Annotated in this window: 49 protein-coding genes and 2 pseudogenes (1 of these 51 cut by a window edge); 22 read left to right on the top strand and 29 right to left on the bottom strand. The window is 69.7% G+C overall.

Annotated elements, in window-relative coordinates:
• The first annotated feature begins 54 nt into the window (after positions 1–54).
• The 3 genes from ACFWZ5_RS07150 (at position 55) to ACFWZ5_RS07140 (ending at position 3,152) form a co-directional block, all read left to right on the top strand.
• Positions 55–1,122 (top strand): type III polyketide synthase, encoded by a 1,068-nt coding sequence (locus ACFWZ5_RS07150; protein ID WP_384784930.1) that lies wholly within the window; start codon positions 55–57, stop codon positions 1,120–1,122.
• A gap of 186 nt (positions 1,123–1,308) precedes the next feature.
• Positions 1,309–1,908, top strand: coding sequence for a cupin domain-containing protein (locus tag ACFWZ5_RS07145; RefSeq protein WP_384784933.1), 600 nt, complete (start codon positions 1,309–1,311; stop codon positions 1,906–1,908).
• A 5-nt stretch (positions 1,909–1,913) separates the two neighbouring features.
• Positions 1,914–3,152 carry a DegT/DnrJ/EryC1/StrS family aminotransferase gene (locus ACFWZ5_RS07140; protein WP_384784935.1) on the top strand — a complete coding sequence of 413 codons (1,239 nt, stop codon included), beginning with the start codon at positions 1,914–1,916 and terminating at the stop codon, positions 3,150–3,152.
• Here ACFWZ5_RS07140 and ACFWZ5_RS07135 read toward each other — a convergent pair.
• Entirely contained in the window at positions 3,082–3,387 is a 306-nt protein-coding gene (locus ACFWZ5_RS07135) for a hypothetical protein (RefSeq protein ID WP_384784938.1), read from the bottom strand. The genes ACFWZ5_RS07140 and ACFWZ5_RS07135 overlap by 71 nt on opposite strands.
• Here ACFWZ5_RS07135 and ACFWZ5_RS07130 point away from each other — a divergent pair.
• On the top strand, positions 3,386–4,348 hold the full coding sequence (locus ACFWZ5_RS07130; protein ID WP_384784941.1) for a methyltransferase: 963 nt from the start codon (positions 3,386–3,388) through the stop codon (positions 4,346–4,348). The two genes, ACFWZ5_RS07135 and ACFWZ5_RS07130, sit on opposite strands and share 2 nt — an antisense overlap.
• Before the next feature lie 1,046 nt (positions 4,349–5,394).
• Complete coding sequence (locus tag ACFWZ5_RS07125; protein WP_384784944.1) at positions 5,395–7,005, top strand: AMP-binding protein; 1,611 nt, start codon at positions 5,395–5,397, stop codon at positions 7,003–7,005.
• Here ACFWZ5_RS07125 and ACFWZ5_RS07120 read toward each other — a convergent pair.
• The 9 genes and pseudogenes from ACFWZ5_RS07120 to ACFWZ5_RS07080 form a co-directional block, all read right to left on the bottom strand.
• Positions 6,962–7,468 (bottom strand): annotated as a pseudogene (locus tag ACFWZ5_RS07120) (M1 family aminopeptidase); the annotation flags it as partial. The gene ACFWZ5_RS07125 and the pseudogene ACFWZ5_RS07120 overlap by 44 nt on opposite strands.
• Before the next feature lie 143 nt (positions 7,469–7,611).
• Positions 7,612–8,013, bottom strand: coding sequence for an ATP-binding cassette domain-containing protein (locus ACFWZ5_RS07115; RefSeq protein WP_384784947.1), 402 nt, complete (start codon positions 8,011–8,013; stop codon positions 7,612–7,614).
• 16 nt (positions 8,014–8,029) lie between these two features.
• The gene (locus tag ACFWZ5_RS07110; protein ID WP_384784950.1) at positions 8,030–8,368 is read right to left on the bottom strand and encodes a hypothetical protein; all 339 of its coding nucleotides are present in this window, start codon (positions 8,366–8,368) and stop codon (positions 8,030–8,032) included.
• 186 nt (positions 8,369–8,554) lie between these two features.
• The gene (locus tag ACFWZ5_RS07105; RefSeq protein WP_384784953.1) at positions 8,555–8,767 is read right to left on the bottom strand and encodes a hypothetical protein; all 213 of its coding nucleotides are present in this window, start codon (positions 8,765–8,767) and stop codon (positions 8,555–8,557) included.
• A 435-nt stretch (positions 8,768–9,202) separates the two neighbouring features.
• A complete protein-coding gene (locus ACFWZ5_RS07100; protein WP_384784956.1) occupies positions 9,203–10,402 on the bottom strand; it encodes a ScyD/ScyE family protein in 1,200 nt (399 codons plus the stop codon).
• Between the two features lie 297 nt (positions 10,403–10,699).
• Entirely contained in the window at positions 10,700–11,629 is a 930-nt protein-coding gene (locus tag ACFWZ5_RS07095; protein WP_384784959.1) for a DUF4184 family protein, read from the bottom strand.
• Between the two features lie 271 nt (positions 11,630–11,900).
• Positions 11,901–12,776 carry a hypothetical protein gene (locus ACFWZ5_RS07090; protein WP_384784962.1) on the bottom strand — a complete coding sequence of 292 codons (876 nt, stop codon included), beginning with the start codon at positions 12,774–12,776 and terminating at the stop codon, positions 11,901–11,903.
• Positions 12,773–13,111 carry a PadR family transcriptional regulator gene (locus tag ACFWZ5_RS07085; RefSeq protein WP_384784965.1) on the bottom strand — a complete coding sequence of 113 codons (339 nt, stop codon included), beginning with the start codon at positions 13,109–13,111 and terminating at the stop codon, positions 12,773–12,775. Before ACFWZ5_RS07085 ends, ACFWZ5_RS07090 begins: the two co-directional genes overlap by 4 nt.
• Before the next feature lie 288 nt (positions 13,112–13,399).
• On the bottom strand, positions 13,400–14,323 hold the full coding sequence (locus tag ACFWZ5_RS07080; RefSeq protein WP_384784968.1) for an endo-beta-N-acetylglucosaminidase H: 924 nt from the start codon (positions 14,321–14,323) through the stop codon (positions 13,400–13,402).
• 350 nt (positions 14,324–14,673) lie between these two features.
• On the opposite strand from ACFWZ5_RS07080, the gene ACFWZ5_RS07075 reads away from it, so the two are divergent.
• Entirely contained in the window at positions 14,674–14,796 is a 123-nt protein-coding gene (locus tag ACFWZ5_RS07075; protein ID WP_384784971.1) for a hypothetical protein, read from the top strand.
• 137 nt (positions 14,797–14,933) lie between these two features.
• On the opposite strand, the gene ACFWZ5_RS07070 is transcribed toward ACFWZ5_RS07075, so the two are convergent.
• Positions 14,934–16,388: an MFS transporter gene (locus tag ACFWZ5_RS07070; RefSeq protein WP_384784974.1), complete on the bottom strand. Its 1,455-nt coding sequence runs from the start codon at positions 16,386–16,388 to the stop codon at positions 14,934–14,936.
• On the bottom strand, positions 16,388–16,582 hold the full coding sequence (locus tag ACFWZ5_RS07065) for a hypothetical protein (protein WP_384784977.1): 195 nt from the start codon (positions 16,580–16,582) through the stop codon (positions 16,388–16,390). The genes ACFWZ5_RS07070 and ACFWZ5_RS07065 overlap by 1 nt, the downstream gene beginning before the upstream one ends.
• Positions 16,583–16,663: 81 nt before the next feature.
• Here ACFWZ5_RS07065 and ACFWZ5_RS07060 point away from each other — a divergent pair, with 81 nt between their 5' ends.
• Positions 16,664–17,107: a MarR family winged helix-turn-helix transcriptional regulator gene (locus ACFWZ5_RS07060; RefSeq protein WP_384784980.1), complete on the top strand. Its 444-nt coding sequence runs from the start codon at positions 16,664–16,666 to the stop codon at positions 17,105–17,107.
• Between the two features lie 75 nt (positions 17,108–17,182).
• Here the strand turns inward: ACFWZ5_RS07060 and ACFWZ5_RS07055 are convergent, their stop codons facing one another.
• The 4 genes from ACFWZ5_RS07055 to ACFWZ5_RS07040 all read right to left on the bottom strand — a co-directional run bounded on the left by ACFWZ5_RS07055 (position 17,183) and on the right by ACFWZ5_RS07040 (position 20,675).
• Positions 17,183–18,457: an MFS transporter gene (locus tag ACFWZ5_RS07055; protein WP_384784983.1), complete on the bottom strand. Its 1,275-nt coding sequence runs from the start codon at positions 18,455–18,457 to the stop codon at positions 17,183–17,185.
• A gap of 233 nt (positions 18,458–18,690) precedes the next feature.
• Complete coding sequence (locus ACFWZ5_RS07050; protein WP_384784986.1) at positions 18,691–19,032, bottom strand: DUF1707 domain-containing protein; 342 nt, start codon at positions 19,030–19,032, stop codon at positions 18,691–18,693.
• Positions 19,029–19,568, bottom strand: coding sequence for an ArsR/SmtB family transcription factor (locus ACFWZ5_RS07045; protein WP_384784989.1), 540 nt, complete (start codon positions 19,566–19,568; stop codon positions 19,029–19,031). The genes ACFWZ5_RS07050 and ACFWZ5_RS07045 overlap by 4 nt, the downstream gene beginning before the upstream one ends.
• Positions 19,569–20,003: 435 nt before the next feature.
• Positions 20,004–20,675: a class I SAM-dependent DNA methyltransferase gene (locus ACFWZ5_RS07040; RefSeq protein WP_384785428.1), complete on the bottom strand. Its 672-nt coding sequence runs from the start codon at positions 20,673–20,675 to the stop codon at positions 20,004–20,006.
• A gap of 204 nt (positions 20,676–20,879) precedes the next feature.
• Between ACFWZ5_RS07040 and ACFWZ5_RS07035 the strand changes: the two genes are divergently transcribed.
• The gene (locus ACFWZ5_RS07035) at positions 20,880–21,281 is read left to right on the top strand and encodes a DUF4259 domain-containing protein (protein ID WP_384784993.1); all 402 of its coding nucleotides are present in this window, start codon (positions 20,880–20,882) and stop codon (positions 21,279–21,281) included.
• Between the two features lie 146 nt (positions 21,282–21,427).
• A complete protein-coding gene (locus ACFWZ5_RS07030) occupies positions 21,428–22,072 on the top strand; it encodes a dihydrofolate reductase family protein (RefSeq protein WP_384784996.1) in 645 nt (214 codons plus the stop codon).
• Positions 22,073–22,431: 359 nt separating this feature from the next.
• Here the strand turns inward: ACFWZ5_RS07030 and ACFWZ5_RS07025 are convergent, their stop codons facing one another.
• The 4 genes from ACFWZ5_RS07025 to ACFWZ5_RS07010 all read right to left on the bottom strand — a co-directional run bounded on the left by ACFWZ5_RS07025 (position 22,432) and on the right by ACFWZ5_RS07010 (position 24,629).
• The gene (locus tag ACFWZ5_RS07025) at positions 22,432–22,722 is read right to left on the bottom strand and encodes a hypothetical protein (RefSeq protein WP_384784999.1); all 291 of its coding nucleotides are present in this window, start codon (positions 22,720–22,722) and stop codon (positions 22,432–22,434) included.
• A gap of 360 nt (positions 22,723–23,082) precedes the next feature.
• Complete coding sequence (locus ACFWZ5_RS07020) at positions 23,083–23,646, bottom strand: DinB family protein (RefSeq protein ID WP_384785002.1); 564 nt, start codon at positions 23,644–23,646, stop codon at positions 23,083–23,085.
• Between the two features lie 86 nt (positions 23,647–23,732).
• Positions 23,733–23,978, bottom strand: a complete 246-nt coding sequence (locus ACFWZ5_RS07015; RefSeq protein ID WP_384785005.1) for a hypothetical protein — start codon at positions 23,976–23,978, stop codon at positions 23,733–23,735.
• 321 nt (positions 23,979–24,299) lie between these two features.
• Positions 24,300–24,629 (bottom strand): hypothetical protein, encoded by a 330-nt coding sequence (locus ACFWZ5_RS07010; RefSeq protein WP_384785008.1) that lies wholly within the window; start codon positions 24,627–24,629, stop codon positions 24,300–24,302.
• A gap of 2 nt (positions 24,630–24,631) precedes the next feature.
• Between ACFWZ5_RS07010 and ACFWZ5_RS07005 the strand changes: the two genes are divergently transcribed.
• The 5 genes from ACFWZ5_RS07005 to ACFWZ5_RS06985 all read left to right on the top strand — a co-directional run bounded on the left by ACFWZ5_RS07005 (position 24,632) and on the right by ACFWZ5_RS06985 (position 28,127).
• Positions 24,632–25,504: a helix-turn-helix domain-containing protein gene (locus ACFWZ5_RS07005; protein ID WP_384890501.1), complete on the top strand. Its 873-nt coding sequence runs from the start codon at positions 24,632–24,634 to the stop codon at positions 25,502–25,504.
• Between the two features lie 140 nt (positions 25,505–25,644).
• Positions 25,645–26,223 (top strand): dienelactone hydrolase family protein, encoded by a 579-nt coding sequence (locus tag ACFWZ5_RS07000; protein ID WP_384785011.1) that lies wholly within the window; start codon positions 25,645–25,647, stop codon positions 26,221–26,223.
• Between the two features lie 134 nt (positions 26,224–26,357).
• Positions 26,358–26,621 carry a hypothetical protein gene (locus ACFWZ5_RS06995; RefSeq protein ID WP_384785014.1) on the top strand — a complete coding sequence of 88 codons (264 nt, stop codon included), beginning with the start codon at positions 26,358–26,360 and terminating at the stop codon, positions 26,619–26,621.
• Complete coding sequence (locus ACFWZ5_RS06990) at positions 26,618–27,451, top strand: alpha/beta fold hydrolase (RefSeq protein WP_384890499.1); 834 nt, start codon at positions 26,618–26,620, stop codon at positions 27,449–27,451. Before ACFWZ5_RS06995 ends, ACFWZ5_RS06990 begins: the two co-directional genes overlap by 4 nt.
• Positions 27,452–27,527: 76 nt before the next feature.
• Positions 27,528–28,127, top strand: coding sequence for a YdcF family protein (locus tag ACFWZ5_RS06985; protein WP_384785020.1), 600 nt, complete (start codon positions 27,528–27,530; stop codon positions 28,125–28,127).
• A 30-nt stretch (positions 28,128–28,157) separates the two neighbouring features.
• Here the strand turns inward: ACFWZ5_RS06985 and ACFWZ5_RS06980 are convergent, their stop codons facing one another.
• Positions 28,158–28,496, bottom strand: a complete 339-nt coding sequence (locus ACFWZ5_RS06980) for a hypothetical protein (protein ID WP_384785023.1) — start codon at positions 28,494–28,496, stop codon at positions 28,158–28,160.
• A 245-nt stretch (positions 28,497–28,741) separates the two neighbouring features.
• On the opposite strand from ACFWZ5_RS06980, the gene ACFWZ5_RS06975 reads away from it, so the two are divergent.
• On the top strand, positions 28,742–30,217 hold the full coding sequence (locus ACFWZ5_RS06975; protein ID WP_384890497.1) for an FG-GAP repeat protein: 1,476 nt from the start codon (positions 28,742–28,744) through the stop codon (positions 30,215–30,217).
• Between the two features lie 76 nt (positions 30,218–30,293).
• On the opposite strand, the gene ACFWZ5_RS06970 is transcribed toward ACFWZ5_RS06975, so the two are convergent.
• Positions 30,294–31,517, bottom strand: coding sequence for an FAD-dependent monooxygenase (locus ACFWZ5_RS06970; RefSeq protein ID WP_384785029.1), 1,224 nt, complete (start codon positions 31,515–31,517; stop codon positions 30,294–30,296).
• Positions 31,514–32,893 (bottom strand): MFS transporter, encoded by a 1,380-nt coding sequence (locus ACFWZ5_RS06965; RefSeq protein ID WP_384785434.1) that lies wholly within the window; start codon positions 32,891–32,893, stop codon positions 31,514–31,516. The genes ACFWZ5_RS06970 and ACFWZ5_RS06965 overlap by 4 nt, the downstream gene beginning before the upstream one ends.
• A 239-nt stretch (positions 32,894–33,132) precedes the next feature.
• On the opposite strand from ACFWZ5_RS06965, the pseudogene ACFWZ5_RS06960 reads away from it, so the two are divergent.
• A pseudogene (locus ACFWZ5_RS06960) lies at positions 33,133–33,276 on the top strand (hypothetical protein); the annotation flags it as partial.
• 137 nt (positions 33,277–33,413) lie between these two features.
• Here the strand turns inward: ACFWZ5_RS06960 and ACFWZ5_RS06955 are convergent.
• Positions 33,414–33,863: a peptidase inhibitor family I36 protein gene (locus ACFWZ5_RS06955; RefSeq protein WP_384785032.1), complete on the bottom strand. Its 450-nt coding sequence runs from the start codon at positions 33,861–33,863 to the stop codon at positions 33,414–33,416.
• A 244-nt stretch (positions 33,864–34,107) separates the two neighbouring features.
• Positions 34,108–35,127 (bottom strand): alpha/beta fold hydrolase, encoded by a 1,020-nt coding sequence (locus ACFWZ5_RS06950; protein WP_384785035.1) that lies wholly within the window; start codon positions 35,125–35,127, stop codon positions 34,108–34,110.
• A 289-nt stretch (positions 35,128–35,416) separates the two neighbouring features.
• Here ACFWZ5_RS06950 and ACFWZ5_RS06945 point away from each other — a divergent pair, with 289 nt between their 5' ends.
• Entirely contained in the window at positions 35,417–35,776 is a 360-nt protein-coding gene (locus ACFWZ5_RS06945) for a hypothetical protein (protein ID WP_384785038.1), read from the top strand.
• Positions 35,777–35,835: 59 nt separating this feature from the next.
• Here the strand turns inward: ACFWZ5_RS06945 and ACFWZ5_RS06940 are convergent, their stop codons facing one another.
• Entirely contained in the window at positions 35,836–37,278 is a 1,443-nt protein-coding gene (locus ACFWZ5_RS06940; protein ID WP_384785041.1) for an aldehyde dehydrogenase, read from the bottom strand.
• A gap of 281 nt (positions 37,279–37,559) precedes the next feature.
• Between ACFWZ5_RS06940 and ACFWZ5_RS06935 the strand changes: the two genes are divergently transcribed.
• Both ACFWZ5_RS06935 and ACFWZ5_RS06930 read left to right on the top strand, forming a co-directional pair.
• Entirely contained in the window at positions 37,560–38,048 is a 489-nt protein-coding gene (locus tag ACFWZ5_RS06935) for a TetR/AcrR family transcriptional regulator (RefSeq protein WP_384785437.1), read from the top strand.
• Positions 38,049–38,193: 145 nt separating this feature from the next.
• Positions 38,194–40,962 carry an AAA family ATPase gene (locus tag ACFWZ5_RS06930; protein WP_384785044.1) on the top strand — a complete coding sequence of 923 codons (2,769 nt, stop codon included), beginning with the start codon at positions 38,194–38,196 and terminating at the stop codon, positions 40,960–40,962.
• 17 nt (positions 40,963–40,979) lie between these two features.
• Here ACFWZ5_RS06930 and ACFWZ5_RS06925 read toward each other — a convergent pair whose 3' ends face one another.
• Positions 40,980–41,786 carry an alpha/beta hydrolase gene (locus tag ACFWZ5_RS06925; protein ID WP_384785047.1) on the bottom strand — a complete coding sequence of 269 codons (807 nt, stop codon included), beginning with the start codon at positions 41,784–41,786 and terminating at the stop codon, positions 40,980–40,982.
• 234 nt (positions 41,787–42,020) lie between these two features.
• Here ACFWZ5_RS06925 and ACFWZ5_RS06920 point away from each other — a divergent pair, with 234 nt between their 5' ends.
• The gene (locus ACFWZ5_RS06920) at positions 42,021–42,458 is read left to right on the top strand and encodes an SsgA family sporulation/cell division regulator (RefSeq protein ID WP_384785050.1); all 438 of its coding nucleotides are present in this window, start codon (positions 42,021–42,023) and stop codon (positions 42,456–42,458) included.
• Here the strand turns inward: ACFWZ5_RS06920 and ACFWZ5_RS06915 are convergent.
• Both ACFWZ5_RS06915 and ACFWZ5_RS06910 read right to left on the bottom strand, forming a co-directional pair.
• Positions 42,455–42,916: a cupin domain-containing protein gene (locus ACFWZ5_RS06915; RefSeq protein WP_384785053.1), complete on the bottom strand. Its 462-nt coding sequence runs from the start codon at positions 42,914–42,916 to the stop codon at positions 42,455–42,457. The genes ACFWZ5_RS06920 and ACFWZ5_RS06915 overlap by 4 nt on opposite strands.
• A gap of 96 nt (positions 42,917–43,012) precedes the next feature.
• The gene (locus ACFWZ5_RS06910; protein ID WP_384785056.1) at positions 43,013–47,128 is read right to left on the bottom strand and encodes a GDSL-type esterase/lipase family protein; all 4,116 of its coding nucleotides are present in this window, start codon (positions 47,126–47,128) and stop codon (positions 43,013–43,015) included.
• A 423-nt stretch (positions 47,129–47,551) separates the two neighbouring features.
• On the opposite strand from ACFWZ5_RS06910, the gene abc-f reads away from it, so the two are divergent.
• Positions 47,552–49,186 carry a ribosomal protection-like ABC-F family protein gene (gene abc-f, locus ACFWZ5_RS06905; protein WP_384785059.1) on the top strand — a complete coding sequence of 545 codons (1,635 nt, stop codon included), beginning with the start codon at positions 47,552–47,554 and terminating at the stop codon, positions 49,184–49,186.
• A 79-nt stretch (positions 49,187–49,265) separates the two neighbouring features.
• On the top strand, positions 49,266–49,347 hold the 5' portion of the coding sequence (locus tag ACFWZ5_RS06900; protein WP_384785062.1) for an ABC-F family ATP-binding cassette domain-containing protein. The gene runs 1,661 nt beyond the window's last position; the window shows 82 of its 1,743 coding nt (coding positions 1–82); the start codon lies at positions 49,266–49,268; its stop codon lies off the right edge, out of view.

Raw genomic sequence — 49,347 nt, 5'->3', positions numbered from 1 at the left:
CCGGGCGGGCGGGCTGCGGGGCTGTCGAGACTCCCCAAGAAGTGGACTCCAGCCATGCCCATTCTGTGCAAGCCGGCGATGCACGCGCCGGAACACATCATCACGGCGGAAGAGACCCTGGAATTCGCGCGGCAGGCCCACGCGGGCAAGCCCCAGCTCCCGCTGGCCCTGCGCCTGATCCGCAACACCGGCGTCCAGAAAAGGCACCTCGTCCAGCCCATCGAGCAGACCCTCAGCCACCCCGGCTTCGAGGAACGCAACCGCATCTACGAACAGGAATCGAAAAAGCGCACCCCCCAGGTCATCGAGGAAGCCCTGGCCAACGCCGGCCTCACCGCCCGCTCCGTGGACGCCATCGTCTACGTGTCATGCACCGGCTTTCTGATGCCGTCCCTGACCGCCTGGCTGATCAACACCATGGGCTTCCGCTCCGACACCCGCCAGATCCCCATCGCCCAGCTGGGCTGCGCAGCCGGCGGCGCCGCCATCAACCGCGCCCACGACTTCTGCACCGCCCACCCCGGCAGCAACGTCCTGATCGTCGCCTGCGAACTGTGCTCCCTGTGCTACCAGCCCGCCGCCGACGACATCGGCTCCCTGCTCTCCGACGGCCTGTTCGGCGACGCGGTCGCCGCCGCCGTCGTCCGCGGCGCCGGCGGCGAGGGCATCAGCCTGGAACGCAACGCCTCCTACCTCATCCCCCACACCGAGGACTGGATCTCCTACGCCGTCAAGGAAACCGGCTTCCACTTCCAGCTGGACCGGCGCGTGCCCGGCACCATGGAACCCCTCGCCCCCATCCTGCGCGAACTGGCCAAGGACCACAGCTGGGACGCCGGCAAACTCGACTTCTACCTCATCCACGCCGGCGGCCCGCGCATCCTCGACGACCTCGCCAAATTCCTCGAGGTCGACCGCACCGTGTTCCGCCACAGCTGGTCCACCCTCAACGAATACGGCAACATCGCCAGCGCCGTCGTCCTGGAAGCCGCCCGCCGCCTGTTCGAACACGACACCCCCGCCATCGGCGCCACCGGCCTCATCGCCGGATTCGGCCCCGGCATCACCGCGGAAATGGCCCTGGGCACCTGGGGCGCCGACCTCCCCCACCCCGTCGCCTGACACACCCCCCAACAGCCCCAAACCGCACGCACCGCCTCAGCCGCACACCACGCGACGACACCCCGCAGGCATCCCAAGGCATCTCAAGGCATCCCAAGGCGCTGACGGCATCCGGCCACCCGCGCACACACAACGGCCCGCCCCCCACCAGAGGCCGCACACAAAAACGTGAAGGAAACACCGCGTATGACTGACCTCATCCTCCCGCCCGGCGCCGGCCGCAAGCTGATCACCCCGGCCCAGGAGGTGACGTTCAAGGCCACCAAGGCGATGGGCTCCTCCGTCTCGATCTTCGAAGTGGTCGTGCCGCCCGGCTTCGACGTCGGCGCCCACGTCCACGAAAAGGGCCAGGAATTCTTCTACGTCCTTCACGGCGAACTGGACCTGCTGTGCTTCGAGCCGACCCAGCGCACCAGCGACACCTGGCACCACTGGAGATCGGCCACCGGCCAGCGCGTCATCCGCGCCGGACAGGGCAGCTGCATGTTCGTCCCCCCCGGCACCCCGCACGCCTTCCGCAACGCCACCGACAAACCCGCCACCATGCTCTTCCAGTCCCTGCCCTCACCCGAACACGAGGACTACTTCGAAGAGATCGCGGAAATCTGGTCCCGCGGCACCGCAGTGGACCCGGCAGCCGTGGCAGACATGCGCACACGCTACGACGTCAGCCAGCTCACCCCCCTGCGCTACACCCCGCCCACCCCCCACACCCCCGACCCAACCCCCACCCCCACCCCCGCACCCGCACCCGCACCCGCACCCGCCCAGCAGAACGGGAGGTGACCCGCATGCACCCCGCACACCCCACCCAGCCCCCCGGCCCGGCCGAGCAGACCGAGCAGACCGAGCAGGCCGACCGGGCCGAGCAGGCGGAGCCGGTATCGCTGGTCCATGCCAGTCTCGGCGAGCAGGAACTGGCCGCCGTCGCCGAGGTGTTCGCCTCCGGCTGGCCCGCCGGACAGGGCCCGCGCGGCAAAGCCCTGGAGGCCCAGCTGCGGCAGATGTACGGCGCCGGGGACGCCGTGGCCCTCAGCAACTGCGGCGCCGCCCTGCACCTGGCCCTGCTCGCCCTCGGCGTCACCACCGGCGACGAAGTGATCGTCGCCGACTACGGCTTCCCCGCCCCCGCCCAGGCCGCCCTCTACGTCGGGGCCACCCCCGTCTTCGCCGACGTACGCCCCGACACCTACACCATCGACCCACAAGCAGTCGCCGACCTCATCACCCCGCGCACCGCCGGGATCATCGCCATCGACACCGTCGGCCTGCCGGCCGACTACACCGCCCTGCAACAAATCGCCGACCGCCACAGCCTGTTCCTCATCGAGGACGCCGCCTGCGCCGTCGGCGCCACCTACCAGAACCGGCCCGCCGGCACCCTCGCCGACATCGCCTGCCTGTCCTTCCACGGCCGCAAAGGCGCCACCAGCGGCGAAGGCGGCGCCCTGCTCACCCGCAACCCCGACATCGGCCACGACGCACGGCTGCGCTCCTCCTTCGGCATCGGCTCCATCTTCGACATGGGCAACGTCATCGGCCTGCCCATCCCGCAATTCACCGAGATCGGCTACAACTACAAACTCTCCGACATCGCCGCAGCCATCCTCCAGATACAGCTGGGCCGCATCGACGAACTCCTCAAACGCCGCAGCACCGCCGCCGCCCACTACCACGACCTGCTGGCCGGCGAAGACCTGCTGACCCTGCCCACCGTCCCCCACGACCGCACCCACGCCTGGCAGAGCTACCTCGTCACACTCCACCCAGCCGTCAACCGCGCCCACGTCGCCGCCGACCTACGCGCCCAGCACATCGGCTGCGCCCACGGCACCTTCGCCGCCCACCAACAACCCGTCTTCCCCACCCACCAGACCTGCCCCGTCTCCGCCGACCTGTTCACCCGCCAACTCGCCCTGCCCATGCACGCCGAACTCACCCCCACCCAGATCGAACACGTCACCACCGCCCTACGCCACGCCCTGCACACCCACGCCTCATCCGCACACGGGAAAGGAGGAACAACATGACCACCACAAACAACACGAACACCAGCACCACGAACAGCACGAGCGGCACGAGCGGAGTGAACGACACCAGCACCACGAACAGCACGAACAGCACGAGCAGCTCGAGCGGCACGAACGGAGTGAGCAGCACGAGCGCCATGAGCAGCACGAACGGAGTGAGCAGCGCGAACGACACGAGCGGTTTGGACGGTATGGGCGGGGTGAGTGGCGGCCGGCCCTCGCCGGTGGCCATCATGCGGCTGATCAACGGCTACTGGGCCACCGGCGTGCTGGCCGCGGCCGCCACCCACGGCCTGTTCACCCACCTCCACCACGGCGCGGGCACCGCCGGCGAACTCGCCGCGTGCTCGAAGATGTCCCCGCGCGGCGCCCAGAGCCTGCTGGACGCCCTGGTGGGCATCGGCCTGGTCGAACTGCACCAGGGCCGCTACCGCAACACCCCCGAAGCAGCCACCTACCTCATCGAGGACACCCCCCTGTCCCTGGCACCCTTCGCCCGCCTCAAACTCACCCACACAGGCTCCCTGACCGGCCTCGCCGACGTCATCGAGGCCGGCGGCCCCCTGCACGAACCCGTCGCCGAAGTCGCCGACAACCCGCACTGGGAAAACATCGTCACCGCCATCGCCGCGCAGTCAGTCCCCGCCGCCCACCTGGCCGCCCGCCTGCTGAACCTCCCCGACGCCGGACCCCTCAACATCCTGGACGTGGGCGGCGGCTCAGGCATCTACTCCCGCCTGTGGCTTCAAGCCAACCCCGCCGCCCGCGCCACCCAGCTCGACTGGGCCCCCATCAACACCATCGCCCGCCGCCTCATCGACGAACACGGCCTCGGCGAACGCTTCACCACCCTCAACGGCGACTTCCACACCACCGACTTCGGCACCCACCACTACGACATCGCCGTCTACTCCCACATCGCCCACCAGGAAAGCCCCGCCAGCAACACCGAAATCCTCACCCGCCTCAAACAAGCCCTCAAACCCGGCGGCACCCTGATCATCAACGACTACATCGTCAACAACGACCGCACCGGACCCCCCTTCGCACTCATCTTCGCCGCGGAAATGCTCCTCAAAACCCGCCACGGCAGCACCTGGCAACGCAACGACTACCACCACTGGCTCCACCAAGCCGGCTTCACCCACATCACCTTCCACACCACCGAACCCACCACCCTCATCCTCGCCCGCTAACCAACCCCCACCCACACCCACCACCCCCAAACCACCACCACACAACAGACAACAGACACAGACCGGCACGACCAGCACCACCAAGCACACCCCGAACACCAGCCCGGCACACCCCGAAGGCCAGCCGGGCGCGCCCGAACACCGGCACGGCCGAGTGCACCCGAACACCGGACGGGCGCGCCGGAAGACCGGCACCGCCCGGGCAGCAGGCCCCTTTCTCCGCCAGGCCGGACCCACCCAAGGCACCCGGCCCCTGGCCCGCACCACGCCATCCGGCCCGCCACACCGCACAGTCCGCCACCCCAGCCCGGCAGGAACCCGCCCCAAACCACACACAGGGGCCCGGTACCAGGGCTCCGTACAGCAGGCTCGGTGCAGGGGCTTGGTGCAGCCGGTTCGGTACAGGCATTCGGTGCAGCGAGCCCGGTACAGGCATTCAGCACCAGGGCCCGGTACGGGCATTCCGCGCAACAGGCCCGATGCAGGCATTAGGTGCAGGGGACCGGTGCAGGGGATCGGTGCAGGCATTCGGTGCAGCCGGTTCGGTACAGGCAGCCAGTACCGGGGCCCGGTACGGGCGTTCGCTGCAGCGGTTCCGGTGCAGGGTCCACCGGCACGGCCCCTGGGAGGCGTTCACCACGACCGGCACCCCCCACGGCAACCGGCAGCCCGCAGCCGCCAGCCCGGCACCCGTAACGCCGGGCAGCACCTGCGCCACCCACCCCACCAGCCCAGCCCAGAACACCCCCCGGGGGCGCCCGCCACCGGCCCCGCCGTACCGCAACAGCGCCAGCAACACACAGCCCGCCACACCACCTGACCACCCGCACACACCCACAACCTCCCCCACCCCCGCCCCCCGCCCCCGCCCCTCCTGCCCCCCGCCCGCCCCTGCCTCTGAGAGGCCGGCCCGGCAGCATGCCGCGAGCCGACGACCGGCCCGACCGGCCCGACCGACTCCCGCCACCCGTGCCCCGGCCCGCCTCCCGTACCCCGTACCCCGGGCCCCGTCTCCCGTCCACCAGCTACCGCAAAGGAGCAGCCCGATGAAGGGCTCCACCGCCTACGCATCGATCCAAAAACGCGGCCTGCACCTGGGTCTCCTGCCTCAGATGGCCGCGGCCGTGAACCCCACGACACCCATCCACCTCGACCACGACCTCGACGCCCTGCCCGAGGCAGGCCGCCACCTGACCATCGCCCAGTACGCCGCCCACGTCGCCGACCTCGCCGCCCGCCTCAAAGCAGCCGGCGTCCAGGCAGGCGAACACGTCGTCATCCACAAAAAAGCCAACGCCGACCACTGGATGCTGGCCGCCGCCGTCTCCCGCATCGGCGCGATCGTCGTCAACCTCTCCCCCGCCCTGGACCCCCAAACCGTCGCCGTCCTGCTGGAACGGATCGGCCGGCCCACCCTGCTGACCGACGGAGCCACCCACGACCGCCTCAGCACCGAACTCGACCTGCCCAGCCTCACCCAACGCGTCATCACCTCCGCCCAACCCCGGCCCGCCACCGTCTTCCTGGGCGACCTCGCAGACGCACAGCCGGCCACACCCGTGCTGCGCCCCATCGACGAGCCCGCCGTCATCACCCACACCTCCGGCACCACCGGCATCCCCAAACTCGTCGTCCACACCCCCCGCACCCAGGGCATCCGCCTGGTACCGCAGTGGCGGCTGCTGTCCCTGCTGCGCGGCAGACAGACCGTCGCCATCCACATCCCCTTCGTCCACTCCCGCATGGTCGCCGCCATGACCCTGGCCCTGCTCAAGCAGTACCCCCTCCTGCTCATGCGGGAGAAAGACCCGGCACAAGTGGCCGACCAGCTCCTCACCCACCGCCCCGCCCTCATCGAAGCCCTCCCCAACTCCCTCATGGAATGGGAACAACTCACCAACGACCCCCGCGCCCCCTTCGCCTCCGTCAAAGTCTTCAGCTCCACCTTCGACGCCATCCACCCCGCCACCATGAGCCGCCTGCTCAACGCCTCCCACCGCCGCGGCGCCCTCTTCTTCCAGATCTACGGCCAAAGCGAAGTCGGCCCCGCCGTCGGCCGCGCCTACTTCCGCCGCACCGCCCACAAAGCCAACGGCCGCTGCGTGGGCTGGCCCATGCCCCACGGCGCCGCCAAAATCCGCGTCGTCCCCCGCAACAACCAACCACCCACCCCCCAAAACCCCGGCCGCATCGAAGTCGCCTGGCCCGGCCTCGCCCCCACCTACCACGGCGAACAACACCGCTACAACGCCAACCGCAACGGCCCCTGGTGGCAGACCGGCGACATCGGCTACCGCACCCGCTACGGCTGCCTCCACCTCCTCGACCGCGAAACCGACATGATCCCCGGCATCCACAGCACCCTCCACATCGAAGACACCCTCCTGGCCGCCCTCCCCGAACTCACCGAACTCGTCATCATCCAAGGCCCCCACAACCAACCCGTCCCCGTCATCACCACCCACAACGACACCCCCCTCAACCCAGACCGCTGGCACACCGCCACCACCCCCTTCCCCCAACTCACCACCCCCCTCCACATCCCCCACAACCAACTCCCCCGCACCGCCACCCTCAAAGTCCAACGCCACACCCTCACCCAACACCCAGCCCTCAAACACCACCCCACCCACAAACACCACCCCAACCACCCATAACCACACCCCACACCCAGGCGGCGGCGACCTGGAGTTGGAGCAGATCCCGCATACCCGTGTTCGGTTCCCTATCGATCACCGAGAGAGCGAGCCGCACATACGCGTGGGCTGCGAACTCGGCGTTGTAGACCATGTTCCAGCAGGTTCCCCAGCACAGGGCTCGGGCCAGTGGGTCAGTGACCGGTGGTCGAACCGGCCCTGGGCGTAGGAAGTACCGCCGGATGCCCACGTGGAACTGTTCGGGCCCGATGAAGGCGGCCAGTTGCCGCAGCACGGCGGCACCCTTGGCGTAGGAAAGGCCGTCGAAAGTGGTCGCGGCCCGTGCGGTGTCGGGGACGGCGGCGGAAATCGGTCGCGCTATGGGGAGTTCGTCCCGTTGGTACGCCGCGGCCTTCTTGCCGTTGACGAAGGTGGCCCAGACGGGGCGACGTCCGGTCATCCCGGCCTGGGCAGTGATGGCCCAGTAGGTGGCGAGCGTAGGACCTTCCCGATGATGAGCGCGCTGCGGCTGACCGGCGCGACGAGCATCTCCCGCAGGAACAGACCGCGGGCGATCTCAAGGCGCCGTTTCATGCCACCGGGGAACGTCGCCACCTTGTCGGCGCGCTACTCCCACAGGTCGACCATCTCCAGCATCTGGAGGATCCGTTGGGCCACGCCGTCCTTGGGCATGCCGTACAGCTCGGCGTGGAAGCGCAGATGCTGCTCGGCCGTCAGATAGCCGTCGAGGGTGAGGTCCTCAAAGACGAGCCCGATGTTGGCCCGGACCAGGTCGCACTGCGTCAGCACGTCCAGTCCTGCCACGCGTGCCAGTACCCCGGTCGGCCTGAGCAGGGTGCTCAGCATGCCGATCGTGGTCCACTTGCCCGCGCCGTTGGGCCCGAGCAGGCCGAAGGTCTCGCCGACCGCGACGTCGAAGGTGATGCCGCGCACCGCCTCGCGGTCGCCGTAGCGTCTGCTGAGGTCCTGGACGCTGATGGCCTCGGCGGCCTGGTGTGGGTGGTCCATCGTGGTCTCGGCTTTCTTACGCGATGGGGTGGTGGTTCGCCGGGTGGCTCGCGTGGTCCCCCTCGGTCTGCGGGGCGAAGTCGCCGGGCAGCAGCCAGGGGTTGGGGACGCCGCAGCGCACGTACAGCAGACCGGCCAGGACTCCGGGCGTGCAGGCCGCGAAGTCGAGGCGGGTGCCCAAGTGCGGGGCGCCATCGGCCCCGTCGGCGTGTGCCTCCATCAGGTCGGCGCACAGCTTCGCCCACCGTCGCGCGGATGCGTCGGTGGCTCCGGCCTCGCAGAGGAAGTGCGCGTCGTCGGCAAGGCCGGAGAACGCGTACAGGGGTGCGTGGCGCGCGCTGTGCCGCACGGCCACGGCGGCGGCCCGTGCGGTGTCGAGGTGATGGGGCCGGCCGGTGTGCCGGGCCAGGGAGAGCAGGAAGGTGCCGATTCCCGCCGGCCCCGGCCACCAGCCGTGCCCCCGCGGGCCGCCATGTGGGCCCTCGGGCCACCAGGAGGCGGTGGCGTCGGCCCGGTGCGCGTCGTCGTCGAGGTGGACTGGTCAGGAGTACGCGGCGGTGCTGAGGCTGTCACCGGCGAGGCGGGCCATCAGGGCGAAGGCGAGGTCCGCCTTCGTTGCGGTCTGCAGCAGGAACCAGCCGATGCCCGTGGTACCGACGGCGAAGCCGTGGAAGGCGCTGGGTCCTGCGGCGTCCACGACGGCGTCGACGTCAGGCGGCTCCCGTCCGACAGAGTCGCCGTCCGATGCTCCCATCGGCGCCGATGGGAATGCCGATGTCGCAGACCGCGGTGCGGGCCGGCATTCGGCGCCGGACGCCGCGGCTCGGCCAACCAGGCCGCCGACGAGATGCCGTCCCTGCACCCATGCTTCGTCGGGGTGGAACAGGACCGGATCCTGCCGGGCACGGTGAGGCCGGGTTCGAGTTGACGGCGTACCTCGGCTCCCGTACGCCCCTCGACCCGGTAGTCCCGGTCGGCCAGCTCGCGGTACGCCGCCATGCCCGCGACGTTCAGGTCTTTGAGATCGAACCGACCGCCGCACAGCCTGATGCCCCGGACCGCTCATGCGGTCCGGGGCATCCCCTCACTTCCACACCGGTCGCCACCACTTGATTCACCGGCACACGATCTCTACAGGCAGCGCCTCCGCCGAGGAGATGGAGGGGTGCGGCCTGGGGCTGGGGGTGGGTCAGCCGATCTTGACGACCTGGCCGTGGCCGGTGGCGGGGATGGTGGTGGAGCTGGTGCAGGCGGGTGCGTCGGTGCAGGCGGGCCACATCATCGTCTTGTCGGCGACGTAGATGGAGCCGTCGGGGCCGGCGGCGAAGCCGGTGGGGGCGAAGAGCTTCTTGTCGGCGAGGACGGTGCGCTTGCCGGTCTTGCGGTCGATCTGGATGACGTTGCCGACGGGGTCACCGGTGGGCAGGAAGCCGGTGGTGTCGAACTGGGTGACGTAGAAGTCGCCGTTGGCGCCGAAGCCGCAGCCGCTGATGGCGCTGAAGCCGCTCTGCCAGACGGTGAGCTTCTTGGTCTTGGGCGAGTAGCGGTAGACCTTGGCCGCGGTGGCGGAGTTGCCGTGCCCGGTGATCTGGCCGACGTAGACGCCGCCGTCGGGGCCCACGTCCACGCAGGTGGGCACGGCATCAGAGCCGGCCGGGGACCTGGGGACCCACGCCAGAACCTTCACCCGACCACGGCGATCGACGGAGTTGAGGGTGTTGGAGCCCGCGTCGACCAGGTAGAAGCCGCCGCCGGGCTTGGTGGTCAGCGCATAGGGGTTGGAGGCGGGGTAGGTCTTGGACAGGTCGGGGTGGTCCTCGGTCCACTTCCAGTTCACGGTGCCGGGGTTGGCCAGGACCTTGCGCTTGCCGGCGGTGATGTCCATCACCGACCCGTACTGCTTGCTCAGCACCCCGGCGAGGTCCCTGGGCAGGCTGGCGGGGACCTGTTCGGGCGACCCGGCCTGGAGGGTGTAGATGTGCCCGTTGCGGCCCACGGTCAGACCGTTGGGGCCGATGGTCTCTTCCTGGTTGAAGGCCGTGGGCAGGTTGCGGTCGATCCGGACCGGCTTGCCCGAGGAGACATCCGCGATCGACCCGGTCAGGCCGTAACAGCGGGTGGCGAAGCCTTCGCCGCGGCACTCGGTGGGAGTGGCGCCCATCTCGGCGACCAGGAGACGGCCACCAGGGGTGAAGGCCAGACTCCTGGGCGAGTCGAGGCCGCTGGCCACCACGGTGACCGGTGCGTCGCTGGTGAGATGTCTGCTGGCGCGGGGTGATGGGGTGTCGGCCTCGGCCGCCCCCGATGAACCGGCTCCCAGGCCGGCTAGTACTGCCGTCACCGCCACACCGGCGGCCAGCGCCCGGCCCGATTTGAGACGCCGCATCATGGCCCTCTTCCCTCCGGTTGAGTGAAAACCCACAACGTGCTCACTGACATGCAAGACAGGACGCGCCACCCCGCGGGCACACCCGGTTGCGGCAGGGCCCGTTCCGGTGCGGTAAGGCCCGTTGCCCTACACACTGTTCTGACGCCCGAGTATCGACGTCACGGCTTGGCCGACACTGCCCATCCAGTTGGCGCCCGCTTGGCGACCCGACCCGAAAAGGGGCCCAGCCAGTCGGCCGCCGGCACACCAACCATCGACGGAGCCCCGTCAGACGCTGCTCCAGAAGCCGGGCGGGAATCAGGGGTTCGTGCGGACAAGCCGCCGGGTGTGCCAGACGGCGCAGAACAGCAGCAGGGCGGCGGCGGACGCGGCGCCTGCCCGCTTCGCGGCTCCGGTCAGCACGCCTTCGGTAACCGTGCCCCACGGGGCTTTCACCGTCCTGCTGGGATAGGAGGTCTCGGTGTAGCCGTCGCCGAGATCGCGCTCGATCGGGCGGCTGTAGTCCACCACCGTCTCGAAACGGTAAGCGTGGTAGTCGTCGCGGGCCTGCACGGATCCACCCAGCACGGCGGCCCCGACCAGCACGGCAACCGCGCACCAGCGCGCGGCGGGGCGCAGCCGGGCAACGGTGTCGCGCTCGGTGCGCAGTCGATCGCGACGGCGCCACAGGCAGATGCCGATGGCCGCGAGGCCCGCGACGGTGCTCACGTACTGAAGCACCCGGTCCACCGTCAGGCCTCCCGGGCCCGAAGCGCGCAGCAGCGCCACGTGGGTGACCAGGTACCCGTCGTGGTGGGTGAAGGAGTCCCATGCCAGGTGGGAGACGATGCCGATGAAGGCCGACAGCAGCAGCCACAGGGCGTACCGGGTTCCGGCTCGCCCTGCGGACGTCGGCCTGGGGTCCGGCAGGCCGAGGCCGGCGGGGAGCAGTGCTGTGACCGGCTTGCGCAGCAGCCGGTAGGCGGCTGTCAGGCCGAGGGCGAAGAGCAGGTTGACGCCCAGGCCCCAGCCGGACGAGTGGGTGTTCGTGGCGTTGAGGAAGGGCTCGTACCAGTCCTGCGCGCTGTCGGAGTAGATGCCCGCGGCACGCAGGAAGTACGGGGCATCAGGGGCCATGGCGCCCGCGGCCAGGGCCGAGGGAACGAATGGGCGCCGCAGCAGAGGCAGTGCGGCAGCGGGGTGGGCCAGCGTGAACGGCAACTTGGTGATCTCTCTGCTCGGCGGCACCTGCGCGGTCCGGCCCGCATGGCGTCGCGTACGGCCTTCGCGGTGCCCGGGGTCGCGCCCATGGCCGTCGAGGAGAGGCGAGGCGACACGCAGGACGATACGCCGAGGAGAGCATTCCGTTGAACGGACTATTGCAAAGCGTTGCCCCTTGTACGGCTTGTCGGCTGACCTCTGCCCGGGCAGGCCAACGGGTCCGCCCGGGCAGAACAAAGCCGCCCTCCCCTGACGGGAGGGCGGCTGAATCGAGCGAGGGATGAGGAGCGGGGCCGGGTCAGCGTCGGCGGCGCGCCGCCTGCACCCCCACGGTGAGGGCGGGGGTGAGCAGCAGCACGAGGAGGACGCCGACGAAGGGCCAGGGATCGACCGATGCCCAGGTGGCGGCGCCGGCGACCAGCGGCAGCGCAGCCACCGTCACCGCACCGACCTCACGCAGACCGAAGGACCGTCGGCGCCAGGCGAGCACGACCGCCGCGGCGGCGAGGACCAGCACCGGCCAGGCACCGTAGTCCGTGGTCACGCCGAGCGCCCCGGCCTCCACGACGACGACGGGGAACCATCCGATGCCCGCCACCGCTCCGGCGACGGCGGACAGCTCCTTGCCGGGACGCCGGTCCACAGGGCAGGCCAGGACCACGGCGACGGCCAGCAACGCCGTCACCGGGGTGACGAACCCTGCGTCGGTCACCTGCGGGGCCACCACCCACTGGACGGCTTCCCCCATGAGCCCGCACGCGACGGCGACCACCCCCGGCACCCACCGGCCGCACAGGGCGACGATCGCGCCGACGCACACCGTCAGAGCGAGCAGATAGTGCAGTCCCCAGGTGGCATCGGTGTGGGCGAGCTGTCCCCACGCCGGGGCCGGAGAGGTGACAAGGCCCTTGTACCAGCGCGTGAGCACCAGTCCGTTGCCCACCGCGGCGACAGCCAGCGCGAGCGGGGCGGCCAGCGCGAAGAAGCGCCCGCCGCGCGACGCCGAATCCAGGGCAAGGCGGACCCGCAGGGCGTGTGCGGCCAGATCGGCATCCGCGCGCAGCCGAGCGGAGCGCGGCAGGTCCGCGGTCAGCTCCCGGTGGACGTCGGCGATCTCCTCCCCGTACGCGGACCGGTAGTCGGCCGGATAGAGGCGCAGCAGCCGGTCGATCACCCTGACACCGCCGCGCCGCCCGCCTCGAGCCGCCGCATGGCCTCCCGGGCGGTGGCAGCCAAGCGCTCCGCCTCGGCCGCCAGCCTCTCGCGGCCGGAGACGGTCAGCGCGAAGGTACGGCGCGCCCGACCGCCCACCACCTCCTCGCGCTCCACCTCGATCAGCCCTTCCTCCAGCAGCCGGTCCAGCGCCCCGTAGAGCGCCCCGGTACGCGGCACCACCCGGCCGTCGGTGATGGCCTTGACCTCCTGGGCAATGGCATAGCCGTGCCGAGGCGCATTCGCCAACGCGGTCAGCAGCAGCAACGCCAGTTCCTGCATCCCTCTCTCACTCATGGCAACAGAGTATTCCGCTCGGCGGACCACGTCAGGCGCCGTCGCAAGCCGCTCGACAGCGGCGGGCGACTCGGTTCGACCGTGCCCGTGTCCCAGCTCGGCGCCGGCACGGGTCCCAGCTCGGCGCCGCACGGGGCGGCCATGGCCACCGGCCTCGGCGGTGCACCGATGCACAGCGGCGCCGACCGCGCCTTCGACATCGTTGTCGAAGGCGCGGCCTGCATGGTCGCGGCCTACGGGATGCGGCATGCCCCGAGGGGCCACCGCACGCCGGGGCGTTCGGTCGTCCTACGGCGCGTAGACGGCGTCACTGCCGTAGAGTTCCCTGGTGAACGCGGAGACATCGGCGCTGCGGTCGGCGCCGTTGAGGTTGTACGTCAGATAGACGCCGTATCCCTCACTGACGGTGCGGCGGGCGAGGGCGGCGGACGTGCTCTGCGAGGTCCGGCCGATCTCGACGGCCGCCGGCGAAAGCTTCGACTTGGGCAGGGCGATGCCGGGGACCTGCCAGGTGCCGTAGTACGGGTTCCAGGCGTAGTCGAACTTGGACGTGACGTCGACGCCGCCGTAGGAGAGGCGCGAGGCGGCCGGGCCGATGTTGTAGAGACTGATGATCTTGTTCGGCATGTTCGCGCGCAGCGCCGTCACCAGGTGCACGAACGAGCTCGCGTTGGGCTGGCCGGTTCCGTTGTTGCCGTACTCGGCGTACTCGTCGTCGAAGTCGATGCCGTCGAGGCCGTACTTGGTGACGGTGTCCGACAGCTGCTTGGCGAACGCCGAAGCCGCCCGCTGGTTCGGGAAGTTGGCGAAGCCCGCGCCCTGGTGGTTGCCGAGCACCGAGAGGACGACCTTGATGCCCTTCTGCTGCAACGGCCGTATCTGCGTGGCGGCGTTGTCGAGGACGCGCTGCACGTTCTCGTTGAAGTGCAGATACGCCGCCTTCTTGGTCGTGTCGTAGTTGATGTTCGCCGCGAAGATCACGGCGACGTCGAAGACGTTGCCGCCGCCCTTGGCGAGGGTGTACTTGCCGACGTTCAGCATGCTGTTGTCGTTCACCTCGACGTACGCCACCGAGGTCGGCCCCTGTTTCGCGGGGGCCGGAGCGGGGGCCGCTGCCGCACCGGTCGAGGTGGTCGCGCCGAAGGCGAGGGCCGCGACTGCCGAGAGCGCGAGCGCGGCCGTCCGCACTCTGCTCCGTACCAGAGTGAACATCGTTGATCGGTCTCCCATCGCAGGGGTCGGCGCCCGACCTGTTCGAAAGCGCCGAGTGAGCGCTCCGAGTTTTCCGCCCCTGTGAGCGAATCCCAAGATTCGCACGCAATTTCTTCACGACTCCCACGCACCTCGTGCCCCAGACCGGCACGCGCGGAGAAGGGAGTCCCGAACGATCACCCAGGCCTCATCCACAGCACACCCGCCCGTGCGGCAGCCGGGAAAGCCCCCCTGCAAGTGCGTGAGCGTGAGCGCAAGTGCACCACCGTCTGGCGAACGGTCCGCCAGGCCCTGGACCCAGCCCGTCCGGAGCCGCGGTACCGCGCATCACCAGGGCTTGGCAGACAGCCATGAAGATCTACGCAGATGACGTCGCCGCATCCGAACTGGGCGGACCCGACGGGGAGTACGGGCCGTGGTGGCATGCCGAGTGGATCCCCTTCGTGTCCAACTGCCAGCCGACCACCCCGTAGCCCGTCACACGATCTTGCCGAGGCGTCCTGGTCAGCGCGACCGGCAGGTCGATTCGGCCGTTCGCGAAGTGCGAGCACTCGGCCGTGGACCGTGGACGACGGCCTGGCGCGGGCCATCCCGCCTGGAGGCTGGCCGCCTACGACGAGAGGTCGTCGACGTCGGTCTTGTCCACCAGCCGGACCTCGTCGGCGGGCGGGCGCTCCGCGGGTGCGAGCCGGGTGGAACGGGCGGGCAGGAACCAGGCAAGGGCGGCGGCGAGGACACACAAACCGGCGGAGAACCTCAGCACCATGGTGTAACCGCCCACCACGGGCTGACCGTTGCCGCTGACATGAGCGGCCAGGACGGTGGCGGTGAGCGCGCTGCCCAGAGAGAAGCCGGTGAAGCGGACCACCTGGTAGAAGCCCATGGCACTACCTGTCTCCCGGGCGGGGGTCGACTGCACGATCAGGCCGGGAATCGCAGCGAAGGTGATACCCAGTCCCACGCCCAGGACACCCGTCATCACGAAGGCCTGCCACAGCCCGCTGTGGAAGACCGCGAAGAATCCGCAGCCCAGCCCGGCCACGAGGCAGCCCAGCGTCAGCACCGCGCGGATCCCTATGCGTGCCACCAAGGCCGGCAGCGTGCGGGAGCTGACCAGCATGAAGAAGGACAGAGGGATGAGGACGAGGCCGGCCACGACGGCCGACGCGGAGAACCCGAATCCACCTGAGCGTGGGGACTGCACAAACTCTGTCACCCCTGAAAGCCCCATGTACATCGCGACGCCGAGCACCATGGCGCAGGCATCGGCGGACAGCACGGATGGATGGCGCAGCAGGCGCAGCTGAACGAGCGGGTTCCCGGTGCGCAGTTGCTGCACGGCCCACACCGCGAAGAGCACCGCGCCGACGGCCAACAGGCCGATGATCGCCGGCGAACCCCAACCCCACTGCGTGCCCTCCGCCACTGCCACCAGTGCGGCGACCAGCGCCGGCGCGAGCAGCACGGCACCGACCCAGTCGAACTGGTCAGGGGCGCCCCGCCCCGCACTCGACGGTACGACCGCGGCGACACAGATCAACGCGAGGCCGGACACGATCGCGCCGAACCAGTACGCCCCCGCCAGTCCCCACGCCTCGGCGAGCAACCCGCTGATCGGGTAGCCGGCGCCGAGGCCCGCCCCCGCCGATACCGACAGCAGCGCAATCATCGGCGCGACCTTGGCCTGCGGCAGCTCTTCCCGGGCGGTTGCCATCGCCAGCGGCACCAGGCCGAGCCCGACGCCCTGCAGTCCGCGGCCGACGAGCAACATCCCCAAGCCTCCCGCCAGCGCAGCCACGACACCGCCCGCCGTGACCACGGCCAGGCCGCCGAGCAACGTCACTCGCCGTCGCGGGCCGTCGCCGAGCCGGCCCAGGACCGGGGAACTCGCCGCGCCGACCAGCAGCGCCACCGTCAGCGACCACTGCGCCGTACTCAGCGACTCATGAAATTCGTGCGCAACCGTGGGGATCAGCGGAGCACCGAACGAACTGATGATGCTGGCGACCAGCGTGGCCAGCACCAGTACCGGCCCGATCAGCGCGCTGCGACGCCTCTCGGTCATCACCGTGCCCCCTCGGTCCGCCGCGTGCCGATCAGCCGCTCGGCAATCTCACCCGCGCCGACCGGTGCCGCAAGCTGGGCGCCTGCAAGGCCGAGCAACGCGCCTTGGAGAACCCGCGTGATGTGCGCGACGCGCACCGCGACGTCGTCCGGCTGACCGCTGACCCGCCGGGTCAGCGCGTGACCCATGACCATGAGACCTCCCAGAGAAAGTGCGTGTGACTTGCACGCAACAACCTACGCCCATTCCGTGCGACTCGCACATATCATGGGCGGATGGCGAATGCGGGACTGGCACGTGACCTGGAGCAAGCGCTGGGACAGCTGCTGCTGCGGCGTAACCGGAGCGCGCTCTACGACGCGGTCCTCGACTCGGCACCGCCGGGAGTCGACCGTCAGACCTACCCGGTGCTCAGCGGGCTGGCTCGGCTCGGACCGCAGTCGGCGGCGCGGCTTGCCGACGAGGTCGGTATCGACCGATCCGGCGCAAGCCGCTATGCCGACCGGCTCGAAAGCGCGGGCCTGCTCCAGCGCAGCCCCGACCCCAGCGACGGCCGGGCCACCCTGCTCACATTGACGCCCAAGGGTCGCGCCACGGTCACCGGGCTCCGTAAGGCGCTGACCCAGCACCTCGCGGGCCTGATCGCGGACTGGCCCGACGGGCAGGCGCAGGCACTGATCGACGGTATTCGCCTACTCATCGACACGCCCTCGGACTGACCCCTTCGGCCGCCGGTGCCGGACGGAACCTCCGCTTGAGGTCGTAACCCTCGTCGCCGAGAACCCAGCGCGCGGCTATGCGTGCGCCTCGTCCGGTTCTCCGTTGCACCCCGCAGCCGCAGATTCCCGCCGCGATCGGGTCCGCGTGCCCCAGCGTTCAATCGGTGGTCCTGCGGCGCCCACCGCGGCGAAGAACGCGCCCAGGAGCAGCCAGCCGGCCGTGCCAAGACCGAGCACGACGGTGGTGAGGATGGCCGGGGCGAGCGCCTGGCCCGCGCTGAAGCCGAGCCCGAGAAGCCCTTGGTACTGGCCTTGGGCATGGTCCGGCGTCAGGCCGAAGCCAAGGGCGAAGCCGGCCGAGGACTCCCAGATCTCCCCGAGGCTATGGACGAAGATCGCTGCGACCACGAGGCCGACGGCTGCCCACACGGGAGCGTGCGCGGTCAGGGCCATCATCGGGCAGCTGAGGAGGAAGAGCAGTCCTGCCGTGCGGAACGCTCTGCCGCCATCGCGAGGGGTTTCGATGCGGGATCCGATTCTGGTCTGCAGGAGGACACAGAATCCGGAATTGAGCGCGAATACCGCGGCCACGCTCCAGCGCGGTGCGTCCGTGTGTTCTGAGATCCATATCGGCAGCAGCAGAGACACTGCCGGATACTGCAGCCCCATCGCCCCATAGAGGGCTGCGAAGGTCACGAACGGGCGGTCGGTGAGGGCGATCCAGCGGCGCTGCTGCGACGGTGGCGCCAAGGCTCTGTAGTTGGGGAGCAGGAACAGGAGGAGGGCGCACAGTGCAAAGCTGGCCGCGTTGCCGAGAATCAGCACGGTGTAGGCCGTACGAGTATGCGCTGTCACCGCGAATCCGGCGCCCACGGTTCCCAGGATGACGCCCAGATTGACGTACGTACGGAGTTTCGCCCTGAACAGCGCCGGGCGGTCGGTGCCGACCCGGACCACAAGGGCTCCCCAGGCTGCGCCGCCAGCGGCCGCGGCCAGTTGGCCAACGGTAGCGACGACCGTGAGGGCGCCCCAGCTCCCGACGAACACGAGAGCGGACATCGCCGCTGTCTGAACCGCCAGAGCAAGCATCATGATCGTGCGCGGCCCACGTCGATCGGCCAGGTGACCTCCCGGTACCCCCGCAAGCAGGCCGATCAAGCCGGCCACCGTGAGAGCGGCACCGACCTGCGCTGCCGACAGACCCACGACCAGCGTGAAGTAGAGCGCCGACGCCGCGTTGAAGAGCCCGTTGCCGACTCGATTGACGAAGCTCGCCACGATCAGGACACGCTCTGCCCTGTTGCCCAACGCCATGTAAGCTGTGCGGCCGGACGATCCCCCCTCGATCATGGGCGCAGGCTAACAACGGTCGCACGCACCGGCAGCGGCACGAAGTCGCCAGAGTGCACAGACCTCGGAGCGATCTCCCACAAGTTCGGGAGTCGCCTTGGGCTCGACTGCATGATCAATGCCGATGAGACCGATGCCACTTGGCCTCGGGACACGGCAGGACAGCGGGATTCAGCACGATCGATCTCGTGCACCCACTGCGGATCTCCGTATCCAGGAACGTCTTCCAGGACTCACGGCCGTGGGTTGCTCCGGCGTGCCGTGCGCTGGCAGATGAGCCAGTAGATGAGCGCCGCAGGTGGCGACGTACACAGCAGGATGATCAGCAGACGCGTGTCGATCACGGGAGCGGGTGAGGCGGCGGGCTCTTCCACCTCTCCCGGCAGATCCCGCACGAGGGCATCGAGTTGATCGCGGGTGCGTGCTTCGAAGGCCATGGCTACGCGTTCTTCCAGCTCGGGCAGTGTCAGCCGACCCAGTGCGCAGTGATGTCGCAGCTGCGCCTCGACCCGGTCGCGCTCGGCGTCGGAGGCGCGTAAGACGGGGCTTGCCGTGGACTCTTCGCTGTCCTTCATGATGACCTCTCAGGCTCCGGGGTCGCGGCGTCCGGGGTCGGGCGGTCTTGCAGGTCGACGACCGCGATGACGACTCGCGTCCAGACCCCTGGAGCGTCGTGGTTCCCGAACTGGGTGGCGAGCCGCTCGATGTGGCCGCGCAGTTCGGCGAGTGCTTCGTCGGTGAGCCGCAGCGCGCCGCGGTGGAGGTCGACCTCCCGTCGGCCACCGGCCTGTTTGGACCGGTAGGCGGCGTTGATGTCGGCCCGGGTGGCGTCCAGCATCGAGCCGAGGAAGTCCGCCATCTCTTCCGGGTCCGCGGCATCGCTGGGGGGTTCGCTGACTGCGGGGGCGTAGATCCGCTCGACTTTGCCGCGGGCCAGCGGCCTGTACTCGGAGATCTCGATCAGCCCGGCCCGCTCGAGTTGACCCAGGTGGTAGTAGAGCCGGTCAGCAGGAAGCTCAAGACGGTCGGCAAGCTCACGTGCGGACTGCGGCGCCTCCCACAGACCTTCCAGCATCCGGATACGCAGAGGGTCGGCGAGCGCCTTGTGCACACCCTTCCATCGCCTTGGCGCTGCGCCTGGGTGCTGCGTACTCATCGACCCATCCCTCGTCATTGGATCAGTCTTTGTTGGTTGGAAAAGTTTACAACTAACATGAGGGCGCGGCTAGTTGAGGCAGCGATGGGGTGCTCGGGCAGCTCTTTCAGCTCATAGCGCTCTCCTGCCGACCCAACGGCCGGGCCGATCGGCGACAGATCCGGTCCCCGACGGGACTCTCGCCGCCTCGGCATCTTGCGCGGCTCGGGCCACCGCCCTTCCAGGCGCGCTCCAAACGGTCTGCCAGGTCGGCCAGTTCGGATTCGAGCCCCTCGACCTGGTCACGGTCGGCAGTCTCCCTCCCGACGGAGCCAGAAACTAACGTCTCGCTCCGTTAGTGCCCTGACGGAGTCCCATATCTGAGGCGGCGCAAGTCACTTGCAGCCCTGCTCAGCGTTCAACTCGCTCTTCCGTACCAGCACCCTGGCGACGCGCGAGAATCATCCCTCCGAGCTTGCTCTCGGCCGAGGAGAGTGTTCTCTGCGACTCGACGGCGAAGCCGGCGTTGTGGAGCCATGCGGTCAGTTGGCTGGGCTGCCGCCGGTGGACGTACACGTTCATCGGGTGCCCGCCATAGCCCTCGGTCTTCAGCTGCGACTCATCACCGACGTGGAAGCTGAGCAGCAGCGGTCCACCAGGCCGAAGCACGCGCTGGAAGTGTGCGAAGACCGAGCCGATCTCCTCGTCGGGGACATGGATCAGCGAATACCAGGCGACCAACCCAGTCATCGAGGCGTCGGCGAGGGCGAGGTCCGTCATGGAGCCGAGATCGAACCGGAGCCCAGGGTGATCGCGCCTGGCCACCTCGATCATCCCGGGCGACAGGTCGATCCCGAACGCGTCCAAGCCCAGCTGATGCAAGTGAGCCGTGATCCTTCCCGTCCCGCATCCCACGTCAGCGACTGGTCCCCCGCCCTGGGCACGCACAAGGTCGGCAAACAGCGCCAGGATTGCACGCTCTTCGGGCGTTTCGTCCAGGAGGTGACGCGTCAGGTCCGCGTAGCTAGCGGCCACAGTGTCGTAGGAAGTCCGCGTGTCTTCCAGCCAGTCGTCAGTGTTCAGTTCCGTTCCCACGACCGCAGGCTATCCACCAGACCAACGGGCCGGGCCTCTTAGCTCGGGGAGGGTGGTCTCGACGCGTACGTAGTTCTGGTCGGCGTGGGACAGCCGCGAGCAGGTCGGGGCCTTGCTCTGCGGGCGATGATGATTGTCAGTGACGGCTGGAATGCTGGGACCGCCGCAGACAGCCGACACCAGGAGCCAAGCATGGGGACGTGGGGAACCGGGCCGTTCGACAGCGATCTCGCCGGCGACTTCGTTGACGGACTCGAAAGACTCGCACCCGACCAAATCGTCCATGTGCTACAGGGAGCTCTGCAGCGGGTCGTTGCTTCCGGGGCCCGGGTGGATGGCGGGGACGGCGCGGAAGCATGCGCTGCGGCTGCTCTGATCGCCGCCCAGGTTCCGGGCAGCGCAGTTGTGATCGATCCGGAGGACGCACCGAAAGTGGCGATGCCAGACCTGCCGGTCGCGCTTCGTGCGCTGGCCGAGCAAGCCCTTCACCATGTCCTGGGCGAGGGATCCGAACTGGCTCGGGGCTGGGTGGACGACAGCGATGCAGCCGATTGGCGCCACGAGGTTCGCTTGATCCTCGCCGCACTGGAATAGCGAGCATCAGAGGACTGCCCGAACCTCACAAACCTCGCCGGTCAGGTACCCGGTAGCCCAGTGTCCGACCGGTTCACGGGCGCAGCGATGAGTTTTTCCGGCCCGGAGAGTCTTACCACCGTTGTCCGACAGCACAGGAGGAACATGTGTCTCAGTTGTTGAGAGTTCAGAACTTCAATGTCTCAAGTGATGGCATCGGTGCCGGTGAGGACCAGAGTTTGGAGAGTCCGTTCGGCCACGTCCGTCCCGAGAGACTGTTCGCCTGGGCGGGCGCCACGGCAAGCTGGCCCATGCGTACCGATCCCGGGGGGAGCCGGGGCCTGGATGACTACTTCACGCGGGACTACGACCGCAACATCGGTGCCGAGATCATGGGCCGCAACAAGTTCGGGCCCCAGCGCGGGCCCTGGCAGAACCATGAGTGGCGCGGCTGGTGGGGTGAGGAGCCCCCGTTCCGCACTCCGGTGTTCGTCATGACCCACCACAAGCGTCCTTCGTTCACGCTGTCCGACACCACGTTCCACTTCGTCGACGGTGACCCGGCCACGGTCCTGGAGCAGGCGCGGGAGGCGGCGCAGGGCAAGGACGTCCGGCTCGGCGGCGGGGTGAGGACCATCAGGCAGTTCCTCGACGCCGACCTTGTCGACACCATGCATGTGGCCGTCTCGCCGATGAAGCTCGGGACCGGACTACGGCTGTGGGAGTCCCCCGATGAACTGCTCGACCGGTTCCACCTGGAGGTCGTGCCCAGCCCGAGCGGTGTGACGCACCACCTGTTCTGGCGAAAGTGACCGCACCTCAGGGCCGACCCCGGGCGGCTGTTCCGCCTCCCGGGGTCGGCCCTGAGGGCACCGTCACCGCCATCCCTGGCTGGCAGTTGGGCACGCTCAGCCCCCGATCTCACGTCGCGAAGGCAGCGGCGTACGGCGACGGAGGCTTCAAGCGCCATCTGCGGCACAGTCACAGTGTCCGCCGCCCTCTCGGCGATCACTCCGGCAACCGTCTCCCGGGCCGCCGGTCGAACTGCCCCGGCGTGCCCTCGACCTCGCCTCGGGCGTGGCCCACCGAGCGTCTGCGAGCGACGGCTTCCGGCCGGTGCCCACGGATCGGGCCCCCCTGGCGCCGATCCCGTCCCCGCCCGCCCTGAGCCTCAGGGCGTCTCGTCCTTCAGTACCTTCCCCCTGTCCGGGTCTCCGTTCTCGTCCGGCCGGTCCTCGCGCTCGACCATGTGGGACATGAGCAGGTCCGCGTAGTCGTCGTCCGTCACGTCGCGGCAGGCGCTCGGCTTGGTCTTGTCGCCCGTCGGTCGGTCTTTCAGTGCGGCGACGCAGTCGTTGACGTGGTCGTCGTAGGTGGGCCGGGTGAGCCAGAGGATGCCGCCGGCAAGGCCTCCGGCGATGGCGAGTGTGGTGGCGGGGATGAAGATGGTGGAGCGGCGCATGGGTCCCCCCGAGGACGGTGTGAGGGCCCGGAGCGTAGCGGCGCTGGGCCCGTGATCGGGCGGGAACGGTGAAGGCCCACCCCGACGGGGGCGTGGTGGGCCTTCGTGCCGGGCGCGACCCGGCGTGTGCTGTCCAGTGCGGCAGCCGCTCAGCCGTTCGGGGTGGTGTCGACGCTCCGGGGACGAGTTCGGGCTCGATGGGTCACTATCCGCAGGGCGGTGCCGCGGCCTGGTGGTGGACGTCGACCACCAGGGTGGCGGGTGTGGCCGGGCCCGACCATGCAGGTCAGCGCTGGGCACCTCGGGATGACGCTGGGCACCTCGGGATGACCTAGGCTCCGACGCTCGGTCGCCGGGAAGTCATATCCGGTGCGGTACGGCTCCGTCCTGCCAGCGGTAGAGGTCGCGCAGCAGGGAGATCTCAGCGCCGTGATGGATCAGCTCCCTGTTGACGTGCAGGATCCTGTTCTCCATGGGAAACCGCTCGGGACCCACCGCGGGCGGATTGTCCAGGTCGGCGTCCGAGAGCGTGCGGACCCCCGCGTTCCACCTCTCGTACACCTCATCGAGCTGTTTCAGCGCCTCGTCCGCGGTCCCCGCGTAGGCGAATGTCTCGGAGTCGACGTCCTGGCCGCCGAAGTACCACCCGACCCGATAGCCCAGGCACTGGACGATGATGTGCGCCAGCCGCCAGGCAATCGTGGTCACCGGTGCCGGCACCGGGCCAGGGGACGCGAAGTCCATCGTCAACTCCCCCGAACCCAGCGGCATCGGTGCGACCGACGTGCCACGTGGGCGGATGCTCCAGCAGCCGCGCACCGGCTCCCAGAAGTACTCCTCATCGGTAAGACCGTCCAGCCGCGGCCGCAGGTTCGTGCTCCAGTACCAGTCCAACTGCTCCGCGAGCCGCTCACTTCTTGTCATTTCCGCACACTACATACAACGCGGACCGGGCTGCGACCCTCGCGGACGCCCCCGTCTCCGAGGGCCGGGCGCACCGTGGTGGTGCGTCAGCTGCACCTGTTGAGGTGGGAGTGGGTGAGGTTGGTGTTCCAGCTGCCTACGTAGCCGGTCTTGCCGAGGCCGTCGTGCCGGGTCCAGTACATCCAACCCTGGAAGTAGCCGCTCCAGCGCTTGCAGGTGGCCAGTCCTGTGCTGCCGCGGGAGCCGGTCACGCCGAGCAGCGTGTTCCCGTCGACGTCGCCCCACAGGGGCGTGAGGGCGACGCGGAGGGCCTTCGGGGCGCGGGTCGCCAACAGTTCACCGGTGAGTCACCGGAGGTCGTTCTTCCTTTACCTGGCGCCGGGGTATGGCGTCCCCGAGCCTTCGAGTTGCGGCTGCGGGCGAGGACGGCGACGCGCCTGTACAGCCGTCGTAACGGTGCTTGTTCGAGCACCGTTACGACGGCCGAGGTGGTGCCGGGCCGGCCAGCGGGCCAGGTCACGCTCCGGGTGTCAGGCCCGGCGAACTGCGTGCCGTGTCCGCCAGGTTCAGCAGCGCTCCTGGCTCCCCCCGTCAGGCAGGAGCGTGTCCTTCACCCACCCCATCTGGGAGCCGCCCTGCTTGCGCAGGTGGGTTCAGGTGCCCTCGCTGTTGGTCGTGGTGTAGCAGTGGTAGTACACGTGGTCAGGGCGATTGAGCTGGAACAGCACGGTGCACGGTCCCCCGTCGCTCGTGGCGTGCGGGCCGGAGCGGACGCTGACGGCGGTGCGATCGATGTCCGCCTCGGCGTTGTCCTTGTCGGACCAGGAGTGGGAACAGCCCAGGATCCGCAGTTCCGGCGGCAGCGTCTGCGAGGACCGCGCGGCGTCGTCAGCCGCCTGGGCGGCGGGGACGAGACTGACCGCCGTACCGAGAACGGACGCACACGCCAAGCCGACGAACCACATGGGCTTGGGCATTCTCATCAGTGACCTCCTCTACGCAATGCCGCACGTCCCCGTCGACGTCGACGTGGTCGTTCGTGGCCGGTGTCGGCGGCAGGCTCGGATGGACTTGCTGGTATCGAGTTTTCGCTGGTCGTCGTTGTTCAGCAGCCTGGTTTCGCGGTGCTGAACAATGTGGCGGAGTCCGGTGCGGGTCCGGAGTGGCTGATGGGTGGCTTCCGGCGTGTTGCGGCGGCGTGGTGGGGTGGGCCGCGGGTGTCAGCCGGGGGCGCGCCGCGGTGCGTCGGCGGGGAAACGGGGAGGGCCGGATTGTGGGGCGTCGCGAGAAACCGTTGGATCCCGATGGCGGTCCGGTGGCGCGGTTCGCCCAGGAGCTACGGGAGCTACGCCAGCGGGCGGGAGGTCCGCCCTACCGTGTGATGGCCCAGCAGTCGGACTACTCGATCACTGCGCTGTCCCAGGCCGCTGCCGGGGAACAACTGCCTTCCTTGGATGTCACCTTGGCCTACGTCAAGGCCTGCGGCGCGGACGTGGGGCAGTGGGAACAGCGCTGGCGCGACGCCCGGAGCGAAGCCGACCACGTCCTCGTGGAGCCCGAAGATGCATCTGATGCGCCCTATCACGGGCTGGCCCGCTTCGAGCCGGGTGACAGCGGCCGCTTCTTCGGCCGTACTCGCCTGACGGAGGATCTCGTCGAGCTGGCCCGCACGCATCGCATCACCGTGGTCCTGGGGCCCTCGGGCAGCGGGAAGTCCTCCTTGCTCCGCGCCGGTCTAGTCCCCCGATTGCAGAGCACTTCCGCCTTCGTACCGCGTCCGGCGGCGATCCGGATCCTGACCCCCGGCCCATGCCCGGCCCGCCAGGCTAGCCACAGCGGTGCGCCGACGCGATCGTGAATCTTCGAACTCCTCGGCGGCATCCACACCTCTGCCCAGCCTATGACCAGGATGAATTCGCCCCTACCGCGGGTGTCAGTGCTGCGGGGCATACTCGTGCCGCCGCGCCATCCGGGCGCTGCCGGGAGGAAGGGAGCGACATGGCTGAGGTGCTGGTCTTCCATCATGGGCACGGGCTGACCGCGGGCGTTGGCGAGTTCGCCGAGCGACTTCGACGGGCCGGACACACCGTCCATGTCCCGGACCTGTTCGAGGGGCGGGTATTCGACAGCCTCGAGGAAGGCATGGGCTACGCCGAGAGGACCGGGATCGGCACGATCATTGCGCGCGGCACCGCCGCCGCCGAGGCGCTGCCGACGGAGCTCGTCTACCTCGGGTTCTCGCTCGGCGTCCTGCCCGCACAGAAGCTCTCTCAGACCCGCCCCGGCGCCAAGGGCGCGCTGCTGTTGGAGGCATGCGTGCCGGTTTCGGAGTTCGGCGGTGTCTGGCCCCAGGACGTTCCGGTCCAGGTCCACGGCATGGACGCGGATCCGTTCTTTGCCGGGGAGGGTGACGTGGACGCGGCCCACATGCTCGTCGAGACGGCGGCGGGTGCCGAGCTCTTCCTCTACCCCGGCGATACACACCTGTTCACCGACCGCAGCCTGCCCACGTACGACGAGCACGCCGCCGCCCAGGTCACCGACCGGGTGCTCGCGTTCCTCGACCGCGTCACATAGCCCGACCCACACATCTGCCGAAAGCTGCCGGACGCGCAGGGCAACACCGCACCGCCACTGGACACAGCTACGCGGGCCATAACGGTCGAGGAACCATCAGCGACGCCGCGGCGTTCGCGAAGGAGTTGACAGCCGTGGGCATCAACCTTCTCGATGTCTCCTCCGGCCCCGTGGTGCGGGACACGGCGGCCCGCGCGCCGGTGCGGGAGGGGGTCCATGCCGCGTTCGCGGACACCCTGAAGAGGACCTCGGCGCTCGCGGTCACCCCGGTCGGGCAGATCGGGGGTCTGTCACCGGCGGACGACCTCGTGGCGAGCGGCCGGGCGGACGCGGTGATGATCGGGCACGCGCTGTGCATCGCAGCCGCCGCCCGCAAAGATGACCGTGCCGAGAGATGACCGTGACAGAAGTGAAGGGACAGTCCGAGATGACCGCTGGGTTCAGGGCCGCCGCACCCCGTGAGGTTCAGCGTGGGGGCGATACGACGATTCGGTACACGGCGAGCGGCCCGGCCGACGGGCCGGCGCTGGTTCTCATCCATGGCTGGGCGTGCCACCGGGGCGACTTCGACGCGGTGACCCGCCATCTGCCCGAGGACTGCCGGGTGTTGGCGGTGGATCTCGCCGAGCACGGCGAGTCGCGGTCCACGCGGGCGGTGTGGACGATGGAGGAGTTCGCGCGCGATGTGATGGCCGTCCTTGAGGCCGAGTCGGTCGGCTCGGCCGTGGTGGCCGGGCACTCGATGGGCGGGGCGGTCGCCGTCGAGGTCGGGCGCATGCTGCCGGAGAAGGTCTCGCGTGTGGTCGCGCTCGACGCGCTGCACTACCTGGCTCTGTTCCCCGCGCAGGAAGAGGCCCGGGCCGAGAAGGTACTGCGGGTGTTCCGTGAGGACTTCCCCAGGGCGGTACGGAGCCTGGTCGAGGGAGGGACACCGCAGGGCACCGACCCGGCGCTGACCGAGGTCTACACGGCGAAGATGTCGCGTGTGCGGCAGCCGGCGGGGCTGCGTTCCCTCGAGGGCCTGGTGCGCTGGGACATGGACGCGGCGCTGCGCGAGACCACGCAGCCGATCACCGTGTTCGCGATTCGCGACCTGACCAGCCAGGAGGCCATCGACCGCTACCGGGGCCGCTTCGACGTCGTCCTCGTCGACCTCGGAACCCACCACTTTCCCGTCGAGTCACCCGAAGCCACCGCCAAGCTCCTCGCCGAGGCGGCGACCCGGTAGCGAGCGGCACATGCCGGTGTTGCCGGCACCAGCTTCAGGCCGAAGACAGCCGAGGGGTGTGCCCTAGAGTCGCCGCATGCGACGACGGACAGGACTGGCGATTGCCGGCGCTGCGACCCTGGCCTGGGGCGAGTGGTTGAACTGGCGCTGGTCTCGCGCTCTCACGGGAAACAGCGGAGGCTGTTCCGAGGCCGTGGTCGTGCTGGGCTTCCACAACCCCCAAGCCACGGCGAACTTCATCAACCGCTGGCGGGTCCGTGCCGGAATCCGCTCCATCGCCGCAGACGACGCGCGTGACACACGCCTGATCTTCAGCGGGGGTACGACCAGCGGTGGCACGACCGACGGGGGCGCCACGGAGGCCCAACTGATGGCCGACTACGCACAGTCGGCGCTCGCCTTCGACGGCACCGTACTCCTCGAAGGCAAAAGCACGACCACATGGGAGAACATCACGAACGTGATCCCTCTGCTCGAGGACGCCGACCGCATCAAAATCGTCTCCCAGCCGGCTCACGCGCTCAAAGCCCGCGCGTACTTGCGGCGGCAGCGCCCCGATCTCGCCGAGAGGCTCGTGCGGGCGGACGACTACCGCCCCGGCGAGTGGCTGGTCGTCAAACCACTGCTGGCTCTGTACGGACTGTGGACGCTCCGTGGCCTCAGGGGCGGCAAGTGAGTTGTGGCAAGTGAGTGGATGCCCGGGGACCTACTTCCACACGACGGCCACGACGGCTGCCGCCGCCGTGAACACCCCCACGGCATAGAAGGCCCACGGCTGCTTGTTGCGCATACCCACCAGCGCCGTCACCGCCACCAGGACGTCCAAGGCCAGCTTCACCCCCATCTTCGCCTCAACCACCGGCAGATCCAGGGACATTCGGGTCCCGATGAGCCCCGCACCGGTGACCAGCTGGACGACCGCGCTGCTCAGCATGTAGCTGCCCGTCACCGGGTCCTTCTCCCGCAGCTGGAAGAAGAGGCCGCCCAGGAGCGCGGCGAACCCGAAGAGGTGGAAGACGAGGAAGACGTTCCGAAGGATCTCCATGGCGGTGATCGTTCCACAGAGATAGAACAAATTGGCGATCTTTACAGGGGGACTCGACCACGCCTGCATCGCCCTCGCCGCAGACGGGAAACCGTCCCTGCGAACCCGTCGGCCTCGGCGAACGCCGTTGCCGACCTCGTTGCCAACCTCCGGTGAACTCCGTACAACCAGCTCCGCCCTTCGACGGTCACACCTGGCAAACCCGTACCCCGTCGCCCGTCCCCGTCGACCGAGTGGAGGCCTCCGTGCCGTACAGCCGCCGCATCCTGACGTACGCCATCTCAGCCGCGGCCGCGGCCACCGCCGGATTCGTCCTCCCGTCCGGTGCCGCCGCTGCCGCACCCCGTGCCGCCACGAGCGACTTCAACGGCGACGGCTACGCGGACCTCGCCGTCGGCGTCCCGGACGGGACCGTCGGCGGCCAGGCCAAAGCCGGGTACGTGAACGTCGTCTGGGGCGGCCCGAGAGGCGTCGGCGCCCACGGAAGCATCCGTGTCACCCAAGCCACTCCCGAGGTTCCCGGCTCCCCGGAGGCGGGCGACCGCTTCGGCGCGTCCGTGGCCCTCACGGACCTCAACGGCGACGGCATCGCGGAGCTGCTCGCCGGTGTCCCCGGCGAGGACGTCACCGACCGCGGCAAGGACGCGGGCATGGTCATCGCCGTGGGCGGTTCGAGGAACGGCCCGGGACCGGGGTCGACGGTCCTGACCGGGCCGTCGCCGTCGGCCGCGTACGGCTCATCGGTCGTGGCGGCCGACCTGACCGGCGGCAGCGACCACAACAAAGAGATCGTGGTCGGCGGGAAGGACAAGGTCGTCGCCCGTGTCATCCAGGGCGAGGACAGCATGGTCACCACCGTTGTCACCGCCCCCATGGGCGGCCGCGCCCCCGTCCTGGCCACCGGCGACTTCGACAGCGACGGCACGGCGGACCTGGCCGTGGCGTACTGGACCGCGGGCGACCCCAGCACGCAGTCCCACGTACGCCTGTGGAGGTGGGATGCCGACCGCTCCGAGATGGCCAACTTCTGGAACACGGACAACGCCGGCGTGACCGCCCTGGCCGCCGGCGACTTCGACGGCGACGGCCACGACGACCTGGCGCTCGGTGAATGCCGTGAGATCGCCGACGAGAACATCGACGACCCGTGCGGCCCCGAACACCTCGCCAAGGGCGGCGGCATCCACGTCCATTACGGAAGCTCCGCGGGCGGCTCGTTCGGGAGCCGCGCCCAGACCCTCAACCAGGACACGGCGGGTGTCCCGGGCGTGGCCGAGGACGGCGACCGCTTCGGCGCCGCCCTCGCTGTCGCCGATGTCAACCGCGACGGCCGCGACGACCTGGTCGCGGGCGCTCCCGGTGAGGCCATCGGAAGCAAAGCGGGGGCGGGCGCGGCCTGGCTGCTCCGCGGCGGCGCCAAGGGCCTGCTCGACGCGGGCGGCGCCGCCAAGTCCGTCACCTGGAACCAGGACACGCCCGGCGTCCCGGGCGTCGCCGAGGCGGGCGACACCTTCGGCGCGGCGGTCGCCGCGGGCGACCACAACGCCGACGGCGTACCGGATGTCACCGTCGGATCCCCTGGCGAGAACGCCTCCCTGGGCGCCGCATGGCTTCTCCCCGAGGGCTCGGCCAACGGCTCTGCGGCCTTCTCGCCCCGAACGCTCGGCCTCCCCTACCTGTCCACGCCCCAGAAGTACGGCAAGCCGCTGAACAGCCACTGAGTGCGTCCCACCGACGGTGCGCCCGCCCTCAGCGACGGCTCGGTGCCTTCAGGCTGCGGCTGCGGCTGCCGTACGGTCATGGCATCGACGCGAACTCGGGCAGCGTCAGGGCTGAGTGGGCCGGTCGTGCTGTCGTTGAGGGCAGGGTGACCAGGTCACGCAGCATGGTGTTGCGCTGCTCCAGGGCCCGTGCCGTGGTGGGGAAGAGCGTGGCCGCGCCGTTGTCGACCAGTGCCTGATTCATGGTGACGAACTCGCGTACGCCGCGTTCGTAGGCAGCGAAGGCCGCCGTGTGGTCCCGGTTCGTGGCCAGGGCGTTGGCGAGCATGTAAGCGCCGACCAGCGCGAGGCTCGACCCTTGTCCGGTGAGGAATGAGGGTGCGTACGCGGAGTCGCCGACGAGTGTGACGCGGCCGCTGGACCAGTGGGGCATGCGGATCTGACCGGCCGTGTCGAAGAACAGGTCGTCCGCGTCGTGCAGGGCGTTGACCATGGCAGGGACCTCCCATCCCGCGCCTGCGAAGGTCGCTGCGACCAGGTCCCGCTGGGCCTCGGGGTTCCGGAGGGCGTGGAACGGCGGTTGTGGTTGGTGAAAGTTCAGGAAGGCGTGCAGCTCGTCGCTGTCCTCGACGGCGTAGAGGGCCGCGGTTTTCCCCGGGGTGTTCCACAGCACGACCTCGTGCGCGAGGCCGAAGGTGTTCGGCATGGTGAAGACGGCGAAGCAGTAGCCGAGGTAGCGGTGGAACTGCTCTTCGGGGCCGAACAGGGACTCTCTGGTGCGGGAGTGCATGCCGTCGGCGCCGACCACCAGGTCGAACGTGCGCTGTTGCCCACTGCGGAAGGTGACGTCGACTCCTTCTTCGGACTGGTCGAGGGTCTCGATGGAGTCGCCGAACAGGAACTCCACGTCGTCGCGGACCAGCGCGTGGAGGAGCGCGGCCAGATCCCCGCGACGTACCTCGAGATCCTGTCCCTCGACGCTGCCGGCAACGGCGTGCGGACTGAGCGAGGCCACTTTGCTGCCGTCGGCGTCGAGGAAGGTGCAGCGACGCGAGTCGATGTGCGCGTCCTGCAGCTGCGGCAGTATCCCCATCCGCCGGACCACCTCGGTCGCGGTACCGCGGACGTCGATCGGGTAACCACCCGCGCGCAGCGCGCCTGCTTTCTCCACCACGGTGACCGCGCATCCGGACCGGGTCAGCCAGTACGCCAGGGCAGGTCCGGCGATACTGGCCCCGGAGATCAGAACCGTGCGCTGCGCGGGAGTACTCACGTCCATCGACAGACCGCTAGACATCATGCCTGGGCTCCTTTTTGGTGAGCTTTGGTGAGCGTGAAACGGACAACGAGCAGTGTCAGTACGGCGACGAGGCCGGCGGTGGCAAAACCCGTGACGAAGGCCGATTCGGTCGGCCGGCCCGTCATCGGGTCGGCCCCGGCGTCGAGGATGGCGCCGCCGACCTGGACGCCCAGGGCGACGCCGATCACGCGCGTCACCACGAGCAGGCTGGTGGCGATGCCGGTGTCCCTGGTGTCCACGGCGGTGGCCGCGCGGGTGAGCAACGCTGTGGTGCCGATACCCGCGGCGATCGCGGTCAGCACCTTGGCGAGAACGAGTTGCCATGCCGCGGCGTGCAGCGACGTGAGGGCGATCATCGTGGCGGCCGTGGCGACGGCGCCCACGACGAGCACGGCACGCAGTTTGAAACGCCGCGCCGCGATCCCGCCGACCGAATCGCTGACCGCCCCGGCGATGGCACCGGGCAGCAGCAACAGTCCGATGTCGGTGGTGCCGAGTCCGAAGCCGTATCCGTCGCCCGATATCGCGAACAGCTGCGGGAGCAGAAAGGTCACCATCCCGAAGCTGGTGGTGATGACCAGGGTGAGCACGCACGCATGCCACATGGCAGGCTTCGCCAGCATACGGAGGTCGACCATCGGCGAGGTTGCCCGGCGTTCGACGACGACCCATCCGGTCGCCAGGGCGGCCACGGCCACCACGACGGCACCGGCCGAGAGCGGCGACAACCCGGCGCCCGTCACCCTCACGAGCCCGAGCATGAACACGAGCAACGTGCCGCTCAGCAGCACCACGCCGGGCCAGTCGATCCTGCTGCCCGAATCGATCGGCGGATCATGCGGCATGAGCCGGGCCACGACCACTGTCGTCGCGGTGACCGCGATCGTCGGCAGCGCGAACATCCAAGGCCAGGACAGCCCTTCCGCGAGTGGCCCGGCAATCACCGTTCCCACCATGGCGCCGCCCGTGAACAGCGCCATGACCAGACCGATCGCCAGCTGTGCCGCGCGGGCAGGGAGGTGTTTGCGCACCAGGATGAAGGAGAGGGGCAGCGCACCCACCATGACGCCCTGCAACACCTGACCGAGCAGCAACACCGGAAGGTTCGGCGCCAGAGCGGCCAGCAGACCGCCGGCCGAGACCACGGCCATCAGCCGGACAAGGACCCGCTTTCCGCCGTAGCGGTCGCCGAGCTTGCCCGCGACGGGCGCGGCGACCGCACCGGTGATGAGCAATGTGTTGCCGATCAAGGCCCCTTCGGCAGGGCTGACCCCCAACTCACGTTGCAGCTGCGGGAGCGCGGGCTCCACCGCAGACTGCAGGGTGCCGAGGGCGAGGGCCAGGACGCCGAGGGCACCGATCGACAGCCTCCCCATGCGGACCGGGGCACCACAGCTTCGGACGTGGACGTCCTTTTCATCGTTTTCATCGTTGATTGCGGGCACGACTTCGGGCACGTGCGTGGAGTCGCTCGCCACCTGTTGATCACTCCAGACACCGCTGGGCCAAGGGGAATGCGCGGGATTCACGCGCCTCCCACACTCCCCTGCGGCGCCTCACCGGGCATCGTCCCCGGCCGCCGTCCTCCCCTGGTCCGCCCGGACCAGCCGCTCGTGTGTCCTGGTGCCTGCGCACCAGCGCGGACCTTGTCCCGGGGGATCCGCTGGGGCGTGGTGGAGCCGACCGTCGATCTGGAGGACGACCCCGACCTCACCGACAGAAGTTCCCGGGCAACCCCACGCGTTCCTATCGCACCCGCGAGCCCGTGCGCGTGCTTTCGGAGCTTCAGGGATGGGTCGGGCACTCCCCCGAGCAGATCCAGGCCATGCTGGACGGTCTTGCCGAGCTGCGCCGCCAGGGCATCGCCACGATCCTGGACTGACCGGGGGTGTTCCGTTACGGGCAGTAGAACCGGAACGAGGACAGCCTGTCGTTGTTGTACGCCTGGGGGGTCCCGAAGGCGTAGTCACCGGTCTGACCCCAGTGCCACCACTGCGCGAAGTCCAGGTCGGAAGGGTGGAGCTCCCCATTGGGGTCGTCCCAGAACTCCACCTGGCACTGCGAGTTGTTCAGCCAGGACGAGACTTGGTTGTCGGCCGGGTCCCCGTTCAGGAAGTGCGTGTTCGTCAGTCTCACTATCTTTGAGTTCCCGCCTGCCGCAGGCGGGGTGACGATGACCTTCGACCCCGTTCCGCCGCCGTTCTGGTAGAGGCACAGCGCCCATCCCGGGCAGCCGCTGTACGGAGGGTTGTCCGCGGCGGCCGGTCCCGCCGAGAAGAGCAGCGTCGCCGCGGCGGCCGCACTGGTGACAGCGGCAGCCGCCAGCTTGAAGGACTTCAGCATCATGGGTTTCCACTTTCTGGGTCGTGTCGAGGTCGTGCCGGGATCGCATCGAGGTCGATTGCGACTGAGCCCGTCGCGCTTGGGCTGGACCGAAGGTGATACGTGTGAGCACGAGGCGCAGAGCGCACGTTAGCAGAAGATACGTGTGCCGGTGCCGTGACATGTCAGCGACCGGCCACGGCAAGGGCGCGCGTCAGGACACACTCTCCCCGCATCACCTGCCCAGGAAGTGATGGATCGACAGGCGTCACCCCATGCCGTCGACTTCGAGGATCGCGTCGGTGAAAGCCCCGGGCTGCTCCTGAGGAAGGTTGTGTCCCGCGCCTGGGACGACGTGATGCACCCAGGGGCCCGAGAAGTGAGCGGCGTACCCGCTTCCGTCGGTCGGCGGGATGACGCCGTCGGCCTGACCGTCCAGCGTGACCGTGGGGACGGTGATCTCCGGCTGGCCCAGCAGCCTCCGCTCCAGTCGGGCATACCGGCGGTCACCAGGGGCGGCGCCCAGGCGGTGCCGATAGTTGTGGATCACTACGTCGACGTAGTCGGGGTTGGCCCAGAGCTCCGCCGCCTCCGCGAACTCGGCCTCGGTGAACTGCCATTCGGGCGAGTTACGGCGCCAGACGACGCGCGCCAGGCCCTTCCTGTCGCGCTGGAGTCCCTGCCGCCCGCGCTCGGTGAGGAAGTAGAAGAAGTACCAGAAGCCCTCCTCCAGCGCGGGGGCCAGGGGCTGTTGGGCGACGGCGAGGTTCTGGATGAGGTAGCCGTTCACGGAGACGAGGCCGGTGCAGCGCTCGGGCCACAGTGCGGCGGCGACGTCACCGGCCCGCCCGCCCCAGTCGTATCCCGCGAACAGGGCCCGCGGAACGCGCAAGGCGTCCATGAAGGCGACCAGGTCCGCGCCGAGCGCCGCCTGCTGACCGGACCGGAAGGTGTCCCCGCGCAGGAAGCGGGTCTGTCCGTGGCCGCGCAGATAGGGGAGGTAGCAGCGGTACCCGCGCCGTGCGAGTGCGGGCGCCACCTCGGCGTAGGAGCCGACGGGGCTGAAGGGCCAACCGTGCAGGAGGATCACCGGCTTGCCGTCGGCCGGGCCGACGTCGTGATAGGCGATGTCCAGTACGTCGGTACGGGTCTGGCGTACCGGTCCCAGACCGCGCGCGGCCTGCCCGGCCGGGGCGCTGACCGCGGCCGCATCCGTACCCGGAGCCACAGCCGTACCCGCCGCCGCTGTCGCCGCCACGGCCTGAGTCAGTTTCCGCCTGCTGATCATCTTGCGTCCTCGCCTTCGATCCGGGGTGTACGAGACTGCGCACGCATGCATCGATCATCACCGGCCTAACTGGTGACGAAAGCATGCTACGGGCATCCCGGCGTCAGGCAACCCCGCCTGGAGCCGACGATGCGAAAAGGTATGCGACTTCCTCCACTCACACGTGTGACTGGATTCGATCTCACCGACACATGACTGGACATGTAAGAGTTCACCACCGGCCGCGCTCGCCCGGACAGGGCGTGCCCATGTCTGCGCCGGTCCACTCACACACGAAAGGGTGTGTTTCATGTTCACCCCCAGGTCGAAACTTCGTAGCGCCGCCGCTGCCGCCACCGTGGCCGCGGCTCTCATCGGCATCGGGGCCGGGACGGCGAACGCCGCCGACTGGCCTCCGTTGCGGGAAGGTGCGTACCTCTACTCGGGCACCCACGGAACGGGGACGGTGTCGAAGGTCGACCTCGGCGACTTCGGCACGTGTCACACGCTGGCGACGCCGGCCCGCTCCGTCCAGGTCGTCTCCGGCTCCGCGTCCGTGGTGCTGTACCCCAAGGCCGACTGCGGCGGCGCCTCCTCGTGGGCGACCGGTTCTCTCGCGCAGTCCGATCTCCCGTGGGCAGCGCTGAGTTACCGCGTGGTCCCGGCGTAACGACACGACGGGACGTCGACGACCCGTCCGCCTGTGGTCCGCACCGGCGCCTGACGGCGTCACACGGTGATGGTCTTGTACTCGGTGTAGGTGCCGAGGCCCACCGCGCCGTACTCACGGCCGACGCCACTGGCCTTGAAGCCGCCGAACGGGCCGTCGAAGCCGACGGCGGCGCCGTTGACCGTGACGGTACCGGTGCGGACCCGGCGGGCGACCGCCAAGGCGTGCTCCTCGTCGCAGGACCAGACGCCACCGGAGAGGCCGTACTCGGAGTCGTTGGCGATGCGGACGGCGTCGTCCTCGTCGTCGTACGCGATGACGACCAGGACCGGGCCGAAGATCTCCTCCTGCGCGATGCGCATGGAGTTGTCGACGTCGGCGAAGACGGTGGGCGTGACGTAGTTGCCCTGCTCCAGGCCCGCCGGGATCTGCGGGCCTCCGGTGACCAGGCGGGCGCCCTCCTGGATGCCGAGCTCGATGTAGTCGCGTACGCGCTGCTGCTGGTCGGGGCGGATCATCGGGCCGATGAACGTGTCGGGGTCGTTCGGGTCGCCGACCCGCAGCGACTCGACCAGTTCCTTCAGCGCGGTCACGACTTCCTCGTACCGGCCGCGCGGAGCCAGGATCCGGGTCTGGGCGATGCACGACTCGCCGTTGTTGAGCAGCGAGCCGAACTTCAGGCCCGCCACGGCCTTCTCGATGTCGGCGTCGGGGAGGATGATCGCGGCGGACTTGCCGCCCAGTTCCAGGCTGACGCGCTTGAGCTGCTCGCCCGCGATCGAGGCGATGCGGCGCCCGGCCCGGGTCGAGCCGGTGAAGGCGATCTTGTCGATCTCCTGGTGCGACACCAGGTACTCACTGGTCTCCCGGTCCGCGGGCAGCACGCTGACCACCCCCTCCGGCAGCCCCACCCGCTCCACCAACTCGGCCAGGAAGCCCATGCTCAGCGAGTTCTCCGGGGACACCTTGAGGACCACGGAGTTGCCCGCGAGCAGGGCGGGGATGAGCTTCGAAGTGGCCGAGGAGAACGGCGAGTTCCACGGGATGACGGCGGCCACGACGCCGACCGCCTCGCGGCGCACCACGCTGCGCACCGGGGATGCCGGGTCGGAGGGGGCGAGCGTCTCCTCCCAGCCGAACTCCTCCGCCGCCTTCAGGTGGGCGTTCGCCTGCCGGGTCAGGCCGGGCTGTCCGGCGCGGGTGAACCACCGGGCCGAGCCGTTCTCCAGCGAGATGAGGTGCGCGATCTTCTCCGCGTGCTCCTCGCGCAGCGCGTTGAACTTCCGTATGTACGCGATCCGTTCGCCCGGCGGGGTCAGGCGCCACGCGCCCGCCTCGAAGGACGTCCGTGCCGCGGAGACCGCTCGGTCGATGTCGGCCGGCCGCGCCTGGGCGGCGCGGCCGACCACCGACCGGTCGTGCGGCGAGGCGATGTCGAGCAGCTCCGGGTTGCTCGGCTCGACCCAGGAGCCCCCGACGAAAAGCCGACCGTAGGTGATCATGCGCTCTCTCCCTCTTCAGTCTCTTCAGTGATGTCTGCTCGTCCCACCATGCCGCCTATCTGCCACATCAATGTAGCAGTTATGTCGATTAGTGGCGCACATTAAGAGCGTGTACGACAGCTTGCCGCCTCAGCCACCACAAAAACGCGCCACTTTGGCAGCCATGCTTCACACACCCGTGGCGTTAGCCGCGCCGGACTCCCCGTCCCCTGGTTAGACTCGGGGCCGTGAGAGCCGACGCAGCGCGCAACCTGGAAGCCGTCCTGACCACCGGGGCCCGCATGCTCGCCGCCGACCCCGGCGCCAGCATCGCGAGCATCGCCACCGAGGCGGGCGTGGACCGGCGCACCGTCTACCGGCGCTTCGCCTCCCGCGAGGAACTCCTCGCCGCCATCTACGACGCCCGCCTCACCGCGGTCGAGCAGGCCATCGAGGACGCCCGGCTGCGCGAAGCCCCCGTCGCCGTAGCCCTGCACCGCTACGTCGAGAACGTGATCGCGGTCAACCGCATCTGGCCCGTCGACCTCACCCGCATGCTCACCGACGACGCCATCCGCGAGCGCAGGGACGCGTCCGTCCGCGAGGTCGACGCCTTCCTGCGGCGAGCCACGGACGAGGGCCTCCTCCGCCGCGACAAGCCCGAGGGCTGGGCCAGCGCGCTCCTGCCCCAGCTCATGCACCTGGTGTTGCGGCACATGCCCGAGCTGAGCCCCGGTCAGGCGGCTGACGTCGTCGTCGACACCCTGCTCCACGGTCTCGGAGCGTCCTGACCGGCAGGAACGTTTTCGGCCATAGCAAGTGACGAAGCCGCTGGGGCCATCTGGTCCGCTGCGCCAAGATGGGCTCCACGAGGGGCACGGCACGGGCACGTGCACCGCTCGGGGCGGGTGCGGCGAAGGAGGATGTGGGGGAACGATGGAGTCGATCGACGGGACGATGGTCGGCCGCGAGCACGAGCAGGAGGTCCTCTCCGGCTTCGTGACGGCCGCCGGGGGCCGGGCTCTCGTCCTGCGGGGCGACACGGGTGTGGGCAAGAGCGCCCTGCTCGACCACGTCACCCACCTCGCGTCGGCCCAGGGGCACAGGGTGGTGAGGGCGGCCGGGGTGGAGGCCGAGTCGGAGCTGCCGTTCGCCGGCCTGCACCAGTTCCTGTACCCGCTGCTCCCCTCCATCGACCGGCTCCACGACCGTCACCGCCGGGTCTTCGACGTCGTCTTCGGCAGGAACGAGGGGCCGCCGCCCTCGGTCATGACGCTCGGCATCGCCGTCCTCGACCTGCTCTCCCTCGCGGCGGCGCAGACACCTCTGCTGCTGGCGCTCGACGACGGCCAGTGGTTCGACACGTCGAGCACCGAGGTGTGCGGGTTCGTGGGGCGACGGCTCACCGGCAGCCCGGTCAGGCTCGTCATCGGCCTGCGCTCCGACGTGCCCTCGGGCTTCGACACGGCAGCGCTGCCCCAACTGCCCGTCGCCACGCTGTCGGAGCAGGCGTCCGAGCACCTCCTCGACCTGCGCCACCCCGGCCTGGATCCCCGCCTCCGCCGCCTGGTCCTCGACGAGGCCCAGGGCAACCCGCTGGCGCTCCTCGAGCTGCCGCCCCACGTACTGCGCAGCGGCCGGGCGGCGGGCAACCGCGACGAGCTGCTCGGGTACACCGGTACTCCCCTGCCTCTGCGCCTCCAGCACGTGTACGGCGCCCGCATCGAAGCACTCGACGCGACCGTACGCGCGGAACTGCTGCGCGGCGCCCTGGACGGCGTCGGAGCGGGCACGGCGACCGGGCACACCCGCGGCACGCGCTACCGCATGCGGGACGCCGACGAGGCGGCGGCATGCGGCCTGTTGGACACGAATCCGCTCAACGACGACTTCGTCTTCCGGCACCCTCTGGTGCGGTCGACGGTCGTCCAGATGGCGACCCCCAACCAACGGCGTGCCGCCCACGCGGCCCTCGCGCACGTGCACCGGCAGGACGTGGAACGACGCGCCGTGCACCTGGCGGCTTCGACCGTCGACCCCGACGAACAGGTCGCGGCAGCCCTGGAGGAGGCCGCCGACTCCGCCACCCTGCGGGGCGGCTCGCTGGCCGCCATGTCCTGGCTGACCCGAGCGGCGGAGCTGAGCGAGAGCCGCGAGGAACGGTCCCGGAGGCTGGGCAACGCGGCCTTCGTCGCCGGTCAGGCCGGTTTGCTGGACCGGGCGAAGGAGCTGGTCGGCCACGACGCCGCAGCAGGTCCTGGCGACTCCCCGGCCTCCGTGCTCGCGTCGGCCTACGCCGCGCTGTACGAGGACGGGGACGTGCGGTCCTCCCAGCGCCGCGTCCGAGCGGCGATCGAGAACATCCGGGACAGCGGCGCGCGGGAACCGAACGAGGTGCTCACACGCCTGGTCAAACTGCTCCTTGCCATCAACCAGTACGCGAGCGACGAGACCTCGTGGGAGCGGACACACGAGCTGCTCGCCTCCCTGGGCGACCTGGTGTCCCCGAACTCCCGTATCTACGAGGACGCTTGGGGCGACGTGGTGCGTCGCGGCGCGGGTGTGCGCGAGCGCGTGGAGCACGCCTTCGCCGACCTCCGCACGCTCGAACCGTGGGAGGTCACCCGCCTCGGCGTCGCCGCGTACCACCTGGACGTCCTCAGCCCGTACCGGCCGCACCTCCAGCGCACCGCCGACCGCGAGCTGGACACCGGCGCCGTCGCGTCGGCCATGACCATGCTGCACCTGATCATGCTCGACCAGATGGCGGCCGGCGAGTGGGACGAGGCCGAGCGGACCGGGCGGCGCGGCCTCGACCTGACGATGTCTCACGACAACGCGCTGTTCGTCCACCACACACGTGCGTATCTCGGCCTGCTCGCCGCGATGCGCGGCCGCACCGACCACGCACGGGAGCTCCAAGCCACCGTCGACGCCTGGGCCCGCCCCCGCGGCATCGGCTTCCTGACCCAGATCGCCGACGCCATCGGCACCGCCGCCGCCCTCACCGAGGGCGACTACGAAGCCGCGTACCTCCACGCCATCGGCATCACGCTCCCGGGCACGTTCACTCCCTACGCCCACCAAGCCCCCCGCACCCTCCTCGACCTCGTCGAAGCGGCCCTCCACACCGGCCGCGGCGAACAGGCCCGGCGCCACGCCCTCGCCGCGCTCCGGGCCGACCTCCCCTCCCTCTCCCCGCGCCTCGCCCTCGTCACCTACGGCGCGCTCGCCATGACCGCCACCGACGCCACCGACGCCGACGCCATGTACCACCGCGCCGAGACGCACCCCATGGCCGCCGGCTTCCCCTTCGAACTCGCGCGCGTCCGCCTCGCCCACGGCATCCGTCTCCGCCACGCCCAGGGGCGCAAGGCCGCGCGCCACACCCTCACCCTCGCCGCCGAAGCCTTCGAGCGCCTCGGCGCACTCCCCTGGGCCGAGCGGGCCCGGTCCGAGCTCCGTGTCACCGGTGCGGCCGCTCCCACCACGACGGCGGACCTCGCCGCGCTGACGTGGCAGGAACGCCGGATCGCGGACCTCGCCGCCAGCGGACTGACCAACAAGGAGATCGGCGCGCGCATGCACCTGTCGCCGCGCACCGTCAGCTCCCACCTCTACCGGGTCTTCCCCAAGCTCGGCATCACCTCCCGTGCGGCGCTGCGGGACGCCCTGGGCAAGCTGCCCGACGACCGGAACACCTGACCGCGGCAGGTGTGAGCTCAGCTCTCCGCGGGGCGGGCGCGCACACCGCGTTCGTTCAGCCAGCGGAGCACGTAGTCGGCGACGAAGCGCCAGCCGCTGTCGATGACGAGCGAATGGGCCCGGTCCGCGAACTGCTTCAGGTCGGTCACCGCCGTGGTGTCGCCGTACTGCTTGTACGCGGCGCGCGTCGCCGAGTCCGGTACGAGCCTGTCCTCCTGCCCCGAGACCAACAGGAGCGGGCCGCGGCGGGCGTTGCGGACGTCCGCCACGGCACGCGCGCTGCGGCCCGCACCCCCGTACCCGAGGTCGGTGAGCAGGCGGAGGGAGGTCGGCACCCCGTAGCGTTCGTGCAGCCGCCGGGCCTCCTCCCCCGCGACCGTGTTCGCGAACACCTGGTGGAACTGCTCCAGCGACAGGGACATCACCTGCTCGGCGGGACCGCTCCGGGCGGGGCACGTCAGCCGGGCGGGCGGCGCGGGCAAAGGAACGTCGTTGATCGGCGCGGGGGAGATGGCCACCGCGGCCCGGCCGACATCGGCGGTGATGAGGTGCTGGGCGATGAGCCCGCCCACCGAGTGTCCGACGATCACCGGCGCGGTGTCGAAGGACCGCACGATCGCGGCGTAGTGGTCGGTGAGCACGTCCAGACCGACGCGGCCGAGCGCGTCCGGCGACTCGCGCACGCCCCGGGCGGCAGCGGCCTCCCCGGGCCAGCCGGGCGCGCAGGCGAGGAATCCCCGGCTCGCGAAGTGGTCCGCCCACGACTCCCAGGACAACGCGTGCAGCCACGCGCCATGGATGAACACGACGGGAGTACGTTTCACGGCTGGCTCCTCCGAGCATGACGACCATCCGGCACCGGCGCGGCGGTGACTGTGTTCAGGATGGTTCAGACACGTGTCAGGGACGACAGTCGAATGACTTAATGTTGGCGACCCGCCGCGCGAGCACCCGTCACGGCACGTCGATCCCGACGGTCAACTTACGTATGTGGGGAGCCCCGCCGAGGGCGAGAGTGGATCGAGTCAACTTCCGCCGCAGGGAAGGATCCACGCGTCATGAGCGGCTATCAACCGGGTGTCCAGGTCGGCCGAACGGCACGGCACGGCCGGCTCCAGCTGGCCTTGGACATCGAGCGCGTCCTTGACGTCTCCACCCGCCAGCCGATCAGGGCCGAGTTCACCTTCGCCCCGGAAGCGCCCTCGATCGTGTGCGCGGAGTTCGGCATCGAGGGCGGCCCACGTGTCCTGTGGCGCATCGAGCGGGATGTGCTCTGTCAGGGGCTGCACGCGAGGAGCGGCACGGGCGACGTCCAGGTCTGGCCGTCGCCCGTGGCGAATCGGGCGACCGCGTGGCTCCAGCTGGCCTCCGGTGACATGGCGGCGCTGTTCGCACTGCCGGTGGCGCCTCTTGCGGAGTGGCTGGAGCACACCTACGAGCTCGTTCCCGCGGGCCGGGCGCATCCGGTGCGGGGGATGCGCCCGGGCGGGCTCTAGTAGGTGGTCACGAGGGGCTTCGTCTCGTCGACGACGTAGGTGGAGAGCATCATCGTCTCCACCTTGCCGACGTTGCGGGCGTTGTGGATGGCGCCGTGCGGGATGAAGAACGGGTCCCCCGTGCGCAGGCGCAGGGGCGGCCTGTCGTCGAACTCCATCAGGACGTCACCGCGGATGATGTAGCCGACCTCGATGCCGGGGTGGCTGTGCCGTCCCGACTCCTTGTGCCGCGGTATCCGTACGAGTGTCTGCACGGCCTCCCACCCCTTGGCGGGCGAGGGGTGTTCCTGGAGGAGGGTGCGTGTGACGCCCCCGGTCGGATCGGGGTCCCCGGTGGGGTGTGCGGACGGACCCTGGGCGGGCTCCGCGGCCGCGGCGGTGGTCGACAGGGCGGCCGCGCCGAGCGCACCGGCCGCGGCGGCGCCGGTGGTGCGCAGAAGAAGGCGTCGATCGATCATCGTGTCTCTCGATTCTTGGCAGGAGAACTCGTGGAAGGGAGAACTCGTAGACGGGAAAGGTCGTAGACGGGCGGAGGACGGTCGAAACCGCGCTGTTCAGGAGTGGTAGTCGCGCAGGAACAAGGAGGGCGCGGGGTCGGTCCGGGAGGCGTTGACGCCGTCACCCCGGGTGTAGTCGTTGCCCTCGTTGTCGGCCCAGTCCTGGATGGGGCCGCCCCCGGTCTTCAGGTGCTGGAAGGCGCTCTCGTCCCCGGCGGCGGAACCGAACTGGTACACCCTGGAGGTGTCGGCGTAGGGCAGGTAGGGCGCGTAGGGGCCTCCTGACGTCGTCTGTTTGGTCAGGGTGTTGTGGAAGAAGACGTTCTGCGGGCCGCTGGATCCGGACCAGCCGATGCCCTTGCTCCCGGCGGCCCAGTAGATCGGCCACCAGGTGCCCTTGTCCCCTCCGCCGCCTTCACCGCCGCAGTTGGTCTCGCACGCTCCGGAGGAGTGGTTGTAGGGCACGCGCACGGTGTTGTTCTCGAACAGGTTGCGGCGTTCCCAGCCGCCGTGCAGGTTCAGGTCGGAGTCGAAGTCGTTGCCGATGGCGACGTTGCCGGAGGACGACCACTGGAACGTGAAGTGCCGCAGGTTGCGGGTGGTGTTGAAGGCGTACAGGGAGTCCCAGACGCGGGAGCCGCGCAGATAGCCGTTGCCGCCCTTGCCCTTGTTCCAGGCGCCGTCGAAGACGTTGCGCTCGACCTGGATGTTCCTGGCCACCTCGGTGACCACCGGGTGGGAGCCGACCATGTCCCCGCGGACGCCGCGCACCCAGGAGTCGGCGGCCCACTTGAAGACGATGCCGTGCATGGCGTACTCGGGTGCCATGTTGCCGTAGTTGTGGACGGCCTGGGCCGGGCTGAGCTGGTAGGTGCCGCCCTGGAGCTTGGGCAGGCCGTTCATGTCCTGGGTGAAGGAGAAGTCCTCGAAGCCCACGTCGGTGATCATCTTCAGCGCGGTGACCTTGCTGGCGTAGGGCTTGCCGCCCACTCCCAGCGGCGGGGAGCCGTCGGACGTGGAGTCGACCGGGACGTCGAACTCCAGCGGCTTGTCGATCGTGACGGTGTGCTTGCCCGCGTCCACGGAGGAGATGGTGAACACCTGCTGGCGCATGTGCAGGTTCTCCAAGCGGCCGTCGTCCGCCGCGGCCCCCGCGACCTCCTGCGCCTGGTAGAACTTCAGGCTGTTCGCCGCGCCCACCCACAGGTCGCCGCCCGGCTTGAAGCCGTCCATCTTCGCCTTCGTGTTGAGCTGGATGACCCGGTCGCCCTTGCGTGCCGCGTAGTTGGCGTCGCTCGGGGAACCGGCCACGGCGACACCCGACTCCCAGTGCTGGTTGACCGAGCCCTCGAAGAGGTCACGCCGGTTCTCCGGGATCTTGGAGGGGTAGCCGCAGATCCTCAGGTACTTCTCGGCGACCTCCCGGGTCTGGACGCGGAAGAGGCCGCGTCCCGGCCAGATCCAGCCGCCCGAGCCGACGTTGTTGCCCGTCGTGAACTCGCACTTGTGGACCATCGCGCCCTGGTTCCACCGCTCGCCCTTCTCGGTCAGGACGTCGTAGCGGGTGTTCTCGTCGGGGCGGAAGACGATCCGTGAGCCGTTCGCCGGGTCCGACCCCTGGCCCCGGATCACCAGGTAGGAGGCGTCCACGGAGAGCTGCTTGCTGACGTTGAGCACGCCCTTGGGCAGCTCGATCACCGACAGCTTGTGGGGACCCGCGCCGGGCGTGCACGCGTCACGGATCCGGTCGATGGCGTCCTGCAGCCCGGCGGTGTCGTCCTTCCCGTCGTCGGCCTGCACCTTGAACCGCTGCTCGAGGGCGGACGGCGTGATGTGGCAGGCGGGGTCGGAGGTGCGGAAGGCGGCGCCGGGCAGCACCTCACCGCCCCGGTATCCGGCCCGGCTCCAGTCCGGAAGGCCGGCCACGGGGCCGCGCCGGTTGCCCTTGCTCAGCACCGTGCCGGTGTCGACCGACCCGTCGACGTCTCCGGGCCGGCCGGCCGGTTTGCCCGCGCAGGACGAGAACACCGGGGAGTCACCGAGCTTCGCCGCGATCTTCGTCAGGCAGGCGGACAGGGCCTGCTGGCCGTAGTGGTTGGGGTGGATGGCCTCCTGCTGGTTGCCCTGGGCCTGCCACGGCAGGTCCTTGAGGCCGTCGACCACGTACGGCACCCAGCGCACCCACTCGGCGTGCTCGGCGCCCAGCGGGGAGGACAGCTTGTGGTCCTTGTTCGCCTGCCGCGTCGTCCTGCTGCACAGCTCGTGCCCGGCGAACGCGTCCTGGAGGTCCAGGAAGGACACCCCGGCCTCGTTCGCCGCGCCCCGGAGCATGGCGCTGATCCGGGGCACCACCGAGGTGTGCGCCCAGTCGCTGTCCGCGTCCAGGAAGGGGCAGCCGCCGCTCAGGTACCGGCTGTAGTTGGCCGGCGGGACGGGCGCGTTCTCCGGGTCGCGGTAGTCGCGCCCCAGGGGCAGCGGATTGGGGTAGGACTGGAGCACGATCTGGTACGTGCCGTCCTCCTGGCCCGCCTCGCGCAGCGTCCCGCGGATCGCCTCGACCGACTTCACGACCTTGTCCCGCACCGGTCCGAGGCCTTCGGAGAACTCCTTCTCCTTGGCGCCGCGGCAGCCCTTGTTGAACAGGGACGGGTAGAAGTACGCCTTGACGCAGTCCTGGAGGACGTCGGCGAACTTCAGGTCGTTGCCGCCGATCGACAGGACGACGAGGCGTACGTCGTGGTCCTGGGCGATGTCCCGCAGGTCGTCGACCTGGGGCCGCTGGCCCTTGAAGCCGGTCGTCGTGACGTTGTCCGTCGTCGCGCCGGAGCAGGCGATGTTGAACCGCCGCTCCGCCGGTACGCCTTCGAAGTCGACGCCCTTGATCTCGGCGGAGTCGGAGCGGTCGCACGCGCTGCCGCCCTTGTCGTACGACGTGTCGCCGTAGACCTTCTTCAGGTCGTGGTCGCAGGCGCTCTCCTCGCCGTTGCAGTTCACCGCGGCCCGGTCGGTGCCCCACACGGAGCCGGCCGCGGAGGCCGCGGCGTTGCCGGCCCATCGGCCGCCCTCGCCGGAGATGTAGCTGTCGCCCATGGAGACCACCGCGGACGGCGGACCGCAGGTGTCCTGGGCGGCACGCGCGGCGCGCTGCGCCTTGGGCTTGGGGTTGTAGACGGTCTCGTACAGGAATTTCCACGAGGTCGGGCAGTCCGGGCCGCCCCCCGGGGCGAACCTCACGGGATAGTGGTCCGATTCGCCCTTCTGCCCGCTCCGTGTCACAACGAGGTTCTCCAGCTCGTCACTGGCGATCATGTAGTCGAGCGCGTAGTGGGACTGCTGCGTCTCGACGGCCTTGCCGTCCTTCGCCGCGTAGAACGTGTGGGGGAAGGTGCCGCGGCTGGTCTCCGCAAGGCTGTTGAAGTCGCCCAGGGCCCGCCACCGCTTGCCGGCCATCTGCCGCGTGATCGTGTCGATCAGGGCGGAGGTGTGCGGGTTGGGCTTGTCGTTGGTACGGATCGACGCGGCGTGGATGTTGAAGTACCAGGTGCCGCCGACCTCCACGCCGAACGCGGGGCGCGATCTGATCCACTTGTTCTTCGCGTCCTCGGCCGGGAAGATCTTGACGCGGGACTTGAGGTCGTCGAGCTCCTTGGGCACCTGGCGCAGCCAGATCGCCATGGACTTCTGGTTGTTGCGGTCCCTGGCCGGCTTTCCGGCGTCCCCCTCGTCCTTCTCCTCCTGGTCGTCGGGGTCGGTACCGGGAGTGCCACCGGGAGCGGTCGCGCCGGGGTCGGGGCCCCAGGCGGCCTTGTCCTTGATCTTCAGGTAGAGCAGGACTCCGTCCGGCTGCCGCCGGCCCTGGCCGCCCCACTTCTTCGCGTACAGCCGGTACTTCAGGCCGGGATATCCCCCGGGGGTCTTCGTAGTGTCGTCGTCGTTGTCGGCGATCACCTTCGCGTCCTTGATGAAGTTCTGGTCAGGGGGCGTCGTGGCCTCCTGCAGAGCCACGACGTCGGCGTTGGGGACCAGCTTCGTCCTGACGTCGAACCACGAGGTGCCGCCCTGCATGTTGAACGTGACGGCCGACTCGTTGACGGCCTCCAGTGCCTGCGCCGACGCGGGCGCGAGTAACGTGACGAGCGAGGCGAGCATCGCCACGCACAGGGCTTGCGCCACCGCGCCCGCCCGCCAGGGGCTCGGTCTGTGCCGGGACCTGCGATCCGGCATACGTATGGACAACTGTCCGTCTCTCTCTTCCTGTTCGGTCGGTCGAGCTCACACGTGTGAGCTCGGTGCGCAGTCACCGTACGGCACATGTCGCCGCCCGCACACACATGTATTCCAAACATTTGCCTGCGCCGTCGATATTCGGACCGGGCGCGGCTCGACACCTGCTACGCTGCGAGGGACCGATCGTTTGATCAAGGAGTCGCAGACGTGGTGGGTGAAGACGACATCTCCGGATGAGATCCGGATGTGACCGGCCGTCGGTCGGCGCTGCATGAGCGCTGCTGCCGTGGCCTTCTTCGTCGTACCCCCTTTCCCCACCCTGCCCAGGGCAGAGCTCTGTCCGCCCTCGACTCTCTTGAGGTCACCTCCATGTCCGACGCCGCCGTCGTCTGCTCGAACGTCTCCTTCGCCTGGCCCGACGACACTCCGGTCTTCACCGATCTGTCCTTCACCGTGACCACCGGCCGCACGGGCCTGGTCGCGCCCAACGGCTCCGGCAAGAGCACCCTGCTCAAGCTGATCGCCGGTGAACTCAAGCCCGCCACCGGCTCGTTGACGGTCCCCGGCACGCTCGGCTACCTCCCGCAGAGCCTCCCCCTGGCCAGCGGCCTCACGGTCGCCGAAGTGCTCGGCGTCGCCGAGGTGATCCGCGCCCTCGACGCCGTCGAGTCCGGCGACGTGAGCGAGGAGCACTTCACCACCATCGGCGACGACTGGGACATCGAGGAGCGCACCCGCGCCCAGCTCGACCGCCTCGGCCTGGCCGACCTCACCCTGGACCGGGGACTGAGCACCCTCAGCGGCGGCCAGGTCGTCTCCCTGGGCCTCGCCGCCCAGTTGCTGAAGCGCCCCGACGTGCTGCTGCTCGACGAGCCGACCAACAACCTCGACCTGCGGGCCCGCCACAAGCTCTACGACGTCCTCGCGGACTTCACCGGCTGTCTGCTCCTGGTCAGCCACGACCGCGCGCTGCTCGACCGCATGGAGCGCGTCGCCGAGCTCGGCCGCGACGAACTGCGCTTCTACGGCGGCAACTTCACCGCGTACGAGGAGGCCGTGCGCGCCGAGCGGGAGGTCGCCGAGAAGAACGTCCGCAACGCCGAGCAGGAGCTGAAGCGCGAGAAGCGCGAGATGCAGCAGGCCCGCGAACGCGCCGAACGCCGGCAGAGCAACGCCGCCCGCAACCTCAAGAACGCCGGTCTGCCGCGCATCTTCGCGGGCAACATGAAGCGCGGCGCCCAGGAGTCCGCGGGCCGGTCGGGTCAGCTGCACGCGGCCCGGGTCAGCGAGGCCAAGGCCCGCCTCGACGAGGCCGGACGCGCACTGCGCGACGAACAGCGCATCACCCTCGAACTGCCCGACACGCAGGTGCCCGCCGGGCGCAACCTCTTCCTCGGCGAAGGGATGCAGGTCCACCACGGCGACCGGGCCGTGTTCGCCGACGGCGGCGTCGACCTGACCGTCCGCGGCCCCGAGCGCATCGCGCTGACCGGGCCCAACGGCGCGGGCAAGACCACGCTGCTGCGCCTGGTCACCGGCGAACTCGCCCCGGACAGCGGGGAGATCAAGCGCAACGACGGCCGGATCGCGTACCTCTCGCAGCGCCTTGACCTGCTGGACCTGGACCGCACCGTGGCGGAGAACTTCGCCGCGTTCGCCCCGGAGCGACCCGAGGCGGAGCGGATGAACCTGCTCGCCCGCTTCCTCTTCCGGGGTCCGCGGGCCCATCTGCCCGTCGGGGTGCTCTCCGGCGGCGAGCGGCTGCGCGCGACGCTGGCCTGCGTGCTGTGCGCCGAACCGGCCCCGCAGCTGCTCCTGCTCGACGAGCCGACCAACAACCTCGACCTGGTCAGCGCGGCCCAGCTGGAGGGCGCGCTCAACTCCTACCAGGGCGCCTTCATGGTGATCAGCCACGACGAGCGGTTCCTCGCCGAGATCGGGGTGAACCGCTGGCTGCGGCTGGCCGACGGAGCACTCAAGGAGACCGGGGCGCCCGCGGTGTGAGCCGTCGACGTGTGCAGTGGCCCGCGCCGAGGCGGTGCGCCCCGCGGGCCGACCACCCACCACGTCGGACGGAACCCCTGTGCCCCGAACAGCCCCTGCCTCCAAGGCCGCTCTGCTCGCCCATGACCTCGTCCGCGACCTCGGGGGCCGACGCGTCCTCG

The organism is Streptomyces sp. NPDC059003, from assembly GCF_042740445.1.
Lineage (GTDB): Bacteria > Actinomycetota > Actinomycetes > Streptomycetales > Streptomycetaceae > Streptomyces.
The sequence above is the reverse complement of the archived record's forward strand: the minus strand, read 5'-3'. Positions and strand labels throughout refer to the sequence as shown.

What these genes read in the sequence shown, in the direction of transcription:
- ACFWZ5_RS06935 (WP_384785437.1), top strand. Translation starts at nt 37,560, where the DNA reads ATGCTCGCCGCCGACCCCGGCGCCAGCATCGCGAGCATCGCCACCGAG.
- ACFWZ5_RS07135 (WP_384784938.1), bottom strand. Translation starts at nt 3,387, where the DNA reads ATGATGGCCACCGGCGAGGGCCGGCCGCCACTCACCCCGCCCATACCG.
- ACFWZ5_RS06930 (WP_384785044.1), top strand. Translation starts at nt 38,194, where the DNA reads ATGGAGTCGATCGACGGGACGATGGTCGGCCGCGAGCACGAGCAGGAG.
- ACFWZ5_RS07055 (WP_384784983.1), bottom strand. Translation starts at nt 18,457, where the DNA reads ATGATCGAGGGGGGATCGTCCGGCCGCACAGCTTACATGGCGTTGGGC.
- abc-f (WP_384785059.1), top strand. Translation starts at nt 47,552, where the DNA reads ATGTCCGACGCCGCCGTCGTCTGCTCGAACGTCTCCTTCGCCTGGCCC.
- ACFWZ5_RS07070 (WP_384784974.1), bottom strand. Translation starts at nt 16,388, where the DNA reads ATGACCGAGAGGCGTCGCAGCGCGCTGATCGGGCCGGTACTGGTGCTG.
- ACFWZ5_RS06955 (WP_384785032.1), bottom strand. Translation starts at nt 33,863, where the DNA reads ATGATGCTGAAGTCCTTCAAGCTGGCGGCTGCCGCTGTCACCAGTGCG.
- ACFWZ5_RS07060 (WP_384784980.1), top strand. Translation starts at nt 16,664, where the DNA reads ATGGCGAATGCGGGACTGGCACGTGACCTGGAGCAAGCGCTGGGACAG.
- ACFWZ5_RS06980 (WP_384785023.1), bottom strand. Translation starts at nt 28,496, where the DNA reads ATGGAGATCCTTCGGAACGTCTTCCTCGTCTTCCACCTCTTCGGGTTC.
- ACFWZ5_RS06950 (WP_384785035.1), bottom strand. Translation starts at nt 35,127, where the DNA reads ATGATCAGCAGGCGGAAACTGACTCAGGCCGTGGCGGCGACAGCGGCG.
- ACFWZ5_RS07130 (WP_384784941.1), top strand. Translation starts at nt 3,386, where the DNA reads ATGCGGCTGATCAACGGCTACTGGGCCACCGGCGTGCTGGCCGCGGCC.
- ACFWZ5_RS06915 (WP_384785053.1), bottom strand. Translation starts at nt 42,916, where the DNA reads ATGATCGATCGACGCCTTCTTCTGCGCACCACCGGCGCCGCCGCGGCC.
- ACFWZ5_RS06920 (WP_384785050.1), top strand. Translation starts at nt 42,021, where the DNA reads ATGAGCGGCTATCAACCGGGTGTCCAGGTCGGCCGAACGGCACGGCAC.
- ACFWZ5_RS07010 (WP_384785008.1), bottom strand. Translation starts at nt 24,629, where the DNA reads ATGAGAATGCCCAAGCCCATGTGGTTCGTCGGCTTGGCGTGTGCGTCC.
- ACFWZ5_RS07075 (WP_384784971.1), top strand. Translation starts at nt 14,674, where the DNA reads ATGAAGATCTACGCAGATGACGTCGCCGCATCCGAACTGGGCGGACCC.
- ACFWZ5_RS07105 (WP_384784953.1), bottom strand. Translation starts at nt 8,767, where the DNA reads ATGGGAGCATCGGACGGCGACTCTGTCGGACGGGAGCCGCCTGACGTC.
- ACFWZ5_RS07150 (WP_384784930.1), top strand. Translation starts at nt 55, where the DNA reads ATGCCCATTCTGTGCAAGCCGGCGATGCACGCGCCGGAACACATCATC.
- ACFWZ5_RS07085 (WP_384784965.1), bottom strand. Translation starts at nt 13,111, where the DNA reads ATGAGTGAGAGAGGGATGCAGGAACTGGCGTTGCTGCTGCTGACCGCG.
- ACFWZ5_RS06965 (WP_384785434.1), bottom strand. Translation starts at nt 32,893, where the DNA reads ATGGGGAGGCTGTCGATCGGTGCCCTCGGCGTCCTGGCCCTCGCCCTC.
- ACFWZ5_RS06990 (WP_384890499.1), top strand. Translation starts at nt 26,618, where the DNA reads ATGACCGTGACAGAAGTGAAGGGACAGTCCGAGATGACCGCTGGGTTC.
- ACFWZ5_RS06970 (WP_384785029.1), bottom strand. Translation starts at nt 31,517, where the DNA reads ATGATGTCTAGCGGTCTGTCGATGGACGTGAGTACTCCCGCGCAGCGC.
- ACFWZ5_RS06985 (WP_384785020.1), top strand. Translation starts at nt 27,528, where the DNA reads ATGCGACGACGGACAGGACTGGCGATTGCCGGCGCTGCGACCCTGGCC.
- ACFWZ5_RS07125 (WP_384784944.1), top strand. Translation starts at nt 5,395, where the DNA reads ATGAAGGGCTCCACCGCCTACGCATCGATCCAAAAACGCGGCCTGCAC.
- ACFWZ5_RS07025 (WP_384784999.1), bottom strand. Translation starts at nt 22,722, where the DNA reads ATGCGCCGCTCCACCATCTTCATCCCCGCCACCACACTCGCCATCGCC.
- ACFWZ5_RS07100 (WP_384784956.1), bottom strand. Translation starts at nt 10,402, where the DNA reads ATGATGCGGCGTCTCAAATCGGGCCGGGCGCTGGCCGCCGGTGTGGCG.
- ACFWZ5_RS07035 (WP_384784993.1), top strand. Translation starts at nt 20,880, where the DNA reads ATGGGGACGTGGGGAACCGGGCCGTTCGACAGCGATCTCGCCGGCGAC.
- ACFWZ5_RS07115 (WP_384784947.1), bottom strand. Translation starts at nt 8,013, where the DNA reads ATGGACCACCCACACCAGGCCGCCGAGGCCATCAGCGTCCAGGACCTC.
- ACFWZ5_RS07050 (WP_384784986.1), bottom strand. Translation starts at nt 19,032, where the DNA reads ATGAAGGACAGCGAAGAGTCCACGGCAAGCCCCGTCTTACGCGCCTCC.
- ACFWZ5_RS07065 (WP_384784977.1), bottom strand. Translation starts at nt 16,582, where the DNA reads ATGGTCATGGGTCACGCGCTGACCCGGCGGGTCAGCGGTCAGCCGGAC.
- ACFWZ5_RS06945 (WP_384785038.1), top strand. Translation starts at nt 35,417, where the DNA reads ATGTTCACCCCCAGGTCGAAACTTCGTAGCGCCGCCGCTGCCGCCACC.
- ACFWZ5_RS07140 (WP_384784935.1), top strand. Translation starts at nt 1,914, where the DNA reads ATGCACCCCGCACACCCCACCCAGCCCCCCGGCCCGGCCGAGCAGACC.
- ACFWZ5_RS07020 (WP_384785002.1), bottom strand. Translation starts at nt 23,646, where the DNA reads ATGACAAGAAGTGAGCGGCTCGCGGAGCAGTTGGACTGGTACTGGAGC.
- ACFWZ5_RS06940 (WP_384785041.1), bottom strand. Translation starts at nt 37,278, where the DNA reads ATGATCACCTACGGTCGGCTTTTCGTCGGGGGCTCCTGGGTCGAGCCG.
- ACFWZ5_RS07000 (WP_384785011.1), top strand. Translation starts at nt 25,645, where the DNA reads ATGGCTGAGGTGCTGGTCTTCCATCATGGGCACGGGCTGACCGCGGGC.
- ACFWZ5_RS07080 (WP_384784968.1), bottom strand. Translation starts at nt 14,323, where the DNA reads ATGTTCACTCTGGTACGGAGCAGAGTGCGGACGGCCGCGCTCGCGCTC.
- ACFWZ5_RS07145 (WP_384784933.1), top strand. Translation starts at nt 1,309, where the DNA reads ATGACTGACCTCATCCTCCCGCCCGGCGCCGGCCGCAAGCTGATCACC.